General features: G+C 43.2%; 46 protein-coding genes, 8 pseudogenes and 1 riboswitch (2 of these 55 cut by a window edge). Of the genes and pseudogenes, 28 read left to right on the top strand and 26 right to left on the bottom strand.

Annotated elements, in window-relative coordinates; genetic code table 11:
- From hrpA to P7F88_RS19690, 3 genes and pseudogenes are all read left to right on the top strand, one after another.
- Positions 1-2,380, top strand: a pseudogene (gene hrpA / locus P7F88_RS19700) (ATP-dependent RNA helicase HrpA) (it extends 1,456 nt beyond the left edge of the window).
- Between the two features lie 88 nt (positions 2,381-2,468).
- Positions 2,469-2,951: an outer membrane beta-barrel protein gene (locus P7F88_RS19695; RefSeq protein ID WP_277827539.1), complete on the top strand. Its 483-nt coding sequence runs from the start codon at positions 2,469-2,471 to the stop codon at positions 2,949-2,951.
- Positions 2,952-3,197: 246 nt separating this feature from the next.
- Positions 3,198-4,019, top strand: coding sequence for a substrate-binding periplasmic protein (locus P7F88_RS19690; RefSeq protein ID WP_277827537.1), 822 nt, complete (start codon positions 3,198-3,200; stop codon positions 4,017-4,019).
- Between the two features lie 136 nt (positions 4,020-4,155).
- On the opposite strand, the pseudogene P7F88_RS19685 reads toward P7F88_RS19690, so the two are convergent.
- Positions 4,156-5,639 (bottom strand): annotated as a pseudogene (locus P7F88_RS19685) (carboxypeptidase M32).
- A gap of 145 nt (positions 5,640-5,784) precedes the next feature.
- On the opposite strand from P7F88_RS19685, the gene P7F88_RS19680 reads away from it, so the two are divergent.
- Together P7F88_RS19680 and P7F88_RS19675 are read left to right on the top strand one after the other, a co-directional pair.
- Positions 5,785-6,426 (top strand): LysE family translocator, encoded by a 642-nt coding sequence (locus tag P7F88_RS19680; RefSeq protein ID WP_277827535.1) that lies wholly within the window; start codon positions 5,785-5,787, stop codon positions 6,424-6,426.
- Between the two features lie 110 nt (positions 6,427-6,536).
- Positions 6,537-6,833 (top strand): hypothetical protein, encoded by a 297-nt coding sequence (locus tag P7F88_RS19675; protein ID WP_277827533.1) that lies wholly within the window; start codon positions 6,537-6,539, stop codon positions 6,831-6,833.
- 71 nt (positions 6,834-6,904) lie between these two features.
- On the opposite strand, the gene P7F88_RS19670 is transcribed toward P7F88_RS19675, so the two are convergent.
- The gene (locus P7F88_RS19670) at positions 6,905-8,281 is read right to left on the bottom strand and encodes an alanine/glycine:cation symporter family protein (protein WP_277827531.1); all 1,377 of its coding nucleotides are present in this window, start codon (positions 8,279-8,281) and stop codon (positions 6,905-6,907) included.
- Positions 8,282-8,395: 114 nt separating this feature from the next.
- Positions 8,396-8,498, bottom strand: a riboswitch (glycine riboswitch).
- 301 nt (positions 8,499-8,799) lie between these two features.
- Here P7F88_RS19670 and P7F88_RS19665 point away from each other — a divergent pair.
- Both P7F88_RS19665 and P7F88_RS19660 read left to right on the top strand, forming a co-directional pair.
- Positions 8,800-8,958 carry a hypothetical protein gene (locus P7F88_RS19665; protein ID WP_277827529.1) on the top strand — a complete coding sequence of 53 codons (159 nt, stop codon included), beginning with the start codon at positions 8,800-8,802 and terminating at the stop codon, positions 8,956-8,958.
- A gap of 21 nt (positions 8,959-8,979) precedes the next feature.
- The gene (locus tag P7F88_RS19660; protein ID WP_277827527.1) at positions 8,980-9,717 is read left to right on the top strand and encodes a chromosome partitioning protein ParA; all 738 of its coding nucleotides are present in this window, start codon (positions 8,980-8,982) and stop codon (positions 9,715-9,717) included.
- A gap of 62 nt (positions 9,718-9,779) precedes the next feature.
- Here the strand turns inward: P7F88_RS19660 and P7F88_RS19655 are convergent, their stop codons facing one another.
- Genes P7F88_RS19655 through P7F88_RS19640 form a run of 4 tightly spaced genes read right to left on the bottom strand, consistent with a single transcriptional unit; the run spans position 9,780 to position 14,432 of the window.
- Positions 9,780-10,922, bottom strand: coding sequence for an ABC transporter permease (locus tag P7F88_RS19655; protein ID WP_277827525.1), 1,143 nt, complete (start codon positions 10,920-10,922; stop codon positions 9,780-9,782).
- Positions 10,922-12,076 (bottom strand): ABC transporter permease, encoded by a 1,155-nt coding sequence (locus tag P7F88_RS19650; RefSeq protein WP_277827523.1) that lies wholly within the window; start codon positions 12,074-12,076, stop codon positions 10,922-10,924. Before P7F88_RS19650 ends, P7F88_RS19655 begins: the two co-directional genes overlap by 1 nt.
- Before the next feature lie 2 nt (positions 12,077-12,078).
- Positions 12,079-13,053, bottom strand: coding sequence for an HlyD family secretion protein (locus tag P7F88_RS19645; protein WP_277827521.1), 975 nt, complete (start codon positions 13,051-13,053; stop codon positions 12,079-12,081).
- The gene (locus P7F88_RS19640) at positions 13,050-14,432 is read right to left on the bottom strand and encodes a TolC family protein (RefSeq protein ID WP_277829234.1); all 1,383 of its coding nucleotides are present in this window, start codon (positions 14,430-14,432) and stop codon (positions 13,050-13,052) included. Before P7F88_RS19640 ends, P7F88_RS19645 begins: the two co-directional genes overlap by 4 nt.
- 395 nt (positions 14,433-14,827) lie before the next feature.
- On the opposite strand from P7F88_RS19640, the gene P7F88_RS19635 reads away from it, so the two are divergent.
- The 8 genes from P7F88_RS19635 (at position 14,828) to P7F88_RS19600 (ending at position 26,294) form a co-directional block, all read left to right on the top strand.
- Positions 14,828-15,544, top strand: coding sequence for a GntR family transcriptional regulator (locus P7F88_RS19635; protein ID WP_422128270.1), 717 nt, complete (start codon positions 14,828-14,830; stop codon positions 15,542-15,544).
- The gene (gene prpB, locus P7F88_RS19630) at positions 15,534-16,427 is read left to right on the top strand and encodes a methylisocitrate lyase (RefSeq protein WP_277827517.1); all 894 of its coding nucleotides are present in this window, start codon (positions 15,534-15,536) and stop codon (positions 16,425-16,427) included. The genes P7F88_RS19635 and prpB overlap by 11 nt, the downstream gene beginning before the upstream one ends.
- 75 nt (positions 16,428-16,502) lie before the next feature.
- On the top strand, positions 16,503-17,633 hold the full coding sequence (prpC, locus tag P7F88_RS19625) for a bifunctional 2-methylcitrate synthase/citrate synthase (RefSeq protein ID WP_277827515.1): 1,131 nt from the start codon (positions 16,503-16,505) through the stop codon (positions 17,631-17,633).
- Between the two features lie 55 nt (positions 17,634-17,688).
- Positions 17,689-20,268: a Fe/S-dependent 2-methylisocitrate dehydratase AcnD gene (gene acnD / locus P7F88_RS19620; RefSeq protein ID WP_277827513.1), complete on the top strand. Its 2,580-nt coding sequence runs from the start codon at positions 17,689-17,691 to the stop codon at positions 20,266-20,268.
- Between the two features lie 10 nt (positions 20,269-20,278).
- Positions 20,279-21,472: a 2-methylaconitate cis-trans isomerase PrpF gene (prpF, locus tag P7F88_RS19615; RefSeq protein ID WP_277827511.1), complete on the top strand. Its 1,194-nt coding sequence runs from the start codon at positions 20,279-20,281 to the stop codon at positions 21,470-21,472.
- 36 nt (positions 21,473-21,508) lie between these two features.
- Complete coding sequence (locus P7F88_RS19610; protein WP_277827509.1) at positions 21,509-23,386, top strand: propionyl-CoA synthetase; 1,878 nt, start codon at positions 21,509-21,511, stop codon at positions 23,384-23,386.
- Positions 23,387-23,483: 97 nt separating this feature from the next.
- The gene (locus P7F88_RS19605) at positions 23,484-23,972 is read left to right on the top strand and encodes a GNAT family N-acetyltransferase (protein WP_277827507.1); all 489 of its coding nucleotides are present in this window, start codon (positions 23,484-23,486) and stop codon (positions 23,970-23,972) included.
- An 87-nt stretch (positions 23,973-24,059) separates the two neighbouring features.
- On the top strand, positions 24,060-26,294 hold the full coding sequence (locus P7F88_RS19600; RefSeq protein ID WP_277827505.1) for a diguanylate cyclase: 2,235 nt from the start codon (positions 24,060-24,062) through the stop codon (positions 26,292-26,294).
- Positions 26,295-26,354: 60 nt separating this feature from the next.
- Here the strand turns inward: P7F88_RS19600 and P7F88_RS19595 are convergent.
- Positions 26,355-27,103: pseudogene (locus P7F88_RS19595) on the bottom strand (Cof-type HAD-IIB family hydrolase); the annotation flags it as partial.
- A gap of 214 nt (positions 27,104-27,317) precedes the next feature.
- Between P7F88_RS19595 and queC the strand changes: the two are divergent.
- Entirely contained in the window at positions 27,318-28,010 is a 693-nt protein-coding gene (queC, locus tag P7F88_RS19590; protein WP_277827503.1) for a 7-cyano-7-deazaguanine synthase QueC, read from the top strand.
- Positions 28,011-28,115: 105 nt separating this feature from the next.
- Here queC and P7F88_RS19585 read toward each other — a convergent pair whose 3' ends face one another.
- Complete coding sequence (locus tag P7F88_RS19585) at positions 28,116-28,469, bottom strand: DUF2750 domain-containing protein (RefSeq protein ID WP_277827501.1); 354 nt, start codon at positions 28,467-28,469, stop codon at positions 28,116-28,118.
- A gap of 136 nt (positions 28,470-28,605) precedes the next feature.
- On the opposite strand from P7F88_RS19585, the pseudogene P7F88_RS19580 reads away from it, so the two are divergent.
- Positions 28,606-29,330 (top strand): annotated as a pseudogene (locus P7F88_RS19580) (tRNA-uridine aminocarboxypropyltransferase).
- Between the two features lie 150 nt (positions 29,331-29,480).
- Positions 29,481-30,389 (top strand): N-acetylglucosamine kinase, encoded by a 909-nt coding sequence (gene nagK, locus P7F88_RS19575; protein ID WP_277827499.1) that lies wholly within the window; start codon positions 29,481-29,483, stop codon positions 30,387-30,389.
- Positions 30,390-30,458: 69 nt separating this feature from the next.
- Here nagK and P7F88_RS19570 read toward each other — a convergent pair whose 3' ends face one another.
- From P7F88_RS19570 to mobA, 3 genes and pseudogenes are all read right to left on the bottom strand, one after another.
- On the bottom strand, positions 30,459-30,719 hold the full coding sequence (locus P7F88_RS19570) for a DUF2960 family protein (RefSeq protein WP_277827497.1): 261 nt from the start codon (positions 30,717-30,719) through the stop codon (positions 30,459-30,461).
- A 25-nt stretch (positions 30,720-30,744) separates the two neighbouring features.
- A pseudogene (mobB, locus tag P7F88_RS19565) lies at positions 30,745-31,262 on the bottom strand (molybdopterin-guanine dinucleotide biosynthesis protein B); the annotation flags it as partial.
- Complete coding sequence (gene mobA / locus P7F88_RS19560; protein WP_277827495.1) at positions 31,255-31,842, bottom strand: molybdenum cofactor guanylyltransferase MobA; 588 nt, start codon at positions 31,840-31,842, stop codon at positions 31,255-31,257. The pseudogene mobB and the gene mobA, both read right to left, overlap by 8 nt.
- 231 nt (positions 31,843-32,073) lie before the next feature.
- Here mobA and P7F88_RS19555 point away from each other — a divergent pair, with 231 nt between their 5' ends.
- From P7F88_RS19555 to cobB, 3 genes are all read left to right on the top strand, one after another.
- Positions 32,074-33,459 carry a sigma-54-dependent transcriptional regulator gene (locus tag P7F88_RS19555; RefSeq protein WP_277827493.1) on the top strand — a complete coding sequence of 462 codons (1,386 nt, stop codon included), beginning with the start codon at positions 32,074-32,076 and terminating at the stop codon, positions 33,457-33,459.
- A gap of 301 nt (positions 33,460-33,760) precedes the next feature.
- A complete protein-coding gene (locus P7F88_RS19550) occupies positions 33,761-34,981 on the top strand; it encodes an ammonium transporter (RefSeq protein WP_277827491.1) in 1,221 nt (406 codons plus the stop codon).
- Between the two features lie 154 nt (positions 34,982-35,135).
- Complete coding sequence (gene cobB / locus P7F88_RS19545; RefSeq protein WP_277829233.1) at positions 35,136-35,867, top strand: Sir2 family NAD+-dependent deacetylase; 732 nt, start codon at positions 35,136-35,138, stop codon at positions 35,865-35,867.
- Positions 35,868-36,073: 206 nt separating this feature from the next.
- On the opposite strand, the gene P7F88_RS19540 is transcribed toward cobB, so the two are convergent.
- The 4 genes and pseudogenes from P7F88_RS19540 to potA form a co-directional block, all read right to left on the bottom strand.
- The gene (locus P7F88_RS19540; RefSeq protein WP_277827489.1) at positions 36,074-37,126 is read right to left on the bottom strand and encodes an extracellular solute-binding protein; all 1,053 of its coding nucleotides are present in this window, start codon (positions 37,124-37,126) and stop codon (positions 36,074-36,076) included.
- A 127-nt stretch (positions 37,127-37,253) separates the two neighbouring features.
- A complete protein-coding gene (potC, locus tag P7F88_RS19535) occupies positions 37,254-38,036 on the bottom strand; it encodes a spermidine/putrescine ABC transporter permease PotC (RefSeq protein ID WP_277827487.1) in 783 nt (260 codons plus the stop codon).
- Positions 38,033-38,896 (bottom strand): spermidine/putrescine ABC transporter permease PotB, encoded by an 864-nt coding sequence (gene potB / locus P7F88_RS19530; RefSeq protein WP_277827485.1) that lies wholly within the window; start codon positions 38,894-38,896, stop codon positions 38,033-38,035. The genes potC and potB overlap by 4 nt, the downstream gene beginning before the upstream one ends.
- A pseudogene (gene potA / locus P7F88_RS19525) lies at positions 38,883-39,996 on the bottom strand (spermidine/putrescine ABC transporter ATP-binding protein PotA). Before potA ends, potB begins: the two are co-directional and overlap by 14 nt.
- 306 nt (positions 39,997-40,302) lie before the next feature.
- On the opposite strand from potA, the pseudogene P7F88_RS19520 reads away from it, so the two are divergent.
- The 3 genes and pseudogenes from P7F88_RS19520 (at position 40,303) to P7F88_RS19510 (ending at position 42,581) form a co-directional block, all read left to right on the top strand.
- Positions 40,303-41,156, top strand: a pseudogene (locus tag P7F88_RS19520) (hypothetical protein).
- Positions 41,149-41,931, top strand: a complete 783-nt coding sequence (locus tag P7F88_RS19515; RefSeq protein WP_277827483.1) for a glucosaminidase domain-containing protein — start codon at positions 41,149-41,151, stop codon at positions 41,929-41,931. The pseudogene P7F88_RS19520 and the gene P7F88_RS19515 overlap by 8 nt, the downstream one beginning before the upstream one ends.
- Complete coding sequence (locus P7F88_RS19510) at positions 41,931-42,581, top strand: DUF2987 domain-containing protein (RefSeq protein ID WP_277827481.1); 651 nt, start codon at positions 41,931-41,933, stop codon at positions 42,579-42,581. The genes P7F88_RS19515 and P7F88_RS19510 overlap by 1 nt, the downstream gene beginning before the upstream one ends.
- 41 nt (positions 42,582-42,622) lie before the next feature.
- On the opposite strand, the gene ttcA is transcribed toward P7F88_RS19510, so the two are convergent.
- The 11 genes and pseudogenes from ttcA to ccoN all read right to left on the bottom strand — a co-directional run bounded on the left by ttcA (position 42,623) and on the right by ccoN (position 52,685).
- On the bottom strand, positions 42,623-43,552 hold the full coding sequence (ttcA, locus tag P7F88_RS19505; RefSeq protein ID WP_277827479.1) for a tRNA 2-thiocytidine(32) synthetase TtcA: 930 nt from the start codon (positions 43,550-43,552) through the stop codon (positions 42,623-42,625).
- A 122-nt stretch (positions 43,553-43,674) separates the two neighbouring features.
- Entirely contained in the window at positions 43,675-44,622 is a 948-nt protein-coding gene (gene uspE, locus P7F88_RS19500) for a universal stress protein UspE (protein WP_277827478.1), read from the bottom strand.
- Positions 44,623-44,789: 167 nt separating this feature from the next.
- A pseudogene (locus P7F88_RS19495) lies at positions 44,790-45,538 on the bottom strand (FNR family transcription factor).
- A 101-nt stretch (positions 45,539-45,639) separates the two neighbouring features.
- Positions 45,640-46,308, bottom strand: coding sequence for a sulfite exporter TauE/SafE family protein (locus P7F88_RS19490; protein WP_277829232.1), 669 nt, complete (start codon positions 46,306-46,308; stop codon positions 45,640-45,642).
- On the bottom strand, positions 46,301-46,468 hold the full coding sequence (gene ccoS / locus P7F88_RS19485) for a cbb3-type cytochrome oxidase assembly protein CcoS (protein WP_277827476.1): 168 nt from the start codon (positions 46,466-46,468) through the stop codon (positions 46,301-46,303). The genes P7F88_RS19490 and ccoS overlap by 8 nt, the downstream gene beginning before the upstream one ends.
- Positions 46,461-48,830, bottom strand: coding sequence for a heavy metal translocating P-type ATPase (locus P7F88_RS19480; protein WP_277827474.1), 2,370 nt, complete (start codon positions 48,828-48,830; stop codon positions 46,461-46,463). The genes ccoS and P7F88_RS19480 overlap by 8 nt, the downstream gene beginning before the upstream one ends.
- 16 nt (positions 48,831-48,846) lie before the next feature.
- Entirely contained in the window at positions 48,847-49,326 is a 480-nt protein-coding gene (locus tag P7F88_RS19475; protein WP_277827472.1) for a FixH family protein, read from the bottom strand.
- 133 nt (positions 49,327-49,459) lie between these two features.
- On the bottom strand, positions 49,460-50,437 hold the full coding sequence (gene ccoP / locus P7F88_RS19470; protein ID WP_277827470.1) for a cytochrome-c oxidase, cbb3-type subunit III: 978 nt from the start codon (positions 50,435-50,437) through the stop codon (positions 49,460-49,462).
- Positions 50,437-50,613 (bottom strand): cbb3-type cytochrome oxidase subunit 3, encoded by a 177-nt coding sequence (locus tag P7F88_RS19465; protein ID WP_277827468.1) that lies wholly within the window; start codon positions 50,611-50,613, stop codon positions 50,437-50,439. Before P7F88_RS19465 ends, ccoP begins: the two co-directional genes overlap by 1 nt.
- 11 nt (positions 50,614-50,624) lie before the next feature.
- Entirely contained in the window at positions 50,625-51,245 is a 621-nt protein-coding gene (gene ccoO, locus P7F88_RS19460; RefSeq protein ID WP_277827466.1) for a cytochrome-c oxidase, cbb3-type subunit II, read from the bottom strand.
- Between the two features lie 12 nt (positions 51,246-51,257).
- Positions 51,258-52,685 carry a cytochrome-c oxidase, cbb3-type subunit I gene (gene ccoN / locus P7F88_RS19455; protein WP_277827464.1) on the bottom strand — a complete coding sequence of 476 codons (1,428 nt, stop codon included), beginning with the start codon at positions 52,683-52,685 and terminating at the stop codon, positions 51,258-51,260.
- A gap of 396 nt (positions 52,686-53,081) precedes the next feature.
- Here ccoN and P7F88_RS19450 point away from each other — a divergent pair, with 396 nt between their 5' ends.
- The 4 genes from P7F88_RS19450 to P7F88_RS19435 all read left to right on the top strand — a co-directional run.
- Positions 53,082-53,303: a hypothetical protein gene (locus tag P7F88_RS19450; protein WP_277827462.1), complete on the top strand. Its 222-nt coding sequence runs from the start codon at positions 53,082-53,084 to the stop codon at positions 53,301-53,303.
- Between the two features lie 93 nt (positions 53,304-53,396).
- Positions 53,397-54,608 carry an FIST signal transduction protein gene (locus tag P7F88_RS19445; RefSeq protein ID WP_277827461.1) on the top strand — a complete coding sequence of 404 codons (1,212 nt, stop codon included), beginning with the start codon at positions 53,397-53,399 and terminating at the stop codon, positions 54,606-54,608.
- The gene (locus P7F88_RS19440; protein WP_277827459.1) at positions 54,601-56,664 is read left to right on the top strand and encodes a response regulator; all 2,064 of its coding nucleotides are present in this window, start codon (positions 54,601-54,603) and stop codon (positions 56,662-56,664) included. The genes P7F88_RS19445 and P7F88_RS19440 overlap by 8 nt, the downstream gene beginning before the upstream one ends.
- Positions 56,665-56,957: 293 nt before the next feature.
- On the top strand, positions 56,958-57,671 hold the 5' portion of the coding sequence (locus tag P7F88_RS19435) for a methyl-accepting chemotaxis protein (RefSeq protein WP_277827457.1). The gene runs 1,089 nt beyond the window's last position; the window shows 714 of its 1,803 coding nt (coding positions 1-714); its start codon is at positions 56,958-56,960; its stop codon lies beyond the right edge, outside the window.

The following is a 57,671-nucleotide window of genomic DNA, read 5'->3' as shown; positions in this document are numbered from 1 at the left end:
TATTGAAGCTCCAAAAAATGGCTGCTTGAAAGAGGTGATGATTATCGCCTCCGCGCTATCTATTCAGGATCCAAGAGAAAGACCTTCGGACAAACAGCAGTCATCTGATGATAAACATCGTCGCTTTTTCCATGAAGAATCTGACTTCCTGACATTTGTGAATCTTTGGAACTACATCCAGAAACAACAAAAAGCGCTATCAGGCAACCAGTTCCGCAAGCAGTGTAAACAGGATTACCTGAACTACTTGCGAATCCGTGAGTGGCAGGATGTCTATTTCCAGATTCATCAGGTGATGCGTGAGTTGGATACTAAGCTAAATGATGAACCGGGTAGCTATCAGGGCGTTCATAGTTCGCTATTAGTCGGTCTTCTTTCTCATATCGGTATGAAAGATCAGGAAAAGAACGAATATCAGGGGGCCCGAAATGCGCGTTTCCATATTTTCCCTGCCTCTGGTCTTTTCAAAAAGCAGCCAAAGTGGGTGATTGCTGCGGAATTGGTTGAAACCTCAAAGCTTTGGGGGCGCATTGTTGCCAAGATTCAACCAGAATGGATTGAGCCACTTGCTGCGCACCTTATTAAACGTAGCTACAGTGAACCGCATTGGTCTAAAAAGCGTGCGGCTGTAATGGCGTACGAAAAAGTGACTATCTATGGCATTCCGGTTGTTCCGAAGCGGTTGACCAATTATGGACAGATTGATTCTGTAATAAGCCGTGAGATATTTATCCGCAGTGCAATGGTTGAGGGGGAGTGGGAGACCAAACACCCATTCTTTAAGCAAAATCAGAAGCTATTGCGTGAAGTTGAAGAGCTGGAGCATAAATCCCGTCGTCGTGACATCCTTGTTGATGATGACGATCTGTTTGATTTTTATGATCAAAGAGTCGGAACCGAAGTTGTTTCAGGCAGGCATTTTGATAGCTGGTGGAAGCAAGCATCGAAATCCAATAAAGAGCTACTTAACTTTGAAAAAGAGATGCTGTTTAAAGGGGATGCGAGCCACGTAACAGAGCTTGATTACCCTAACTTCTGGCATCAGGAAGGCTTTAAGCTGAAGCTTAGCTATCAGTTTGAACCTGGTGATGACAACGATGGTGTAACTGTTCATATTCCTCTGCCGATCCTTAACCAGATTGAACCTGCAGGATTTGACTGGCAGATCCCAGGTTTACGTCAGGAGCTTATCGTTTCATTGATTAAGTCGCTACCTAAGCCTATCCGCCGAAATTTTGTCCCGGCACCAAACTATGCCGACGCATTTATGGCGCGTGTAAACGCTATGGAAGCGCCTTTGCTGGATGCTCTTGAGAAAGAACTACGCCGAATGACGGGTGTAGAGGTATTGCGTGAAGACTGGAAGCTAGAACAGGTGCCTGAACACCTAAAAGTAACCTTCCGAGCGGTAGATCATCGAAACAGAAAGCTAAAAGAACACAAAGATCTTTACGAGTTAAAAGAGAGCCTGAAGGACAAAGTCCAAAAGACCCTCTCTCAGGTTGCTGATGATGATATCGAGCAAAAAGATCTGCATACCTGGAGCTTCGGTGAGCTGCCTAAAGTCTATAAACAGAAGAGAGGAGGTTTTGACGTTAAAGCCTTCCCGGCCATTGTAGACAGTAAAGATAGCGTCGAAATTAAGCTTTTTGAAACCGAGCAGGAACAAGAAGTGGCAATGAAAGCAGGGCAGCGCCGTCTGGTACTTCTTAATGTACCATCGCCAATCAAATACTTGCATTCGAACCTGCCAAACAAATCTAAGTTGGGCCTGTACTTCAACCCTTATGGCAAGGTGTTAGATCTGATTGATGACTGTATTGCTTGTGGTGTTGATAAGCTGATTGAAGAAAAGGGCGGAATCGTCTGGCAATCGGAAGAATTTGAAAGCCTTAAAGAGCACGTAAGAGGTGAACTTGGTGATACGGTTGTAGAGATAGCCCAGCAAGTCGAAACCATTCTTACTACTGCCTTCAACATTAATAAGAAGCTAAAGGGTAAAGTAGATTTTACCATGGCGTTTGCGTTGTCTGATATTCAGGCTCAAGTGAAAGGACTCATTTTCAAAGGCTTTGCTACCGAGTGTGGATGGAAGAAGTTGCCGGATATCCTCAGGTACATGCGAGCGATTGAACGTAGGATGGAAAAACTACCGATTGACCCAAATAAAGATCGCTTACATATGTTAAAAATTGAAGCGATCACAAAGGATTACAAAGAGCTTCTCAATAAGATTCCAAAAGGCGTTGCAGTGCCGGAGCCTGTGAAAGAAGTTCGCTGGATGATAGAGGAACTACGGGTCAGCTACTTTGCTCAGCAGCTTGGCACGCCTTATCCGGTCTCGGATAAACGGATTAAAAATGCAATGGATGCACTCTAGGCAAGAATATTGCATAATGTCAGACAAATGACACTATTTGAGGTAAAGCGGTAATGCGTTGCCTCTTTTTAACAACAGAAGGTATGTTATGAAAAAGACACTCTTAGCACTGGCGCTGACAGGTGTAGCAACCACAGCTTCAGCAGACTCACTAGTATACGGTGGTGTTATGTTTGGTCAGTCAGACATGGGTGATGAATCTTCTACCGCGACAAGCCTACATGTGGGTACAGGTATACTCCCGATTATTGGTATAGAAGCGGGTTACACTGATCATGGCTCATTTGATACGCCATTGGTTGGGGATACTGATGTAACTTCAACATTTTTAGCAGTTCGTCCGAGCATAGACTTAGGCCCGCTACATATTTATGCGCGCGGCGGTGTGCATAAGTGGGATTTTGAAAACTCGGCAGTAAAAGATGATGGTACAGACATCATGTACGGCGTGGGAGCAGAGTATTTCTTGTTCGGTCCTCTAGCTGTAGGTGCTGGTTACAACGTGTATCAGCTAAAAGACAGAGAAGACATCAAACAGTTTTCTATCTCTGCAACGATTCACTTCTTATAAGTAATTGGAAAGCCAGCTAAGTTGAAGTGAACCCATATAGTTAGCTGGCTTTCTTATTTAACGTCACAGGCAAGTGACGACCTTCTTAAAAATTTGCTTCAGAAAGACGACCTTTCTCACTCATTTAGAATTACTTGATTTAAGTACGCTAAACTACTTCTATTTTCAGCATATAATATTTCGCATAGAAGACCGTAAATATATTATGGCTAGCTGCTGTTGTATCGCATGGAAAAGCGAAAACTAATGATTAAGATTATTCGACGAAGCCTCAGTTGGTTTGCATTGTTATCTGTTGTACCCCCTGCAACAGGTATGACTAATGAAGTTCAGTTAGAACTGTATACAGATGAGTTTCCTCCGTTGCAGGTTCAAGTAGAGGATAAAGCATATGGCTATGTGGTTGAGTTTTTGAAAGAACTCGTTGCTGATGCATCTAAATCAATGGCCATGTCTATTAACGAAATTCATTTTGTCCCATGGAAAAGAGCTATTAGTGTTTCTGAAACACAGGCAAACGTGCTGTTTTTTTCTATCTCTCGAACACCTTCCAGGGAAGAAAAATATCACTGGATAGGAGAAGTTTCCCCTTACGATATTACTCTATATAAGTACAAAAACGGCCCGAAAATTCAACCACATAACATTGAAGATATTATCGATTATAGGTTTGGCACCCAGGCCGGAGGTTCGTTTCATGAATACCTGATTGAACACGGCGCCAAAGATATTCTGCCAGTTACTTACGGTAGAAGAACCATTAAGTTATTGAAAGCAAATCGAATCGATTACGCACCACTTGTGGCAGAAAGCTTTTATTACCGTATGGAACAATATGGTGAGAATCCCGAAGAGTTTGAGCCAGTCATGAAAATTGACGAACTTTCAAAGAATTTATGGGTGGTAGCGAGCAAGAAAACGTCGCAAGAAGTAGTAGATACTTTGATCGCTTCTTATAAAAACTTAAGAAATAAAGGCGAACTAGAGCGTTTGATTGAAGCATATCACCCACAAAGTGAGATCATGTCGAAATACCGTAAAGTTAAACAGCAAGAAGTCTTAGAATGATAAGTTTGGTTACATTGTTAGGTAGCTGATCGACGATATGCGGTTGTTGGTAGGACTTCCGAGCTCGAGCTACTAGAATGCGGTATGTCCAGTACATCACCTTCTCAGGTGAATGTACTGGACTGAAAATTCGCTACTATTTTAAGTAACGGTTTTCCAAATGATCTTTAAAGAACGATGGATTCAATACGTCTCCAGTCGCTTGTTTAACTAATTCGTCTGTCGTTAATAGGCTACCTTTACTCCAGATATTATCTCTTAGCCAGGTAAAGATCGGTGAAAGGTCACCATTTCGAATCGCACCGTCAACATCTACGGTTGTCTTCATTGCAGCCATAAACTGAGCAGCATACATTGCTCCTAAGGTGTAGGAAGGGAAATATCCAAATGCGCCGTCCGTCCAATGTATGTCCTGCATGCAGCCATTGGTGTAGTTGTCTTTTGTGGTCAAACCAAGGTACGCCTGCATCTTCTGATCCCATAATTCAGGAACATCAGTGTGCTTGATTACGCCATTGATCAAATCGCGCTCAATTTCATAGCGTAGAATTACATGTGCAGGGTAGGTTAGCTCATCAGCGTCTACGCGGATAAAGCCTTTTTCCACTCGAGTATATAGCTTATGGAAGTTTTCCAGAGACAGTACTCTAGGATCTTCTACATTAAAATGCGAGTTAGCTTGGTTTGCCAAATGCTTAATGAACTCATCGCTACGGCCAACTTGCATCTCAAAGAACAGTGACTGGGATTCGTGAATACCCATTGAACGAGCCTCGCCAGACGGCAGCCCCGCCAGTTCTTTGGGTAAACCTTGTTCATAACACGCGTGGCCTGTCTCATGGACAATTCCCATCAGTGATTGACCAAACTCATCTTCGTTGTAACGTGTGGTTAGGCGAACATCAGTGGGTACACCACCACAGAAAGGATGCACACTTTCATCCAGACGACCATGATTGAAATCGAACTGGAGAAGATTCATTACTTCTAAACCAAGCGCTTTCTGTTCAGATACCGGGAACTTGCCTGTTGGCGTGATATAGCTCTCTGCTTTCTGTTTTTCTATAACGTCTTCGATTAAACCTGGTAGCCACTGCTTAACGTCTGCGAAGGTTTTGTTGAGTGATTCGGTTGTTGTTCCTGGCTCGTACAGATCAAGCATAGCGTCATAAGGTGTTGTACCCAGAGATTGAGCGCGAATTTGTGCTTCTTCCTGAGATAGCTTTACCACTTCGGCCCAGTTTTTTCAAAGCCTGTCCAGTCGTTTTCGCCTCGCTGTGAACGCCATGCATGTTCACACTTAGAACCGGCAAGGGATTTTGCCTGAACCAGAGATTCTGGAAGAACATTTGCCTGCTGCCACTGCCTTTGCATCTCGCGTAATGACGCAGATTCTTGGGAAGAAAGCGATTCATCGCGGGCTTCATCGAAAAGTTCGCCAAGCTGAGACTCGGTCATTAACTTATGAATATGGACAGATAACTCCGCCATTGCCTCAGAGCGAGCCTGGTTACCGCCTGCCGGCATCATAGATGCTGCATCCCATCCGCAGATAGCTGACAGGTGATTGAAATGAGAAATCTTTTTGAAATGCTCTGTTAGTTTGTTATATGAGCTCATAATTGTAATCCGTGACATTGTAATTAGAAATGCAGTGTATCAATCTGAAGTAGGTATTGAAAAGAGAAAGAAACGCCATACGAAAATGTAACTTGTGGTTACTGAGGGATATTGATATAACCAACTCAAAGGAGTTGTTATATTTATGATTATTCAAAATTTTGAAGCCTTTCTTATCGCCATCACTGTATTAACACTAACCCCTGGATTAGATACCGCATTAGTCATCAAAAACACGAGTAGGGCAGGGGTAAAGGATGGCTTCGTCACGAGTTTAGGCATTTGTTGTGGTTTATTTGTACATGCATTGCTTTCTGCTATTGGTGTTTCTGCAATATTGTTGCAGTCTGCTGAACTATTCCAGGCGTTAAAGTTGGTAGGTGCTGCGTATCTTATTTGGCTTGGTATTGGGGGCGTTAAATCACTATTTACTAAGGGTGAAAAATTAGAAGTTGGCACACGAAATACTCAGTCATTCAGAGCAAAACGTTCTTTCAGAGAGGGATTTTTGTCGAATGTGCTTAACCCAAAAACAGGGGTGTTTTATCTCGCTTTCTTGCCTCAGTTTATTAATCCTGAGTATTCTCCCTTTATTCAATCAATGCTACTTGCGGCAATCCATTTTGTTATCGCAATGATCTGGCAGTGTTCCCTGTCTGGCGCTCTACATTCTGCAAAACGCTTGTTATCTAGCCCGAAATTTCTCTCCCGTATGGAAGGTATTACAGGTAGTGTTCTGATATTGCTTGGGCTTAAGTTGATAGTCGACGAAGTTGAATTATACTAATTATATAAATGTTAGTTCAGTGATTACGCTGACAAATGATTGGCTTTTAACTGACAATTCAGTTTCATGTAGCAGTATGATTTAGGTAAATCTGAAAGGAGCGAATGGGGATGATGATACTTGTCTATGCGCTCGGCTTTGTCATTTTAAGTACTAGTCTTTACTGGAAAATTCGTCAGGTAAAGCTCAGAAATATTGCTAAAGAGGCTTGTTATCTTCACTTTTACAATCAGCTGGATGAAGCTGAACCAAGTGCTAAACAAGTTGAGGAGCTTAACCAGCAAGTTATTAAAGGGTGGAACGATCCAGTTGAAAGACAATTTATGATATCGCTGGCCCGAAAATATACACATATTAAAGCGGATGAATTGCGGAAAATTGCGATAATGTCTGGTTATGAATGCTAAAAAGGTGCCTGAAATTAAGGCACCTTTTTTATTTAGTAGCTAACGATTTTATTTAGTAGCTAACGATGGTGTTAACCCTGATTTGCATATTCTGTGTGTTCAGAATTGGTCTGCCCGAAAAACAGTTTCGTCTCTTCAATAACAATATGGCGCAGAGCAATTAAACCAATCAGGTTTGGAATCGCCATAAGCCCATTCACAATATCTGCAATTATCCATATCATATCCAGATGAAGAAATGCACCCGAGGCAACCAAAGCCAGGAAGATCACTTTATATGGCAGTACCGCTTTTGTACCGAGCAGGAATACTACACAACGCTCACCATAATAGTTCCAGCCCAGAATTGTCGTAAATGCGAAGAACATTAAGCCAATAGTTACCATCATTGGACCAACAGTTTCAGAGTTTAGGCCAACGGCAAATGCGTGTGTTGTCATAGCCGCACCAGCGAAGTCACTCTGCCAGGCACCTGTCATGATCAAAGCCAAACCGGTCATAGTACAGATGATGATGGTGTCGAAGAATGTACCAGTCATTGAAATAAGACCCTGACGTACACAAGAATCCGTTTTTGCAGCCGCTGCCGCCATTGGAGCAGAACCAAGGCCAGATTCGTTAGAGAACACACCACGCGCTATACCCGATTGAATCGCTAGCATGATGCTTGCACCAAGGAACCCACCTGTCGCAGCCGTTGATGTAAATGCTGAAACAATAACTAGTTCAATTGCATTTAAAAGCTGATCCGCATTTGAAATCAGTACGCTGGCGCATGCAGCTACATAAAATACAGCCATTGCAGGTACCACTTTACCCGCTACGTTAGCAATAGACTTGATACCACCAATTGTCACTGCCGCAACCAAAAGCGTAAGCACAACCGCTGATGTATTACGAGAAACACCAAAAGAGATCTCGGATGCATCAAGAATCGCATTAACCTGTGGGAAAGTACCAATACCAAAGCAAGCCACACCTAGTGCAGAAATCGCGAAGAAAATCGCTAACGCTTTTGAACCAACGCCGTATTGTAGGTAGTACATTGGTCCGCCGACCATCTGGCCTTTGTCATCGGTCTTGCGGTATTTAACTGCTAGTAGACATTCAGCGTACTTAGTTGCCATACCAAATAGTGCAGCAAGCCACATCCAGAACAACGCGCCAGGGCCACCCAGTTTGATTGCAGTGGCAACACCAACAATGTTGCCTGTACCGATTGTTGCAGATAGAGCAGTACACAGTGCAGCAAAGCTTGAAACATCGCCTTTTGATTTGTCGTTATTAGATTTTGAAAAAACAAACTTCAACGCAGTGGGAAGGTGTCGAAACTGGAGTAAGCCTAAGCTAAAAGTGAAATAAACACCGGTGCCGACCAATAGGATTAGTAGTGGTGGTCCCCAAACAAAGCTGTCTATGGTTTGAAGTAAAGATTGGATATCGTTCATGTATTCCCCTTAATAAAACAAAATATTTAAGGAGAAGCGGGAAAGGACGGTTAATAAATGTATTAACCAGAAAGCGCTACGTGCGCCAAATATACGAAATGTATAGTCAGATCTTTCCACTCCTCTGTCCTTTTTACCTGAGAGTTTCACCCGGTTAAAATTAACCAGACTTGCTCCTTCGGCGGTCGATTTAACGACTCTCTCCAGAGGCTTCTCCAACTACAGTCCCCGCGAATTGCTTCGCACCTGAAAGATTTACTTCTTCGGCGATATTTTGTTACCTATTCTTAACAAGAATAGAGTTCAAAACACCTTCTCCTGTAGCCTTCATCGAAACAAACAACTGCAAATTAGTGATATGCAGTTATTCTGTGCCGGGGGATTTTACACAAAAAAATTTGTTTGTCATCACAGTTTTTGATGAGTGCCTAATAATTCATCATTTGCGAACAATTTAGCCGCCAATTGACGTAAAAGACTCTTTTAAATGCTATAAATATAAATAGTTAGGAGGATCTATGACTCGATTGTTAGCAATAGCGACGCTACTAGCGTTAGCCGTTCTTCTGTTTAAATACAGAACCAACGAAAAAGTACAACGTGGTGTAGTGATATCTGCGATTATTGGCCTTGCAGTTTATACGGTAATTGTCGTTTTTAGCGAACTTATGCGTTAAGAAGTGATTTCGGAGAGTTGAGTGAACAAAGAAAATGATGCATTGAACGATGAAGATGATGTTGTAGTCATTGAAGAGCGTGATAAGCATACGATTTTATATATTGCTTTGGCGGCTGTACTAGGTATAGCGCTTGGTGGTTTAGTCGGTTCGGTTGTGACTAAGGGCAAGTGGGAATCTGCTTATCAGAACCTTGAAAATCAAGTCAAGGAGCTGGAGGAAGCGAAATCACAGGTCGTTGTTCAGGTAGAAAAGAAAGCTGCACAAATAGATACCGAGGTCGAGTCTAGGCTAACGGCTAAACTAGAACAGGAACGAAAACAATATAGCCAGCATCTAGAAGAATCTCAGGGAATGGTGACCGAGCTGGAAAAGGTAAATCTGGATCTTGAATCTCAAATAGCCGATTTGAAAGGGAAGTTACAGGCGTCCGAAAAACAGGTATCTGACCTCAATAAGCAAGGGGAGATGCAGTCCATTGTTTTAGAGCGTTCCAGAGAGCTATTCCAACGTGAACTAACTGTTAAGCAAGAGCTTGATAAGTTACAGCGCGAACGAGAAGAGATCCTTCCTAAATTAGAACGCTACAAAAAAGAGTGCGATAGCTATCTTGAGGGTAAGTCATGGGATGCAACCAAGAAATCTTGTGATCAGCAGGATGAAGCTAACTCGAATCTATCTCAAATCGATCAAATGATTGAAGTGCATAAACTGGATTTACTGGAGATTCAGAAAATCGCAGACTCTGTTGGGATCTAAATAAACTAAAACCTGAGATCCCTGCCTCCGCAGGGATGACGAGTCTTATCAATAAAAGCTGGTTATTCCGGCTCGATTTGTTTTAAGGATTTTTTGTACGTAATTAGCGCAATTAGCCCCCAAATGGAGACTAATCCCCACATGTGAACCACTTTTGGTAGCACTTCAGAAATCGACGCCCCCATTTGGTTTACGACCAGAAAAGACTGAATCGCTAGTGTTGAAGGGAAGCACTCAGATAACCACACCATAACCTTCGGCAGACTCTCTATAGGCCAGATAAAACCAGCACTAAATACTAATGGCATAGAACTGATTAATACCACAACGGTTACCAGTTCACGCCTTGGCAAAATCGCTCCAAGGAACACCCCAATAAATACCGAGGCTATGGTAAATGGAGCCAGCAAAAACAGAATGGTTCCCGGTTCTGACAGTCGAGCAATATGGTAAAAATCGAAGCTGAATCCCATGTAATACATGGCTAAAAAGTAATAGATAACAGTGAATATTACCGTTCTTACAAGAATAACCGAAAGTGGCGATGCCTTACTCCAATATCCGGTTCCGTACTTTTGAGAGCCACCCAAAATCCCGACGCCCATAATGAGCGTCTGTTGTAATATCAGAACGAATACTGCCGGTACAACGTAACTAACATAACCCACCGTTGGGTTAAAGGTTGGTTTCAGGTTACCCGAGATAGCGGAATGGTGAGAAGCCGCTACAGAAACAGATTCACCATCCATAAGTAACCGGCTAACTCTTGCTTGCGCTGCTAATGTTCCTGTAGCTCTTGATAAGCCTTCTACGATAGTGCCATAAACCAGAAAGTAAGACGCATCGCCAGCGTAGGAGACAACAGGGGCCTTTCCTAACAATAGGTCTTTGTAAAAGTGGCGCGGGATGACAAAAATACCGCTCACTTCACCGGCAAGAAATTGCTGTTTTGCTTCTTCAACGGAGTAACTACGTTGCACAATTTCAATTTGTGGCGTTGCATTGACCATCCGCTCCAACTGCCTGCTTACCGAGCTGTTATCCAGGTTAACGACGGTAACTCTCTGTTCACGAGGTGTTTGATGAGAATATGGTAGAGGGTAAAGAATGGAGTAAAATAATACTCCACCAAAGATGGTCAGCAATATGACCGGATTGGTGAAAATGGCTTTTAGCTCGTCCCGAAAAATAGCAAACAGGTTCATTATTTCCCCTCCATAGCCATTTGCGCTTTGCTCAAATGCTTTTTGCCAAGCAGAGAAACAAGCAGAAACGGAACCAGATACCACATCATAGGGACTAATCCTTCGATAGTTTGCCAGCTGGTGACGCCGTAACTACTTTGTGCGATTTGAGCCTCAATATAGTGACTGGCAGGAAGCAGACTACGCCAAATTTGCGCCGCGCTTCCCATATCCGATACAGGGAATGTGACGCCTAAAAACGCGAAGCTCGGTGCGGTGAAAGCGCCTGCAAAACTCATTGCTCTTGCTGCATCTAAGGTAAGGAAAAAGAAAAAGCTCCCCATCACCATACAAGCGACAACCGTTACCAGTTGAGCAAAAAGTATTGCAACGATACTGCCGTTATTTGGCCAGTTGAGCCCGTAATAGAAAATTGTCACGTACAACACACCCTGTATAAGGAAAAAGGGTAGGTAGAACGAGCAAATATTCGTGACCGAACGTAGCACACCTGACTTAAGCATGGTATTAAGGCCATAAATTCTGTGATTTGCTGCGAGGGCGAGAATGGTACTTACCACTATCAGTATCTGCCAGATAGTAGGTACGGCCGCACCGACAAGAAACTGATTGTAGTTGGTGTTTTTATTGAACAACGGGGTAATCTGATTCTGAATGGTGACTGAACGTCCTAACGCGCTGGAAGTTGTACTATTACCCTCAGAAAGTGCTCTAATGGTACCAACTTGAGCATTAAAAGTACCAATCACTGTTGAAGTAGCACCACTAATTAAGCGGCCGACAAGAATATACTGGCTGTTATAGAAGACAGAAACCTGAGGTTGTTGGCCTTTGTACACATCTTTGCTGAACTCATTCGGGATCACAACAAACCCATAGATTGCGTTGTTGCGCATCGCAACTTTGGCTTCATCTGGGCTAGAGAAATAGTCAGTAACTTTTAACGTCGATGTGGCATCGAGCTCCCGAATTAACATACGGCTTAGTTGCGTATTGTCGTTCGTTACTACACCAAAAGGCAGATCCCTGGCAATATTGGTAGAGAAAATCGCCCAGATCATAGCGGCAACCAATACTGGTACAACGGTGATACAGGCGAGTAGCCACCAGTCATTTTTTAATACATGCAATTGAGAGAGCGAGCGGCTATTCATGATTACAGCTCAACCGCTACGCTCATGCCAATTCGTAACCCTTCAGATGCATCCACAGGTCGCGCTTCTACTTCAAACGTGCGCAGATCAAATCCTTGAGTAGCATCTGTTGAACGCCATGTTGCGAAATTACCCATCACTGAAATATGACTGACTTTAAATTTGATATTCTTATCTAAAGCGGGGACAAACGCTTCGAATTCTTCGCCTTTAGGAAAGTGCTTTAGCAGATCTTCACGAATATTGAAGACAGCCCAGGCATCGTTCAGATCAACAACGGTAACGACAGGGAAGCCTTGAGGAGCGAGTTCTCCGCCGTTAAGCAGAACCTGTGACACCTCTCCGTTAAACCAGCTTTTTATCTGTGTATCTTCAGCATAGGCTTCTACTTCGGCAACTCGACCCGCAGCAACTTTGGCTCTGTCACTTGCTGCCTTAATGGTTTCACTTCGTGCGCCTTCTTGCGCCATTTCAAACATTTGATAAGTAGCACTTTCTGTATATTTCGCTGCTTGCCACTGAGTCTGTGCCTCATCTCTACGTTGTTCAGCGACTACGCCATCTTTATATAGCGCATCTACGCGTTGGAAGGTTTTTTCAGCTAGCTTTGTTGCGGCTTTTGCTTTTTCCCACTGATCTTTCGCTGCGCGAATCTGTTGATCTCGCGCTCCATTTTCTGCTTCCTGTGCCAGTGCACTCGCAGCTTCTTTACCAGCTATCGCCTGTTCAAGGCGTGCATTTATTTCCGGGCTGTATATCGTGAAAACTAAATCGCCCTGTTTAACCTGATCACCTTTGTGAACCAGAACCTCATCGATTCGACCAGCTACTTTTGAAGAGATACTGTATTGTTGTGCCTCGATTTGCCCTTGTAAGCGAATAGGCTGTGGCTGATAGGCTTCGTAAAAGCTATATCCAATCCAACCAGCGACAGCGATACCTGCAACAGCAAGTACGGAAGATTTTACAGCGCTCATAGTTTCTCCTTATTGTTGCTGTTTAGGTTTGCGTCAATTGAGTAGTTTTGGAATGTGTCCATTTGACCAGACATGGCTAACAAGCCGTTAAGCGCGATCAGGTAGTTAAATTTAGCGACAAGTTGCTGTGTCTCTATTTGTGCCATGTACAGTTCAGCGTCAACAACATCAAGTGATGTTGATAACCCCTGGCTAAATGCTTTGCTTCGAAGTTTCAGGTTCTCTTGGGCTAGTGTCAGGCTCGACTCAAGTCCTGTGACTTCTTGTTGCGCTTGCTCAGCCTGGAAGTAGGTTTTCTTTACCAACACAGTGAGATCCTGGTTTGCCTGAGCTTTGAGGTGGTTCACTTGTAACAGGGTAGATTTTGCAGCTTGAACATTTTCACCACGGCCTGAGTTATCTATCAGAGGAATATTCACTCCTACACCAACTAACCAGTCTGGGGTCATTTTATTGGCGAGCTCTTCACCTTCATAAAGGGTGTAGTTACCGTAAAGATAAACTTCTGGGTAGTAAGCCCCTTTTTCTACTTTGATTAAGTTATTGGCCTGTTTTTCTTTAGCAGCTAACAGGTCGAGGCCAGGATAGGTAGCAAGGGTTTGATCGATAAATAGATCAAGCGGAGGAAGGGTAGCGTTAACAAATAAATTAGTGTCCGGGGAAACCATGCTCTGCTGATTAAGAATTTCAGTCAGCGCTGATTGAGCAATTTCCAGATCTTTCTCTGCAGACTTTCTTTGAACAACAGCATGATCGAGCGATGCTTCCGCCTGAAGGCGTTCGACCTTAGCAATTTGTCCTTGTTGCTGCAATTTCTCTGCGAACTCAAGATGTTTACTAAGCCCTTTTTCTACCTTTTTCCTTGTCTCTACAACGGATTCTGCCAACACAACGCTAAAATAGTAACGGGCCAGATCACGGTATCTTTGCATGGTTTCCATCGCCAGATTTGCTCTGGCTTCATCTGTTTGGCCCGAAGCAATTTGCTGAGCAGAAGAGATTCTCCCACCAGTATAAATTGGCCACACCGCACGGACAGATGAATTAAAAATATCACGTTCAGCGATAGTAGAGGTTGGGTCACCTGAAATTGAAAATCCCATACCTGATAAACTGGTCAACAGGTGCGAAATACTTGCAGCACTATTTGCATCAAGGCTTTCTACAAGGTCACTTCCAGAGAGAGTAACATCTTTGTCTAGACGGGTGTATGTAGCCCCAAGAGTAACCGTTGGATAGTTAAGGCTATCGCTGGCTTTCTCTTTTTGTTTATAGCGATCAACGTTGGCTTTTTGTGCTGCAATGGAATTGTTTTTTTGCTGCAGTACCTGCCATGCGTCACTAAAGCTGATGGGTTGGGCATTGGCGTTAGTAAACATTCCTGAAAGCAAAATAGCGAGTATGCTGGATCTGAATTTATTCTCTATCATCTCTATTCGCTGAATAAATGAAAATTTAGCTAGAGTATATACTCTAATTTATTGTGCTATCAATTTATTACTCCATTTATTAGATCTGATTACGCTTTTTAAAAATTGTAAACAGATTACACAGACATAGTTATCGATATTTTGTCGACAATTTTTCTTTATAACTATTTGTTGCTGATTTGTAACGTATTTATTCCCAGCAAACAAGTGGTTCCATGCCGTTAACGTTGCTGAACCGTATTAGACATTGGTAGTAATTGTCGACAATTTACTTGTCATTAGTATCTTCACTAGGCTAATTTACGTACATAACGGTTACATTGTTAACATTTATGTAAAGAGGAATGAGTCAGGTGAGCAATATTGTCGACAAAGTAGACTTCAAGACGTCAGACAAAGAAGGGACTAAGTCTCATAACCTGACTGAGTATCTTGTAGAAGCAATCGTAGAAGGGGATTTGCCTTCCGGAGCTAAAATCTCTGAACCTGAACTGGCTAAAAAACTTGGGGTGAGCCGCGGACCATTACGTGAAGCCATGATGCGCCTTGAAGGTTTAGGATTGATTGAACGTATTCCTCATGTGGGTGCACGCGTTATTTCGTTATCACAAGAGCATCTTTGCGAACTGTACGCCGTTCGTGAATCACTTGAAGGGATGGCAGCACGCCTAGCCGCGCGTTTTATTTCAAAAGAAGAAGTTAGTCAGCTAGAAGCCCTTCTTGAAACCCACTCCAAACACATCGATGAAGTTGAAGGCAAATCCTACATCCACCAACAGGGTAACTTTGACTTCCATTACCAAATCATAAAAGCGAGTCGTAACACCAAACTTGTTTCGCTGTTGTGCGACGAGCTCTATCACTTACTGAGAATGTATCGCTACCAGTCTCCATCTACGCACTCTAGGCCATCTCACGCTCTGGATGAACATCGCATGATTCTGAATGCGATTAAAAACCGGGATGAAGAGTTGGCTGAGTTACTGATGAGAAGACACATATCAGGTAGCCAAATCCTAATTGAACAACAGATGAAAACTGCAAAGGAGAATGCGTCATGAGTCCGGGGAAAAATTCAGAGCTGCTGTGCAAGAAAACGATCCTCTACAAATTGTCGGCACCGTAAACCCGTATTGCGCCATGATGGCAAAGAACGTCGGGCATCAGGCTATCTATCTATCCGGCGGCGGTATTGCAAACGCTTCATATGGTCTGCCTGATCTTGGAATCACCACTTTGAACGATGTTCTTGTAGATGTTGACCGAATTACCAACGCTTGTGATCTGCCATTAATGGTGGATATCGATACCGGTTTTGGTGGTGCGTTTAATATTGCCCGAACAATTAAAGCGATGGAGAAAGCCGGTGCTGCTGCAGTTCATATGGAAGATCAGGTAGCACAAAAACGCTGTGGACACAGGCCAAACAAAGCGATCGTAAGCCAAGAAGAGATGGTTGATCGTGTAAAAGCAGCAGTAGACGCAAGAAATGATAGCGATTTTGTGATTATGGCGCGTACCGATGCATTAGCGGTTGAAGGAATAGATTCTGCTATAGAACGTGCAATTGCTTGTATTGAAGCAGGTGCTGACATGATTTTCCCTGAAGCGATGACAGAGCTAGAACAATACCAAAAGTTCTCATCTGCACTTCAGTCTGCAACGGGTAAACATGTTCCGATTTTGGCAAACATTACTGAGTTTGGTCAAACACCCTTATACGGTGGTGAAGAGTTAGCAGCTCACGGCGTTGATATGGTGCTTTACCCGTTAAGTGCTTTCCGGGCGATGAACAAAGCTGCAGAAATGGTCTATCAGCACTTACTCGACACCGGAAATCAGGAAGCAATGGTACCGCATATGCAGACTCGTAAAGAGCTCTATGCGCACCTTAATTATCACGACTACGAAGATAAGCTGGATCAGCTTTTCTCACAAAAATAATAAACATTAATAAATTAAACCAATACGTAAAACAACGCAGTAAGAGAGCTGCAAATACTGGAAAAGGAGTTCGTCATGCCTGACAAGAAACTAGGTGGAGCAGGATTACGTGGACAAAGTGCCGGGACAACATCGCTGTGTACCGTAGGTCAAACTGGTACGGGGCTTACATATCGTGGCTATGACATCACTGACCTGGCTAACAATGCTCAATTCGAAGAAGTGGCGTTCTTGTTATTACAGGGTCACCTACCAAATCAAAAAGAGCTGGATGATTATAAGACTCGTCTTGTCGGGCTCCGTGGATTACCAACAGAACTAAAATCGGCATTGGAACTGATTCCTAAAGAGGCGCATCCAATGGACGTAATGAGAACGGGTTGTTCTGTATTAGGAAACTTAGAGCAGGAAATGGCGTTCTCTGAGCAGCAGGCGGCGACAGAAAGAATGCTGGCGACGTTCCCAGCGATTATCTGTTACTGGTATCGCTATAGTCATGATGGCGTAAGAATCGATACCGAAGATCAGTCTGAAGACACCATCGGTGGTTACTTCCTGAAACTGCTTACCGACAAAGCACCAACAGAACTACACAAACAGGTAATGCATTGTTCACTGATTCTGTACGCAGAGCATGAATTTAACGCCTCTACGTTTGCGGCGCGTGTTTGTGCTTCTACTTTGTCTGATATCCATTCTTGTATCACTGCGGCTATTGGCACACTTCGAGGTCCACTGCACGGTGGTGCAAATGAAGCAGCGATGGCGATGATTGAGAACTGGACATCACCTGAAGAAGCCGAAGAGAAAACCATGGCGATGCTGGAAGCCAAAGAGAAAATCATGGGCTTTGGTCATGCTGTATATCGAGAATCAGATCCACGTAACGCACTTATTAAGCGCTGGTCAAAAGAGCTTTCCGAAGCAACGGGTGACACGCACCTCTATGCAGTATCTGAACGTGTTGAATCCGTGATGAAACGAGAAAAAGACCTGTTCTGCAACGCAGATTTCTTCCATGCATCTGCTTATCACTTTATGGATATTCCAACCAAGCTGTTTACACCTATCTTTGTGATGAGCCGTCTAACAGGCTGGGCAGCGCACGTTTATGAGCAGCGCGCCAATAATCGAATCATTCGCCCAAGTGCAGATTATGATGGCCCAGATCATCAGGATTGGTTGCCTATCGAACAGCGCTCTTAAGCATTAATTGGCTGGCAGTCAAAAGGCTGCTGGTCGAAAATCATGGATGGAAGCTATGAATACCCAGTTTAGAAAAAAACTGCCCAGTAGTGACGTTGACTTTTACGACACCAGAGAGGCGGTAAATACTATTTCTCACGGCGCTTATGAAAAGTTGCCTTATACCTCACGAGTGCTTGCTGAGCAACTGGTTCGCCGATGCGAGCCGGAAACGTTAACTGATAGCCTGAAACAGTTAATCGAACGTAAGCGTGATTTGGACTTCCCCTGGTATCCTGCGCGTGTTGTTTGTCACGATATCCTGGGTCAAACCGCATTAGTTGATTTAGCTGGCCTTAGAGATGCCATTGCAGAGCAGGGTGGTGATCCTTCAAAAGTAAATCCGGTTGTTGAAACCCAACTGATCGTGGATCACTCACTTGCCGTCGAACATGGTGGCTTTGAACCAGGTGCGTTTGAGAAGAACCGAGCAATAGAAGACCGCCGTAATGAAGACAGATTCCATTTTATCGAGTGGTGTAAAACGGCATTTGAAAATGTCAGCGTAATTCCTGCTGGTAACGGCATTATGCACCAGATTAACCTGGAAAAGATGTCGCCGGTTATTCAGCTTAAAGATGGCGTGGCTTACCCCGACACCTGTGTCGGTACAGATAGTCATACTCCTCATGTAGATGCTTTGGGTGTTATCGCGATTGGTGTAGGTGGCCTTGAAGCAGAAACCGTGATGCTTGGCAGGCCTTCAATGATGCGCCTGCCGGATATTGTTGGCGTAAAGCTTATCGGCAAGAGACAGCCGGGAATTACTGCCACCGATATCGTTTTGGCGATTACCGAATTTCTGCGTAACGAGCGTGTTGTTTCTAGCTATCTTGAGTTCTTTGGTGAAGGTTCAAAAGATCTGACTATCGGAGACAGAGCGACCATCTCTAATATGACTCCGGAATACGGTGCTTCTGCGGGAATGTTCTATATAGATGAACAGACCATTAATTACCTTAAATTAACCGGCCGAGATGAAAAACAAGTTGAACTGGTAGAGCAATACGCCAAACACACGGGATTATGGGCAGACGACCTCGAAACCGCTCAATATGAACGTGTTTTGGAGTTCGACCTTTCCAGTGTTGAACGTAATATGGCTGGTCCTTCAAATCCGCATAGAAGACTACCAACCGCTCAACTTTCTGAAAAAGGTATCGCGGGAGAATGGCAGGAACAAGAAGGCTTACTCCCAGATGGAGCAGTTATTATCGCTGCCATTACATCCTGTACCAACACCAGTAACCCACGAAATGTCGTAGCAGCAGGGCTGTTAGCGAAAAAAGCTAATGAGCTTGGCCTAGTTCGTAAACCGTGGGTAAAAACGTCGTTCGCACCAGGTTCTAAAGTTGCCAAACTTTATCTAGAAGAAGCAGGTTTACTGCCTGAGCTTGAAGCATTGGGTTTCGGCATTGTGGCTTATGCCTGTACAACCTGTAACGGTATGAGCGGTGCTTTGGATCCAAAAATTCAGAACGAGATCATCGAAAGGGATCTTTATTCAACCGCGGTACTATCTGGCAACCGAAACTTTGATGGCCGCATTCATCCTTACGCGAAGCAAGCATTTCTGGCATCTCCGCCGTTAGTGGTTGCTTATGCTTTAGCGGGAACTATTCGTTTTGATATCGAACGAGACGCTATCGGTAAGGATCAAAACGGTAATCCTGTCTATCTGAATGACTTATGGCCTTCTGATGAAGAAATTGATGCAGTGGTAAATCAACATGTGAAGCCAGAGCAGTTCAATCAGGTCTATATTCAGATGTTTAAGCTGGATGATGATGTAGGAAAAAGCGACCCACTGTATGACTGGCGTCCACAAAGCACTTATATACGTAGACCTCCGTATTGGGAAGGTGCACTGGCAGGAGAGAGAACCCTTTCTTCTATGAGGTCACTTGCCATTCTTCCGGACAATATCACTACCGATCATTTGTCACCTTCGAATGCGATTCTGGCAAGCAGTGCTGCCGGTGAGTATTTGGCGAAAATGGGTTTACCGGAAGAGGACTTCAACTCTTATGCGACACACCGTGGTGACCACTTAACTGCGCAGCGAGCGACTTTCGCCAATCCAAAACTATTTAATGAAATGGTCAAAGAAGATGGTGAAGTGGTTCAGGGTTCACTGGCTCGTATAGAACCGGAAGGCAAAGTAACTCGTATGTGGGAGGCCATCGAGACCTATATGAACCGCAAGCAACCTTTGATTATTGTTGCTGGTGCGGATTATGGACAGGGGTCTTCTCGTGACTGGGCAGCCAAAGGGGTTCGTTTAGCAGGCGTTGAGGCGATTGCAGCGGAAGGTTTCGAGCGAATACACAGAACAAACCTTGTGGGTATGGGTGTGCTTCCACTTCAGTTTAAAGATGGTGTTAACCGTAAGACGTTGGAACTTGATGGTACTGAAACCTACGATGTAGTCGGTGACATTGAGCCAGGTATAGACCTGGCACTTGTTATCACCAGAGCGAACGGTGAAAAACTGGATGTTGCGGTGACATGCCGTCTTGATACTGCAGATGAAGTCTCTGTTTATAAAGCGGGCGGTGTACTGCAGCGCTTCGCTCAGGATTTTTTAGCGGGTTAAGGGAGTGAATATGAGTACATATCAAACCAAGATTCACTCTCAAATCCGGGTTCCAGCTACCTATATGCGCGGCGGCACAAGTAAAGGTGTCTTCTTTAATCTCGAAGACTTACCTGCACAGGCCCAGAAGCCAGGTGAAGCAAGAGATAAGCTGTTTTTGCGTATTATCGGCAGCCCAGATCCTTACGCGAAACAGATTGATGGCATGGGTGGTGCTACGTCCAGCACTAGTAAAACGGTCATTGTTTCAAAAAGCACGCAACCGGATCATGATGTGGATTACCTGTTTGGTCAGGTATCCATCGATAAGCCTTTTATGGACTGGAGTGGTAACTGCGGAAACCTATCTGCAGCGGTTGGCCCTTTTTCTGTTCAAAGCGGGTTAATTCCGCCAGAACGAATCCCGGAGAATGGCACTGTAGTAGTAAAAGTTTGGCAGGCCAATATCAATAAATCGATTCATATCCATGTACCGATTAAAAACGGATGCGTACAGGAAACCGGTGACTTTGAGCTTGATGGGGTTACTTTCCCAGCTGAGGAAATTCAGGTCGATTTTCTTGATCCGGCAGATAGCGATAGCTCAATGTTTCCTACCGGAAATTTGATAGATGATCTTGATGTACCGGGTGTTGGTTCAATGCAGGCAACCATGATTAATGCGGGTATCCCGACCATATTTATCGATGCTGCTTCAGTTGGCTATGTTGGTACAGAGCTTCAGGATGATATCAATAACGATTCTAAGGCGCTTGAGATGTTTGAAACCATCCGTGCTTATGGTGCACTTAGAATGGGCTTAATCTCAGATGTCAGTGAAGCGGAAACTCGCCAGCATACGCCTAAGGTGGCGTTTGTCGGGAAGGCAACGGGTTATGAATCATCAAGTGGAAAACAAGTTAACAGTGACGATATCGACGTGCTGGTAAGAGCGATGTCCATGGGCAAGTTGCACCACGCAATGATGGGCACAGCTGCTGTAGCGATTGCTTCTGCGGCTTGTGTCCCCGGAACATTGGTAAACCTTGCTGCTGGTGGCGGAGAAAAAGAGTCTGTTACTTTTGGTCATCCTTCAGGGACGCTAAAAGTCGGCGCTAAAGCGGCAGAAACTAAAAGTGGCTGGGTTGTCGAGAAAGCGATCGTGAGTCGCAGCGCCCGGGTAATTATGGAAGGTTGGGCGCGTGTCCCAAGAGAAACTATCTAAGTTCAATAGATCCTAGGACATACTGGAGGAAGCAATATGTCTGCCTACGAAAAAGAGTATCAATTTTCAATAGAGCAACCAGAGCAGTTTTGGAAACAACAAGCAGAGCAACTTTCCTGGTATACATTCCCGGAGACCATTCTGCAAAAAGATGAACAGGGAATAGATCGCTGGTTTGTCGATGGTGAAATGAATACCTGCTATATGGCGTTGGATTATCATGTAGAACAGGGGCGTGGCGACAGTATCGCGATGATCTATGACTCACCGGTAACATTAACTAAGCGCAAATATACTTACCTTCAGCTGCGTGATCAGACTGCGAAAGTCGCTGGCATGTTAGCTGAACAGGGCGTTGAGAAAGGTGACCGGGTTGTTATCTATATGCCGATGATCCCTGAAGCCGCCATTGCGATGTTAGCTTGTGCAAGGCTCGGTGCGATTCATTCGGTGGTATTTGGCGGTTTTGCGCCGAACGAACTTGCTGTGCGAATAGAAGATGCAGAGCCGAAGGTGATAATGACGGCATCCTGTGGCATCGAAATCAACAAGGTAATCCCTTACAAGCCATTGGTCGATAAAGCGATCATGGACAGCCGTTGGAAACCTGAAAAAGTTATTCTGTTTCAACGCAAAGAAGGTGAAGTAGAACTCAATCACGAGCGAGATATTGACTGGAAACAAGCGATAGAAACCGCTTCGCCTCATGACTGTGTTCCGGTTAATGCGACTGACCCTCTCTATATCCTTTACACATCGGGTACTACAGGCAAGCCTAAAGGAGTTGTTCGTGACAACGGTGGTCATGCAGTTGCAATGAAATACAGCATGAAAACAGTATATAACATCGAGCAGGATGGTGTGTTCTGGGCAGCATCGGATGTAGGCTGGGTCGTAGGCCACTCCTATATTGTTTATGCGCCACTAATTCACGGCTGTACAACTATTCTGTATGAAGGCAAACCAGTACGTACCCCTGATCCGGGTGCTTTCTGGCGCGTGTGTGACGAGTACAAAGTAAATGCGTTGTTTTCAGCACCAACAGCATTTAGGGCAGTAAAAAAAGAAGATCCAAACGGTGAATATTTACTTAAGTACGATATTTCATCTGTAGAAACCATCTTTATGGCAGGAGAGCGACTTGATCCGCCAACGCTGGAGTGGGTAGAGCAACAGACATCAAAACCCGTCATTGATCACTGGTGGCAAACCGAGACAGGTTGGGCGATATCCGGTAATCCCACCGGGCTTGAAATGATGCCTGTTAAGGCGGGTTCTGCAACCAAGCCTATTCCCGGATTTCAGGTTGAAATTCTCGATGAACTGGGCGAACCAGCGCAAGCGAATCAACAGGGCTTTGTATCCATTAAGCTACCACTGCCACCTAGCTGTTTGCCAACAGTATGGCGTAACCATGACAGATTTGAGAGTGGTTACCTGAGTCAATTCGAAGGCTACTATGTCTCTGGTGACGGTGGTTATCTGGATGACGATGGCTATCTGTTTATTATGGGCCGCATCGACGATGTTATTAACGTCGCAGGGCACCGACTATCAACAGGCGAAATGGAAGAAATTGTTGGTGGACACCCGGCAGTCGCGGAGTGTGCAGTTGTTGGTGTTCACGATGAGCTTAAAGGTCAGCTACCGCTCGGGTTTGTTGTTCTGAAAGACGGTGTGAAGGTTGACGACCTAGAACTGGAAGGTGAGCTTGTCGGCAAGGTTAGAGCAGAGATAGGCGCAGTTGCCTGTTTTAAGCATGCACTTGTTGTCGACAGATTACCGAAAACGCGTTCAGGTAAAATTTTGCGTAAAACCATCAGGCAGATTGCTGACGGCGAGCAATATACCGTTCCTTCAACCATTGATGATCCATCAAGTTTGAATGAAATAGAAAAAGTACTTCATCAATAGTAACCCCTAGCCTTGCTTGCTAAAATGAAACAGGCGCTAATGTTATAATTAGCGCCTGTTCTTTTTCTGTGTATACTCTAACTAACATCCTGTAATTATGGGCTTTATCGTGAACAAACCGACTATTCGTCCAGCCAGAATAACCGATCTTGAAGAACTTAATCATCAGATGTATCTGTTACATCAATATCATCATGAAATGGAACCAGAGCATTTCAAAACTCCTGAAGAAGTTCAGCTTGAAAAAAACATCTCTAGCTATCTCGATGAACCTGAGTGTCTGATATTTGTCGCGGAAATAGATAACAAAATCGTTGGTTTTATAACCGGTCATTTTTGCGAACTTGTTTCGGTGATTAGCAAATCGGTGCAAATGGGAAGTATTGATGAACTGTATGTTTCTCCTGAATATCGTAATAGAGGCGTTGCACAGCGCTTATTTAGTCGTATGGAAAATATGTTTGAAGACTACGGTGTGAAGCAAGTGTTTGTAGAAGTATGGGATTTTAATCAGGCTGCTGTTCATTTTTATAAGAAAATGAAGTTCAAAAGCCATATCCTTTACTTGAGGAAACCTCTCAATTAGTGAACAGAACGGAGTTGAGTAAACGCATTTTTGCTATAATATTTACCTCATCAATAAGTGGTAGTGTCAGGTTTAACCGAGGCGAGAGTGCAAAAAAGGTACAGTAAGACTAAAGAACATTACATTAATCGGTTAAAACTGAGCGTTGTTATTGTCGCCCAGTTTTTTTTCTCGCCTACCAGCCAGGCTACACATCTGGATAAAATTACCCTCGATGTACAACTGACGGCCGAAGAACAACAATATCTAGAGCTGAAATCGGTGATCACTCATTGCAGTGATCCTGATTGGATGCCGTTTTCTAAAAATGTTAATGATCAGCTGATAGGCATTACCAGCGACTACGTTTCCCTTTTTTCTCGCACGTTGGAGATTCCCTTTGAATATGTGCCTTCAAATTCCTGGAAAGCTACCCTTGAAAAAGCGAAGAGTAGAGAGTGCGATCTGGTTGATGCACTGGTAAATAAACCAGACAGGCAGGCGTATCTTGATTTTACTCGGGGTTATCTGCCTACTTCACTTGGGTTGGCGACTTTGTCTGGCGCCCCATCAATTGATAATTTGAAAGCCCTTGATGGCAAAACCGTTGCGGTTGTGAGTGGTTATGCATCTACAGCATATCTAAGGGATAACTATCCTAACCTGGTTTTAAAAGAGGTTGTTAATCTTGATGAGGGATTAAGGCTTGTTGCTTCGGGCCAAACTTATGGTGTTGCGGGAACACAGGCGGTACTTGGCTATAAGATACAAAATCACTATTTCAACAAAATGAAGTTGAATGGAACTTTTCTTGATGACTGGAAGCAGGCTGTTGGTACACGGAAGGACGAGCCAATTCTTAAACGGATCATGGATAAACTGGTAAGTGCTATTCCAAATAGCATGCATCAGCATATCTTTGAACAGTGGCTATCTGAGTCTGTTTTTAACCGTGATCCAAACGATCTAACTCTGAGTGAAATGGAGTTTCTTACCAATCATCCCGTTATTCGTTTTCAAATAAGGCCCAATGGAGCGCCATTTGAGTTTTCTGACAATGGTGTGGCAAAGGGGCTGGCCGTTGACTATCTAACAAACGTGGCTAATAAACTCGGATTCAAAGCAGAATATGTCGTTACCGACATGAACCCTCTCAAGGCTATTGCTGAATTAGATAAAGATGACCGGGCGTTTGATTCGATAGCGATAATGGTTAAGTCTGAAGAACGAAGCAGGCAGATGGTATTTGGTGATGTTTATCTTTCCTACCCGATGGTAATCATTACCAACAAAAATGCTTTATTCGTAAACTCGTTATCTGAACTAAAATCCAAAACAGTTGTTTTGGAGAAGGGGTATCTAACGAATATATGGATAGCTAGCGATTATCCTGATATCAAGGTGATTAACGCTGTAAACTCGTTGGAAGCCATTAAAATGGTAAACGAAGGAAGGGCAGACGCTTATGTTGGTAATCTTGCAATTGCCAACTACCTGATGGCGAGTGGCGAGATGCCGAATATAAAGGTCGCAGCACCAACAGAATATGGCAATGTCCACTTCAGCTTCGTGGCACCAAATCATATGCCTGAACTCACTTCGATTCTATCCAAAGGTTACCGCTCCATATCACCATCCGATCATATGGTGATAAGAGAGAAGTGGTTTACCCTTCAAACAATCGAAACCAGGGACTATACATTATTGGCAGTGGTACTGACCGCTGCGACTTTACTCTTGTTGGTCAGTGCCCGATGGAACTCGCGAGTTAAGCGAGAAAAACTTCATACCGAAGAAGCGTTAGAGCAGCTTAAGCAGGCCCAGAAAGAACTACAGAACAAAAATGAAGAGCTGCGGTTCCTATCTGATACTGATTCATTAACTAGTCTTAACAATCGAGCAAAAATTGAGTCTATCCTTGAACGTGAGTTGCAGTTTATGGATCGTTACGATGACCAACAATTAAGTATCATAATGATTGATATCGACAAATTTAAGCTGGTTAACGATACCTATGGGCACCAGACGGGTGATGTTGTGCTAAAAGAATCATCAGCTTTATTTTCTACGCATATCCGCGAAGTGGACTTTATAGGACGTTGGGGCGGTGAAGAGTTTATGATTGTTTGTCCTCACACAGATAAAGCTGGTGCTATTAAATTAGCTGAAAACCTGCGCAAACTGCTGTCATCACACTTGATGGAGGGTATACGTGATATTACGGCGAGTTTTGGCGTAACAACCTATCTACCAGACGATAGCGCTGAAAGCTTAATCGGAAGAGCAGATAAAGCGCTTTATATGTCTAAAGACAACGGAAGAAATAAGGTGACCTATCTATAAGTTCTATAAGAGGGCTAGAGTGCTGCCACCTCAAAAGTAGCAGCTCTCGATAGACTTGAATTAAGCCGTTGCTTCTAGTTCCAGAACATATTGTTCTAGTACTGCGGCGACACCTGATTCATCGTTTGATAGGGTAATATGGTCGGCAATCGATTTTGTATCTTCAGTTGCATTACCCATGGCGACACCAAGACCTGCATAATTGATCATATGATGATCGTTTTCCGCATCCCCCATACATATTACTTCTTCAGGGTTGATATTTAATAGCTGAGCAACAGAGGCAACACCAACACCCTTGTTACTGTCCTTATTGAGAAACTCAAGGAAAATATCGGCACTACGAACAATAGTGTATTCATCGTAAAGCTCTGAAGGCAGCTTGCTGATAGCCTCTGTAAGGGCATCTCCATCATCGACGATCATCGCTTTAATGATTTGCTCATCGTCACTCAGGTCAGCAAAATCAAACTCGACAATATCTAGGCCGTTAATAATCGCTTCGTGTTCCGTATAAGGGTTATTTTTTGGCGTGATTAAGCCTCTTTCCGGACTAAACGCATGAATGTGAGACCCCATTTCAATGGCGATTAGTGCCAGCTTCTTAGCATCTTTACCTGACAGAATTTGAGTACGAACTGTCTTTCCATCCGATACTCGCTTAACAAGAGAGCCGTTGTAGCAAATTACGTAGTCATTATCTGAAGTAAGACCTAGTTCCTCCAGGTAGCGCGTCATCCCTTCAAGTGGCCGGCCAGAAGCCAGTAATACTTTTACGCCTGCATCTTTTGCATTCATAATTGCTTTTTGTTTCTTTCGGTGACGACTTTGTCGGAATTTAACAGTGTGCCGTCCATATCCAGCGCAACAAGCTTATACATAACTTACCTATAAAATGAACAATCAAAAAATTGCGCCAAGCATAAGCAAAAAGGGTAGCAAATGGTAGTTAAAGTTAGTTGACGTTGCATTTAGCATCTATTAAGGTCGGCGCAAAGTTATTTCAGTTATACAGGTGTCCAGGTGAAAAAAGCGGTTGTTGTGTTCAGTGGGGGACAAGACTCTACCACTTGTCTGGTTCAGGCAATGAAAGAGTATGATGAAGTCCACGCGATAACATTTGATTATGGTCAGAGACATAAAGCAGAGATAGAAGTTGCGCAAAAGCTAACAAATGATCTTGGGATAAAGCACCATAAAGTGATGGATGTTGGCTTGCTAAATGAACTGGCAATCAGCTCGCTTACCCGTGACGATATCGCCGTTTCTCACGAGTTACAAGAAAACGGGTTACCGAACTCTTTTGTACCGGGTAGAAATATTCTGTTCCTTACTTTAGCGGGTATATACGCCTATCAGGTTGGGGCATCAGCCGTTATTACCGGCGTGTGTGAGACGGATTTCTCTGGTTACCCAGATTGCCGTAATGATTTCATAAAAGCCATGAACAGTGCACTGGTACAGGGAATGGACAGAGAATTAGAGATCATAACTCCGTTAATGTGGCTTAACAAAGCCGAAACGTGGGCTTTGGCGGATCAATACCAGGCGCTCGATCTTGTTCGCAACCAGACATTAACCTGTTACAACGGTTTAATTGGCGATGGTTGTGGCGATTGCCCTTCATGTCTATTGCGTAAGGCCGGGCTGGAAGAGTACCTAAACAATAAAGAGAGTGTTATGTCGTCGCTGGTGGAAAAACAGCAGGACGCATAAAGAATAGGTGCATAAAGAATAGGTGCATAAAGAATAGGTGCATAAAGGTATAAATAATAATGGGTGAGCCACAAACTCACCCACATATACTGGACTATATACCAGTTACAGATACATTTTAGCGAGTTCAGAAGGCTCTACTTCTTTTCCTTCCAGTTCGCTATTCCAGTTTGTGCCAACCAGAACGCCGTCTTCTGCCAGAGTGATTAACCAATCTTCAACGAAGATATCCAGAGGAATTTCAAGAACCTCAAACTCAGACCACTCTTCTACATTGTGAACCAAAGCATCTTCTTTTGAAGACCAGAAAGGCATAACTTCGCTGTTTTCGAATTCAGCAGAGTCACAAGCCAGCCATCCTTCCTCTTCGTTTCTTAGGCCCCAGACTAGATTGTTTTCTTTTGTCTCTTTAACAAATAGTTCCAGGTTAGCCTGAATATCACTGGTAAGTTTAGTCATTGTTTTATTCTCATTAGGAAAGGTGGCGCAATCATACCACCTGGAGGTAGAGAAACGCACACAATTCTCGATTGACCCGATAAAAACTGTCAGTAAAATGCGCATCTGATTTTTGTTATCAATCCTGAAGCTAAATATGAGAATTCACGCCGTTCACAAATTAATCGAACACCGTAGAAATATCGCTACCAAGCCATTTAAGGCAAGGGGCGCAAAGGTTGAGCGGTGCGTTCATTGTTGTATCGCAAAGCAGTTTTGTATATGTGAATACCAGCCTGATATAGACACCGAGTTAGCGGTATTACTGCTGATGTCAGACAATGAGGTACTGAAACCGAGTAATACAGGCAGACTGATTGCTGACACTGTTAAACAGACCTTTTGCTATCAATGGTCCAGAACCGAACCAGAAGCGGAGTTGCTTGAACTACTTAGCAACTCCGAGTTCCAGCCGATAATCGTTTTTCCTGAAGAGTATGTGGAAAATCGAAGCCGGGTAATTGAGGGGCTGATTCGTTTAGAGTACAAGGAAAAACGCCGCTACTTATTTTTTTGGATGGGAGCTGGCGTGAAGCTCGGAGAATGTTCCGAAAATCTCCTTACTTAGATAAGTTACCTATTTTGTCGATAAGACCCGAGAAAGTGTCGGAATATGTGATGCGTAATTCTCACAACGACAACCATCTATCGACAGCGGAAGTGGCCAGCCTGGTTATGGAACAATTGGGTGAGCAAAAAGCAGCCAGGGTGCTTTCATCCTGGTTTGAGACCTTTCGCGAAAGCTATATGCTTAGTAAGACCCGTATACGTCAGGATCTAACAAGACCGGCTTTGCAAGCGTATATAGAATCAGCAAAATAACAGTAAGAGTGGTTATTACTCGCTCAACAAGTTGTTACAGAAGAATTTATTTGCCTTTCGTCACGGACGACAGGCGTCGAGATATGGATAATGCACAAAGTTTTATTTGTGTTCCGCATTTGGAACGCTTTTTTCTAGGAGAGAATAACTATGTACTATGGCTTTGATGTCGGTGGCACCAAGATTGAATTTGGTGCTTTTAATGAGAAACTTGAACGCGTAGCAACAGAGCGCGTACCGACACCAGTTGATGACTATCAGGTACTTGTTGAAACACTAGCTGGTCTGGTAGAAAAATATGATGCCGAGCTTGGTGTAGCTGGCAAGATTGGTATCGGCCTTCCAGGTATGGAAGACGCGGATGATGGCACGGTGCTGACAGTAAACGTTCCTGCTGCAAAGGGAAAGCCTCTGCGTAAGGATCTTGAAGCACGTATCGGACGTGAAGTTAAAGTGGAAAACGATGCAAACTGTTTTGCACTTTCAGAAGCGTGGGATGAGGATCTTCAGGGCGAACCGTCTGTAGCAGGTCTTATTCTTGGCACTGGTTTTGGCGGTGGTTTTGTTTTTGATGGCAAAGTATTTTCCGGCCGTAACAACGTAGCAGGAGAGGTTGGTCATATGCGCCTTCCTCTGGATGCATGGTTCCATCTCGGCGAGAACGCACCAATTTTTGAATGTGGTTGTGACAAGAAAGGCTGTCTGGATAACTATCTGTCTGGCCGTGGTTTCGAACAGCTATATACTCACTACTATGGCGAAAAGAAAAAAGCGATAGATATCATCAAGGCTCAGGCTGAAGGCGAAGAAAAAGCGGTTGAACATGTAGAACGCTTTATGGAATTGCTGGCTATCTGCTTTGCTAACCTGTTCACTGCTTTCGACCCGCACGTGGTTGCGTTGGGCGGTGGTCTGTCTAATTACGACCTGATTTATGAAGAGATGCCAAAACGCATTCCAAAGTACCTGCTTTCTGTTGCTAAGTGCCCTAAAATCATCAAGGCAAAACATGGCGACTCAGGCGGTGTTCGGGGCGCAGCGTTCCTGAATATCAAATAACCTGAACATGAATAAATAAAAAACGGGCAACGCTAGGTTGCCCGTTTTTCTTCTTATCCGTTTTCTCTACTACTTCTTACCGACGCCTCGGTTTTCTTTTTGGGCTAAAGTTATTTTCCCGAATCCCAGCTTCTTAAAGTAAGAGTCTCTATAATCCCTTACCGCTTTTGTATCCGAAACAGCTTCAACTTGTTGTTCCATTTTCAAATATTCAGTTAAGTCTATACCTTCAGCTTCGGCGACCGCTTCGTGAATAGTGCGATACTTTTCATAGGAAAATGTCAGTGTTTTTTCTTGTTTTTTATATACATAAATAATGGTGCGTGCCATATCAATATTACTCTGTTTCTGGGGTATAGCTTTTTACAAAATTAACAACGAATCCACAAATCGCTTCTATGTCGTTGATATCTAGTGTTGGTAATTGCGTCTTTTCTACAGGTTTACAATCTGCAGCGATGGCGATGATATCTATGTCATCGGTGTATAGCCAGGGTTTACCGACTTCTTCTCGATGAAGTTCGATTTTGGGAACGACAAATTTTTGCACCCCTCAACCAGAATAAGGTCAAGTTTGGAATGATCGAACATATTCAGAAGATACTCAAAGCTAGCTTCTTCCTCTGGTGTTTCTGTCATCAACACATGCCGATTGCCAGAAGCAAGTAACATCTGATCTGCCCCCGCTTTGCGAAGGCGATAGCTGTCTTTGCCTGGTTGATCAACGTCGAAGTCGTGATGAGCATGCTTTAGGACAGCGACACGAATGCCGTGATTGCGAATCAGTGGGAGTAATGCTTCCAATAAAGTCGTTTTTCCTGTGCCACTGAAAGCAGCAAAACCAAGAAGAGGTAGGTTAGGGCGATTATTCATATTTGTTTCCGAGCTTAGTGACATCTTCTGGAGAGTTTAAGTTAGCGAATGCGTGTGGAATATCGCTGAAATCAATATAAACCGTGTTACAGTTATCGAAAAACAACATAATTTTTCGGTCTCCATTCTCCAGATATTGAGTAAGTTTAGCTAAAGTTCTTTTATTCCAAACACTAAACACAGGTTGTACCTTGCTCCCGACGATCGCGACGTATATATCGACGTCAGGGGAGAGTTCATGTGTCAGCCTAGCAACCAGATCGTTTGGTAGATTGGGAGAATCACAGGGTGCGAAACCAGTCCAGATCGTTTCGGAGTGTTTTAAAGCAACTTCTATTCCCGCTAAAGGCCCCTGGAATCCTTTACGTTCGTCGCGAATGACTGGTGAGTATTTTTGATAATCATCGATATTCCTATTTGCACTGATGGTTATAGAATGAACCTGATGCTTTAAAGCGTTGTACACATACTCTATGAGTGGCTTATCGTTAAATGAAACAAGGCCTTTGTCAGACCCACCCATTCTTTTGGCCTCACCACCTGCGAGTATTGTCCAGCTCAGTTGATTTTTGTTTTTCAATCTTTCATCCATACAACAATAGTGATTCCAATAGGTTACCTAAATGCGCTGATTTAAACAGCTAAAATATACAACACCACACATAATAAAGTTCTAGAGAGTCATAAAAGATTTTGATATGGTATCGAGTTCATAGTGATATTTGTGCAACAAAATGCGCATTGAGAATAAAAATTACAACCTATTATGTGTAACGCGTCGAATTTTAGTCCTTTCTCTAGCAAAATAACAGTGGAACCACGTTATCAAGGGCTATCTGTACTGATAGTTGATAGTGATGTCACGATTGGCCAGGATCTTAGTAAATTATTCACAACGATTTCGTTTCAGGTTACAGCAATAACAAGCTTATACGATATTGTTACAGGTGACTTTGAGCACTACGACATTATTTTGCTGGATGCTAAGTCTATCGGGAATGAACGAGAGAGTTGGGAAAAGTTCAAGCTAAGTAATGATAAACGGTCCGGATGCCTAATCTTCTTAGCAGACCAGAATTCTATCGAGACAGTTAGATCTGATTTAGCAATAGGCTCTTGTGACTTACTTCTTAAGCCATTTACTCACGAGCAGATTGCGCAATCCGTAAAATACTGTGCGGATAGAATTATAAGCAAGCGCACTACTATTGCTCACCAAAGAGATCTTAAACGTTATCATGTCGACCAGATAGTCGGCGATTCTGATACAACAAAGCGATTACTTCAAACCATCAAACAGCTTGCTCCATCTAGAGCTACAGTATTAATTGCAGGTGAATCGGGGACGGGTAAAGAGCTTGTGGCTAGAGGGTTGCATCATCAAAGCAATCGTTCAGGGCCTTTTATACCGGTAAACTGCAGTACTTCAGAAAAACAGCTTAACCAGGAGTTTTTTGGGAAGCAGAATAACGTTTTTCAGCTAGCACAGGGGGGGACTCTGTTTCTTGATCAGGTAAGCGAGCTGCCTATGAGTATTCAGGGGGCACTACTAAGAATCATTGATGAAGGCTGTTCGCGATCTGGTGAAGAAAGCCGTTGTAGCCCGCTGGATATCCGAATTATTGCTGCAACAAACAAAGATCTAACCTCAGAGGTCAGTAACCTTCGTTTCAGAGGCGATCTTTACTACCGCCTGAGTGTCCTTTTTATTGACTTGCTGCCGCTTAGAGAGAGAAAAGCCGATCTCGCTCCACTTGTGGAATACTTTACAGAGCAACTACTGAAAGAGCAGGCAAATAACGCGTCTTTACTCTGGGAAGAAGAAGATATCGAAGCAATGTATCACTATCACTGGCCAGGTAACGTCAGGGAATTAAGAAACATAATAGAGAGGTGCATTTTAATAGGAAAACCTCCCGCGCAGTATTGGCGTGATTTGGGCTTTGATGTATCGAAAAGCAAAGAACAGTACTATGCCTATGTTGCTAAAAATAGTGATGATACAAGTACGTTTCCCGAGTTTAGCCAGAAACCAACTCAAGGTTATCCACTCGAGTGGACACTCAAGGAAGTAGAGAAGGCGCACATCCTACAGGTTGTAGACCTACACGATGGAAATAAATCGGCCGCTGCCAAACAATTGGGTGTTGCCCGCAAAACCCTTGAAAGAAAGTTCAAAATGTGGGACGAAGAATAAACGAAATAACACCCCGCTCCATTATCGAGCACCCTTAATGCACCATTATGGATCATCGACGATCTATTATGGTGCCCCGCATACTACTAGCCTTCGATATTTTCAAGTTCATCTCATTCCTCCTTATATGCAATATTCATAACTATCAGTGAGTTACATGCGAACTTTAGTGTGCTCTATATTTTCTGAATTATTGGTTCGGTAATTGCTTAGTGCTGCTTATCCTAACGAAATTAACCATTTTGGTTAGAAATAATAAATGCGCACAAAAATTGTGCGAGTACATGGAGTAGTAATTAGAATGAGTAATGAAATTGAACAGGTTCATGGTGCGGTGCAGACGTTAACGCAAAGCTCTGACACACTGTTTCTTTTGCTTGGTGCCATCATGATATTTTTGATGCACGCGGGATTTGCATTTTTGGAAGTAGGTACGGTTCGCAAGAAAAACCAGGTTAATGCTCTAGTTAAAATACTGGCTGACTTTGGGGTTTCAGCAATAGCGTATTTCTTTATCGGGTATTGGGTCGCGTATGATGCAACGTTTTTCTCCAGTGCCGAGACATTATCGGCTGGAAACGGATACGAACTGGTTAAGTTCTTTTTCCTTCTGACTTTTGCCGCAGCAATTCCGGCGATAGTTTCTGGTGGTATTGCGGAGCGGGCGCGCTTCTACCCAATTCTATTAGCAACTTTCTTTACCGTTGGTCTGGTTTACCCATTCTTTGAAGGCATCATCTGGAATGGTAACTTCGGCCTTCAGGATTGGTTTGAGTCTTCCTTTGGTGTTGGTTTCCACGATTTCGCCGGTTCTGTTGTTGTACACGGCGTAGGTGGTTGGATTGCACTGGTAGCGGTCATCTTCCTTGGAATGCGTAAAGGCCGTATTCGTGCGGGCAAACACACTAACTTTGCACCATCAAACATACCTTTCCTTGCGCTTGGTGCCTGGATCCTTTGTGTTGGCTGGTTTGGTTTCAACGTAATGTCTGCTCAGACTCTTAATGGCATCAGTGGTTTGGTTGCGATGAACTCATTGATGGCAATGGTTGGCGGTATCCTTGCTGCATTAGTCGCAGGCAAAAATGACCCAGGCTTTATTCACAATGGTCCGTTAGCTGGTTTGGTTGCGGTGTGTGCCGGTTCTGACCTTATGCACCCGCTTGGTGCGCTTATAACGGGTGGTGTTGCTGGTGTCTTGTTTGTTTGGCTATTTACCTTTATGCAGAACAAAACCAAGATTGACGATGTGTTGGGTGTTTGGCCACTTCACGGTGTTTGTGGCGCATGGGGTGGTATTGCTGCAGGTATCTTTGGTCAGTCTGCACTGGGTGGACTTGGCGGCGTGAGTTTAATGGTTCAGATCCTTGGTACGTTAGCAGGTATTATTGTCGCCGTTGCTGGCGCTGCAATTGTTTACGGCATTCTGAATGCAGTCACAGGTCTTCGATTGTCTGAAGAAGATGAGTTCAATGGTGCGGACCTGGCTATTCATAAGATTAGCTCTGTAAATGAAGAGTAAGCACAAAGTATAGAATAATGAACAAAAACGGCGTTATCGCCGTTTTTTTACGACTATTGTCTAAAACCTTATCGCTATTAGTGATATTTCCTAAATGTTAAACTTTAATTAACGGAAGTAGTAACGTAAGTACTGGCGAAAAGGATTTAGTATGATGACATTCCCATATCGAAATATTGTGATTCTTACTGGCGCAGGGATTTCTGCGGAGTCGGGGATAAAGACATTCAGAGCTCAGGATGGACTGTGGGAGAACCACAAGATTGAAGATGTTGCAACGCCAGAAGGTTTTCATGCTAACCCAGATTTGGTGCAAGATTTTTATAACCAGAGAAGACGCAAACTTCAAAGCGATCAGATCACTCCGAATCCGGCACATTTAGCGTTAGGCCGACTTGAAGCCGAACTTGATGGCTCCGTCACTGTCATTACTCAAAATATCGATAACCTTCACGAAAAGGGCGGTACTAACAACATTATTCATATGCATGGAGAATTGTTAAAAGCTCGCTGTTCGGAAAGCGGCCAAGTTGTTGAGCACAAAGAGGACATTCTTACCGGTGAGCTATGTCACTGTTGCCAGATACCCTCGCAAATGCGCCCACATATCGTCTGGTTTGGGGAAATGCCGCTAAGAATGGGGGATATTTACCATGCTCTTGAAAAAGCGGATCTGTTTATTTCTATAGGCACTTCTGGCGTAGTTTATCCAGCGGCTGGGTTTGTTCATGATGCACGTATGCACGGGGCTCACACCATAGAAATCAATCTCGAACCTAGTGCAGTAGAGTCTGAGTTTGAAGAGAAGCGCTACGGAAAAGCGAGTATTGAAGTGCCAAGGTTGGTAGAAGAACTGCTTTCTCATACAGAAGCTAAACGCGCTTAACTTTAAATAGAATCCCCAAAAAAGAAAAGCGGCTATGATGACAAACCCAAATATCGTCATTCCACTAGCCGTGCGCCCACGAAGGCGGGAATCTAAATAAATCAATATATTAGTTCCCTGCCTTCGCAGGGATGACGGATTTTGTCAATAAGCTCAAGCGGCTAAAAAAGCCGCTTTTCTACTATTTAGGCTGATAGGTAAATCAATTACTGATTTACTTTCAGCTTCTGAAAGTACTCTTCGTAAAGTGCGCTTGCTTCACCAACTTCGTCTTGCCAGAAACCAGAATCCATTACTTCCTGAGGAGGGAATACATTTGGATCTTCAGCAAATTCTTTTGGTAGTAGCGAATACGCCGTCTTAACAGGAGTAGGGTAACCAATTTCTACCGCTATTTTTGCAGCGTTTTCTGGGCGTAATAAGAAGTCAATCATCTTATATGCTGCGTCTACGTTTTTTGCACCAGCCGGGATCGATAAACTATCCATCCAGAAAATAGTGCCTTTTTCTGGCCAAACGATTTCGATGTTTGCGCCTTCCTGACGTGCCATATAAGCAGAGCCGTTCCAAAGCATACCCAGAGAAGTTTCGCCCGCTAAATACGGATTTGCAGGGAAATCAGAGTTGAACACCAGAACATTAGGCATAATAGACTTTAACTCTTCATACGCAGCTTTGATTTCTTCTGGGTTAGTTGTGTTGGTGGAATAGCCAAGCTTAACTAGAGCAATATGGAAAAACTCTCGTGAGTCATCCATCATCATTAGTTGACCTTCCCACTTTTGGTCCCAAAGATCGCTCCAGTTTTTAATGTTAGAAGTGTCTAACATGTCGGCGTTTACACCAATGCCTGTTGCACCCCAGATATACGGAATAGAGTAGTCATTTCCCGGATCAAAAGATTTGTTCAGGTAGTTTGGATCCAGATCTTTAAAATGTTCTAACTTCTTTTTATCGATTTTTTGCAGCATGTTTTCTTTACGCATTTTCGATACAAAATACGTAGAAGGAACGACCAAATCGTAACCTTTACCCTGAGTCTTTAGTTTGGCATACATGGTCTCATTTGACTCATAAGTCGAGTAGATAACCTTGATGCCAGTTTCCTTAGTAAAGTCTTCAAGAACCGAGTTAGGGATATATTCAGACCAGTTGTAAAAATAAAGCTCTTTATCTTCAGCTAAAGCTGGTGAAGCAATTACTACGCTTGAAATAGCAGCACATAAAGCGCTTTTAAATGTTTTTGACCAGTTTTTCATGACATTTCCATCTTTTGACAATGACATTTGGGTTAACTAATAGACCAAGTACTAAAACCGTTAAGTATTGGCCTTTCTCACGAATTCTAAACTAGATAATAAAGTTTTCAATATCAGTTAGATATGTTTATAGATATAAACTATTTAATTTTTCTCTTGCTAGCAGTTGTGAAAGTAGTACCAGAACAAGTGAAACCACTAGCATAACTGCCGCCAACGCATTTACTTCAGGAGATATACCGACTTTAACCATGGAATAAATCTTCAATGGAAGAATCTCATAGGTCGGCCCAGTGACGAATGAACTAATGATTACGTCATCTAAAGAGAGCGTAAAGCTAAGCAACCAACCAGCGGCTATTGCCGGCTTAGCTAAGGGAAAGATTATCTGCTTAAGTATGACCCATTCTCCAGCCCCCAGATCTTTGGCGGCCTCTAACATCTTGACATCAAACCCATTAAGCCGACTGTAAACTGTTACCACAACAAACGGCAGGCAAAACGTTATGTGTGCGATTAGCAGAGTTAAAAAGCCCAGTTGTGCCCCAAGTATCAAAAACAGAGCGAGTAGGGATATTGCCATCACAATGTCGGGAGACATCATCACTACAAAAAGCAAAACGTTAACAACCCCTTTACCTTTAAAGCGGTATCGAAACAGTGCAACGGCTGTGAGCGAACCGAGTAATGTAGCTGCAGTAGCGGAAAACACAGCGATGTTAATAGAATGCCACGCAGCTTGCATAAGACTATCGTTATTGAATAGCGCACTGTACCATTTCGTTGTCCATCCACCCCATTTCATGCCAAATTTATTGGAATTAAACGAGTTAACTATCAGGACGATAATCGGTAGATAGAGAAAAAGGTAGACCAACCCCATAAAGCTGAAATTAAATAGTTTTTTCATGACTCCAGCTCCACTTTACGGTTGAGCATTCTTCCTGCTTTATAGTAGGCATACAGCAAAACAGCCATAACCACGGTTAGTGAGATACTGGTTGCAGCACCAAACGGCCAGTCCCTGGCATTGAGTACCTGGCTCTTAATGACGTTACCAACAAGCAAGTTCTTGGCGCCACCTAACAAATCAGAAACATAGAACATTCCGAGAGCAGGGAGCAGAACCAGCAAACAACCACCAATAATACCGGGCATGGTGAGTGGTAAAATAACTCTTATAAACGTTTGAAACTTATTCGCCCCTAAATCCTTAGCCGCTTCAAGGTAGGTGTTATCGAGCTTCTCGATAGCAGAGTAGAGCGGCAGGATCATAAACGGTAATAGTATATACACTAGACCTATCATGACGGCTGTCTCGGTGTACATAATACGTAGTGGTTTATCGATGATATCCAGATACAAAAGGGATTTATTGAAAATACCTTGCGTGCCAATCACAATTTTTAAACCATAAGTTCGGATCAGCGAGTTGGTCCAGAACGGTACTATTACCAAAAATAGCATAATGGGACGCCAGTTAACCGGCATCCGGGCGATTATGTAAGCAAATGGGTATCCGATTATAAGGCATAGCAGTGTTGCTATTGTTGCCATATAAAAGGAGTGCATCAAAACCTTAAGGTACAGTGGATCCGCGAGTCGAATGTAGTTCGATAAGGTAAACGTGAACTCAATCAGGTTTGATTCGTGACGTGTAAAAAAGCTTGTACCTATAATCATCAGGTTTGGCAAAAAGACAAAAAGCATCAGCCAACTGACGATCAGAAATACAATAACCTTTTCTAGGCTAACTCTATTTGTTGTCATCTTTTAGTACCACTTCCCAGTTCTCTACCCAGGTTACAGCAACTTTTTGACCTAACGAATGGTCTACATCTGGATCGTCTTCATTAAAGAATTCACTCACCATGACTTTGTCACCAGAAGCCAATTCTACTAGCGAATCAAGAGTCATTCCTTTATAGGTTCTATCCGTTACATGTCCGACAATGCCTGAATTTTGACTCTCTTTAATTTCTTCAAGGCGTAGATCTTCTGGCCGCAAAAAGAACTTGAAGTTTCTCACCTTTGACTATCTCTTTGTCATAATAGATGACTGCTTCAGCGCCTTCGATTTCGGCCGAGATTCGTTTTTCATCTATCCGTTTAATGGTTGTTGCTTCGAAGACATTAATCTCTCCGATGAAGCGGGCAACAAAAAGGTTTCTCGGTTCTTCATATATCTCTTTTGGCGTACCATCCTGCTCGATCACACCATCTCGCATCACGATGATTCGGTCAGACATCGAGAGTGCTTCTTCCTGATCGTGGGTGACGAAAACAAAGGTAATACCTAGTTGACGTTGCAACTGCTTCAACTCAATTTGCATCTGCTTTCGCAGTTTGTAATCAAGTGCTGACAGTGATTCGTCCAGCAATAGAACCTTTGGCTTGTTTACCACTGCTCGGGCGATAGCAATACGCTGCTGTTGACCACCAGATAGCTGGTGAGGTTTTCGTAAAGCCATCTCTTCCAGGCGAACCATTTTGAGAGCTTCGGTCACTCTTGGCTTTATTTCTGATGCAGGGACTTTCTGCATTTTTAGTCCAAATGCAACGTTCTCATAAACCGTCATATGTGGGAAAAGGGCGTAGCTCTGAAACACAGTATTTACCGGTCGAGTTTCAGATGGAACCTCGGTAACATCATCGTTATCGAGGATAATACTTCCCCTGTCGGGGGACTCAAACCCGGCTATCATTCTTAATACCGTTGTTTTACCACAACCCGACGGACCCAAAATGGTAAGAAACTCACCGTGATTTACAGTTAAACTAAGCGTACTGATGACTTGTTTACCATCAAAACTCTTAGCGACGCTTTTCAGTTCTACAACTGGATGTCCAGAATGTTTTATTCTTTCCAATTCAGTTCCACTCCTAAAAATTGCAGTATTGCAAATGGCAAAAAATTTACCCAGATAAGAAAGCGTGAATCATAGTATGCGTTTATTTTGTAATAAAGCATTTTTATAACAATTTCCCGCAATTATTGGGTAAATAAACGTAATTTTAGCCGAATAGATAGCCGCTTGTCGGTGAACGAGTGACTATTTGATATAATTTAACATTTTCTCAATTAGATAAGGCTTTCAAGAAAGCTTAACAATTCAGTATACTGTGAAACATCTTCAACTAAGAGGTGACACGAGTATATTGCCTCGGAAATTTATATGAACAAGAGTGTAGAAAAAACATTTAACCTTGGTGGTTCGGTAGAGAAAGCGTTGACAGGAGATTATGACTTAAAAGTGTTTCCTGTACTTCAGGAAGCATGGAAATTTACCATGCGCCATTTTCTCTCTTTCTCTCCTGCAATCGTATTTCTGTTACTGGTGCAGGCCGCCATTTTCTATATCGCATTACAAATGCAAATTGGCGATCCATGGCAGATCATTGAGATGATTCAAAATCCGGAAACGCTTGACCCAAACGTTTTTCAGGCGGTGTTTGTTGCCAATTTTAGTTATGAAGTTGTGAGTGCGCCGATTTTTGCCGGTGTGAGTTTGATGGCCATGAGTCATGCTGCTGGGCTGAAAACCAACAGTAAGCAAATATTTAAAGGTTTACAGTTTACGATCCCGGTGATTATCGCAACCCTTATTGGCTTATTGCTACAGGGGATAGCAGGAATGCTGTTACCCTTGTTATCTATGTATTTTTCTATTGCATTCAGCAATGCGGTTTTATTGATCTGTGAGAAAGAGTTTCTCCAATGCGTTCTTTGTTCCTCTCACTCAGAGCGGTAAACAAGAAGCTGTTTCCAATCGCGACTTTGTACCTGTTTATGATGTTTGCATTTGTTGCTGCTGCTATCTTTTACGGCTTCATGCTGATTTTCGTTCTTCCAATGTTCTTCCATGTAAAAGGCATCATTTATCGAAATATGTTTGGTATTACATTGAAAATCGTTTCGACAGAGAACGCGGATAGCGAAAGAGATGATGATGACAATGACGATCCATCAAGCTCTGATGACCACAACGATCAAGGCGACTCAAAGGATTCTCAAATCTTCAATGCGTAATGTAGTTAAGTTGTGTGTAGCGATGTTCTTAGCTATCGCTACCTTTTACCCATTCTTTAAATCTGAAGTAACTGAAATAATCGAGTCCGTTGAGGAGGATGATCGACCTGACTTCAAATCACACTCAGACGTCAATAAGAAGAAAATTGCGTTTTTTGATTACCTGAGGGGTGGCGTTGAACGAGAAAATAAACGAATAGAGAGTGAAAGAGGGCAATTGCTTGCGATTAAAAAGCTGTCGTCGTTTAAATCTCTAACTGAAAAACAAGTTCAGCTTGTCGCTAACATTGCCAGCAAATACAAACTAGATCTGCCTGATACCGGAATCACCGAAGATTGGCTCGATAAAGCACTACTCAAAGTAAATGTTCTTCCAGAATCTTTAGTGCTTACTCAGGCGGCCAATGAGTCCGCATGGGGAACATCCAGATTTGCTGTAGAAGGGAACAACTTTTTTGGACAATGGTGCTATACCAAAGGTTGTGGTCTGATTCCTTTACAACGAAATGAAGATGCGACTCACGAAGTTGCAAAATTTGCTTCCGCTGAAGATTCAATCCATGCGTATTTTATGAATGTGAATCGCAATCGCGCGTATCAGGAGTTGCGCGAAATAAGACAAAATTTAGCGACAGAAGGTAAGAGCTTACTTGATAGCAATGCGGCTATAGCATTGACTCAGGGATTACATCGCTATTCTGAGCGAGGCCACGACTACGTAGATGAGATCCAGGCGATGATTCGAGTTAACAAAAAATATTGGACGACACAATAATGATAAGAAAAATCTGTACCCTTGCAGCCTGCTTAGCTCTGGCTGCACCGGTCACACATGCCCAGGAGTATATGTTTACGTACTCTAAGCTGTTTTCGCAGCTAAAGCACAACAACGAAGAGCAGTTCACCGATGTAAAAGTGGCTATTTTCTTTAATGATGCCGAATACAAGACACAATGTAAGATTCACAAAGCCTGGATGGAAAAGGAAGAACACTACGAAGAGTTACAGGTATCCGATATTCAGGAAGTTATTGTGCCTATCGACGGCAACCTGAAATCGGCCAATCCACTCGTGTTTATCCAGACCCCGCAAAACAGGCGCTGTGATTACTCAGTTGTAGTGATGGGAAAGACTCAACTCGAGGGAAAGGTGAGTTACAGCCAATTGGCGCCCATGCTGCCACAAATGCAGGAAATGCTAGAAACTCTGGGGGGGATGTTTGCCAGTTTCTTTACTCCTAAAGTCGAGGGTTTGACTCTCGAATTTACCGAACAAGAAGGTGATATTTTGCTGTCGAACGGGAAAACGGTTCAGATAGACAAGGGCAGAGCGCGAGTTTTGCTGGCAGATATTGCCCCGGATGGATATCTGGAATTGCCATATAAAACCAAAAGGGTTTTGCCCTGGTTACCTTCCGCGAAATAAAGCAAACGGGCCATTTGGCCCGTTTTTAGATTCTGTACAAATCAGATATTGGTAACATCCAGTTGTAAATTTGGATCGAACTCTACGACATCGTCGGAGTCTGGAGTTTGAACTGGAAACTCTTCTTTATCAAACCCAATATCACCACCGTTAATGACACCTGAGTCGCGGTCGATAGATTTGAAGTCGAACAGTTCATAGTCTGCCAGGTGACTTGGCACTACGTTTTGCATTGCTCTGAACATAGTTTCGATACGCCCAGGGAACTGCTTATCCCAGCCATTTAGCATCTGCTTAATATGCTGACGCTGAAGATTTGGCTGAGAGCCACATAGATTACATGGAATAATCGGGTACTCGCGCATATCAGCGTACTTAATGATATCTTTTTCACGACAGTACGCCAGCGGCCTGATAACAACGTGCTCACCGTTATCTGATACCAACTTCGGTGGCATTCCTTTCATTTTCCCGCCATGGAACATATTCAGGAACAATGTCTCAAGAATATCGTCACGGTGGTGACCCAGTGCAATTTTCGTTGCACCTAGTTCTTTAGCTGTGCGGTATAAAATGCCACGTCTAAGACGAGAGCACAGTGAACATGTGGTTTTTCCTTCAGGAATTTTGTCCTGAACGATAGAGTAGGTATCTTCTTCTACGATTTTATATTCAATGCCCAGGCTTTCCAGATACTCGGGCAGAATATGTTCCGGGAACCCTGGTTGTTTTTGGTCTAGGTTAACAGCGATTAACTTAAAAGAAACCGGTGCGCTTTTCTGCAGACTCATCAAAACATCCAGCATGGTAAAGCTATCCTTACCACCAGAAAGGCAAACCATTACCCTGTCACCTTCTTCAATCATATTGAAGTCAGCAATGGCCTGGCCGGTATTACGACGAATACGTTTTTGCAGCTTGTTAAAGTTGTATTGCTGAGCTTTAGTTCGCTCTTGTTTCTGTTCAGTCATAGTGTTGCTGTAATAACCTTGTACAATCGGGAGAGGGTATAATACGGATAATTTTCTGAGATACCAGCGATAAAAAATCCCCGCCTGAAGAAAGCGGGGATTCCTCATATATAAAAGTTATATTATTCAATGTGATCTGGGTCGAGTGGGCTTATATAACCTGCAGGTTTCAGAGCGAGTACATCGCAATTGATTTTATCTATCACATGCTCGGCGGTATTACCAATAAACACTGCAGATAGTCCGGTTCGACCGGTGGTACCAAGGATAACTAACCCAGCATCAAGTTCATCGGCTACCGCAGGAACGATGTCCTCAGGCAAGCCTTGTTCAACACGAGTGTTTTCTTCCTCAATGCCATGTTTTTGTCTTAGTGCTTTCATTGACTTGAGGTGGTGCCCACGTACCGCATCGGTATAGGTAGCAGGATCGAACTCAGGCAGTTCGATGGTGATATTGGCAGGTGTAACCGGATAGGTATTTAACAGATAAGGTGTTGCATCTAAACGTCGGCATAGATTCTTAAGTTGCTCGACCATACAGTCATTTAGGTCGATATGGGTTGGATTTTCAGAGCCGACATGAACAGATGCGATAATATTGCCGTTCTCTGGCCACTCATGGTTTTTAACTAGTAGTACAGGACATGGGCACTTTCTTAGTAAATGCCAGTCTGTTGGTGTGAATATTACTGACTCCAGAACATCGTGTTTCCTTGTTCCTTTGATCAAAACTTCATGCTTGCCTTCAAACACCTGAGATACGATAGCTTCATAGGGACGATTATGCCAAACCACTTTCACATCAAATTCAACTGTATCGTCGATATAAGGTTGTGCGACTTCTCGCATCCAGTTTTCTCGCTGCTGAATAACGCCACGACGCATGGCATCTCTTTCGTCACTGGAAAGCATCGATGTCATTTCGTAAGAGAAATCATATATAGAAAGGAAGAAGGTGATATGGCTTTTTGAGGTGCTCTTACGAGCGAGCTGCATGGCTCGGGCTAACGCAGACTGAGCCTCATTATTAACATCCGCTACGACTAAGATCTTACTGTAAATACTCATAAAAGCTCCTTATTAATGGAGAATAACCAAAGAGTTAAATCGATCCTTCCATTTAAATGTAGCTTATTTAGAGTGAAATGATTAGCAAAACCGAGGCGTAAGAGGCAGAAACTTGAAGTGGCTCTTAATCGAGCCACTTCTGTAGGTATTTGATGTGTCGAGATTAATTACTCTTCTGGGGTAATTCCGGCAAGAACTTTTAGCTCATCGTGATCAAGGATAGTGATGTATTTACCTTTCACACTCAGAATTTCCGATTTCTGGAAACGGCCCAGTAAACGACTGATGGTTTCTACCGTCAAGCCGAGGTAGTTACCGATATCGCCTCGGGTCATAGTCAATCTGAACTCTCTAGGGCTGAAGCCACGCTGAGAGAATCGAGTAGATAAGTTATAAAGGAACGCAGCAAGCCTTTCTTCAGCATTCTTTTTAGAAAGAAGCAGAATCATATCCTGATCGCCTTTTATTTCACTACTCATCAGACGCATTATTTGCTGACGTAGCTTTGGCATTTTGCCCGATAAATCGTCGAGGATTTCATAAGGAATTTCACAAACCATCGATGTTTCAAGAGCTTGTGCAAAAGATGGGTGAGCATTGCCGTTTATAGCATCAAAGCCAACCAAATCGCCTGCAAGATGGAATGCGGTAATTTGCTCATCGCCTTGCTCCGTGATGGTGTAACTTTTGATGGTCCCTGAACGTATAGCGTATAGTGACTTTAGCTCGTCACCGGCTTTAAACAGCTCTTGCCCTTTTTGAATAGGCTTTTTACGTTCAATAATCTGATCAAGTTGGTCTAACTCAGACTCGTTCAGTGTAAATGGGATACATAACTGAGAAATACTGCAGTCTTGACAATGTATTGCACAACCACCGGATTGAATTCTTTTGTAGCTGGTTTTTCCGAAATCATAACTTCCAAGTCACTATTTGATATACATCAATATTTTAGCATCGCAGTATCATAAAGGACAGCTAAAAAACTTACGGTATTACAGAAAGATATCAAAAGTGTTATAAAAGTCTTACTGTTTCATAAGCGATATACGTGCCGTAACAGAGCAGAATTAAAGCCCCAACTTTGCGAAACGTCGCAGAATTTCTGATGTTTTTGATATATCCAGCACCAACTCCGACCGCCAGCATAGCCGGCAATGTTCCTATACCGAATGCAAGCATGATAAAGCCGCCGTTCATAGCGCTACCTGAAACCGCAGCCCAGGTTAAGGTCGAATAGACAAGCCCGCATGGCAACCATCCCCATAAAAAGCCTAAAGGGACGGCATACACCGGCGATTTTAGTGGCAAAAGCTTAGTTGTCACTGGAGAAATGTACTTCCAGATATGTTGCCCGAGCTTCTCAACCGTAAGTAAGCCTTGCCACCAGTTACCAATGTATAACGCCAATACAATCATGACGACAGCAGATAACAACCTTAACCAGTTAAGTACCGCAAAATCTGTCGCTATTTGAGAAGCACTTGCCACCGCGCCACCAATCACGGCTCCGGTTAGGGTATAGCTTATAAGCCTGCCGAAATTATAGAACAGAGGCGTGAGTAATTTGCCGCTCTTGGAAACAGAGGTGAGTCCAATCGCTGATGCGATACCGCCGCACATTCCCATACAGTGTGCCGAACCAAGCACACCAATCATTAAGGCGCCTAACCAATCACTACTTATCATGGTCTTTCTTTATTTTCTCGTCTTCGTCAAAAAGAATGTTGGAACCTTGTCTTTCAAGATCTTCAAACTGTTCCGTCTTTACTGCCCAAATAAATACAGCTACCGCAAGGCAAACAAAAACAATTGCGATTGGAATAAGAATATAGAGACTAGCCATTTTGTTTTAGCAACCTAAGTGAATTTGAAACGACAATAATAGAACTCGCCGACATACCAACAACAGCGATGTATGGTGCAACCAGTCCAGAAACAGCGAGAGGCAGAATCAACACATTGTAACCAAGCGACCAAAGTAAGTTTTGTCTGATTATACTGCGAGTTTTAAGCGCGAGTTTGCGCGCTTCCAGAAGTTTATCTAATTTATCGCCAAGTAAAACCATATCCGCTGAGGCTTTGGCAATATCAGTACCACCACCCATTGCGACAGAAAGGTGCGCGCCGGCGAGGGTAGGCGCATCATTAATACCGTCCCCAACCATTAGAGTGATATCGTCACTATCCAGGCTATTTAAGTAGTTCAACTTTCCTTCAGGAGTTGCGTCGGTAATCACAGAATCGATACCAATCTCACTCGCTACTTTTTGTGCATTTATTGATGTGTCACCGGTAAGCAGCGTTGTTTTTATGCCAGCTTCAGAGAATTGCGAAATAAATTCACGACTTTCTATGCGCACAGGATCTTTGTACTTGAATGTCGCAACATGAACTCCATTCACCGAGAGAAAAACGGCCGCAGTTTCAGTGGTGTTATCGTCACCCAAAACAAAGCGAGCGTTGCCGATGCGGCATTCCTGACCATTCCAGTATGCGCTAACACCTGACCCGATAATGTTTTTCGCATTCTCTACCTGAATGCTGTCATTTTTGAAGACCTCAAATGCCTTTGCGATAGGATGGTTTGCGTGTCTTTCCATCGAAGAGGCAAGGGCATACGCCAAGTTTTCATCAAAATCATTGAAAACTGCAATGGAGTCTATCTCTATCTTGCCTTCGGTCAGCGTTCCGGTTTTGTCTATCACCAGGTGATTAATCTTGCATAGGGTCTCAAATACATGACCCTTTCTCAAAAGGATGCCCAAATCACCTAATCGCGAAGTAGAGCAGGTGATCGCTGTAGGTGTTGCTAATGAGAGAGCACAAGGGCACGTTGCTACTAACACGGCTAGCATAATCCAAAATGCGTCGTCAGGTTTATTCTGATTCCAGTACAACCAGGTACCAGCAGCTACAATCAATATTACTGCTACAAAGTAACGGGCAACCACATCTGCAATTTCCGCAACCCTTGGTTTAGAGAGTTGAGCTTCATCTTGCAGTCGGACGATGTTTGATAACATCGACTCTGCTTTACTTTGAGTAACTTCCAGTTCGAACGATTCATCGGTGTTCAAGGTGCCAGCATAAACAATATCTCCAACTTGTTTTACTACGGGAACCGACTCACCGGTTAACATAGATTCATCAACATGAATTCTGCCACGAAGAATGTTGCCATCAGCGGGGATATGTTCCCCGGGTAATACTCGAACCTTATCGCCTTGTTTAAGCGTTTTAACCGGCACCTGGGAGCCATCCAATTTAGTCGCCATTGTGGGTATAAGCTTGAGAAGGTTCGCGCTTGCAGCGGCGGCTTTACGCCTAGCCCGCATCTCAAGAAAACGACCAAGCAACAAGAAGAAAGTGAACATTGAGATGGACTCGAAGAACACCTCACCTTTTTCACCGACAGTAGCAACCACGCTCGCTATATAGGCGAATATCAGAGCAATGGATACAGGAACATCCATACCCAGTGTTTTGCCCCGAATACTTCTCCAGGCATTCAGGTAAAAGGGAAGAGCAGAATACAGCAGTACAGGTGTTGCAAAGATTAAACTTACAACTCGCAGGTACTGCTTAAATTCAGCATCGAGATCTCCGAAGATTTCAAAGTAAAGTGCGACTGCCAGCATCATTACTTGCATGGTGGCAATACCCGCCACTCCTAACCGATAAAGATACTGCTTCATCGATTGCTGATAGGAAGCTTCATAGGCATCGGCTTCGAACGGCGCGGCTTTATAGCCAAGAGTGTGAATAGAAGAAAGTAACTCGCTTAGCTTAGCTTGGGAATTATCCCAGCGAAGAATGGCACGGTTTGTCGTAGTGTTAACCCTGATGGAGTCTACACCTGTTTTGTCGTTCATCTGTTTTTCAATTAACCAGGCGCATGCAGCACAGGTCACACCCTCGAGTGACAATGTCACTTCGGAGTGGTTTTCGGACTTCCTGACAAACTCTGACTGAACATCTTCGTTGTCGTAATTAATAAGCGCCTGAAGTTGCTCTGGAACAAGATCGGCTTTTTCAGCTAATTCAGTTCGATACTGGTAATAACTGACAAGGCCACCGTTTACGATGGTTTCTGCCACAGCATGACAACCCGGGCAACACATATCTCGAGTTTCACCGAGAATCTCGACTTGAAAGTCCGTGTTATCCGGAACTGGTTCACCGCAGTGATAACAGCTCTTTGACATAGATTATCCCTGCGTATTAATTCGAAAGTGCGGTAGGAGACGACGACGGAAATGTAACCTTGCCCTGTACCAACCACTCCCTGGTATGTGGTTCTAACTCAACAAACCATGGGCCGGTTAGCGCTTTATCTAGAGTGTGGCGATATACGCCATTAGCATCGGAACTTAACAGAACCTGAAAGTCCTGATTTGGTAACGTGCGATGGGTAAAAATAACGTTGAGAGCAGGGTGGTGATTAAGTTCACCTTTATCAAAATCGATAACGATTTGGTTTTCTTCGGTATGAACGGAGGCTTTGATTTTCAGACCGTTCGCGGCATTTACTCTGGAAAGATCGACACTAATTGCCTTGCCTTTCTTGTAGTAATCCTCTGCGACGAGGTTAACCGAGTTTTTAGAAAAAATTGCGAATGTTGTTAAACTGGCGATAACAACACATAGAGGCAGTGCTATAAGAAACCAGGGCCAGAATTGTTTATACCAGGGCTTAACCATAAAAAATCTCTACGACAAAAAGAGTTATGAATTTAGCATTGATCAATGCTAAATAACGGGCTTTAAAATATAAAATTTTCAAAAGTTTAGGAGTAGTTCAAGAAAAGCCCCTTATTAAGGGGCTTTTAACCGTTTATTCTTCGGTGTTTCTAAGGTTCCAGACATATGCAGCAACTAGCTGAACTTTGTCTTCGCCAAGAATGTCTTTCCATGCAGGCATCACACCTGAACGACCATTTGCAACTGTCGCGGTAATCTCGGCACGAGAATCACCAAATAGCCAGTATTTATCGGTTAGGTCAGGCGCTCCAACCGCAGGGTTACCTTTACCGTCTGTACCATGACATGCTGCACAAACAACAAAGCGCTTCTTACCGGCTGCTGCTTCACGAGCGTTCACCTTACGGCCTGAAAGGCTAAGGGTATAAGTCACAACCTCTTGAATGCCTTCATCACCGAGTGCGGCTTGCCAAGGTGGCATCTGACCAATACGACCATCCCTGATGGTAGTTAGTATGGCTTCAGGCTCACCACCGTAAAGCCATGCATCGTCAACCAGGTTAGGGAACCCTTTCTGACCGCGAGCATCCGAACCATGACACTGAGAACAGTTTTGCAGGAAGAGTCGTTGACCGACCTTAATTGCATCTTCGTTTTGTGCCATTTCAGGAATTGACTTGTAACCACTGCCATCTTCTTTATATGCTAAGCGTTTAAATGCTTCGCCAAAGTACTCTTCAGCTTCACCTAATTCGCGAGCGTACTGATCCAATTGCTTATTACTCTGGGAGTCAGCAATTGAGGTCTTAGATTGCGCTAATGTGCTTACTGTTTGATCCGAACTCGTCCAGCCAAGGAATCCTTTAAAGTTGCCCATTCCCGGATAGAGTGCCAGATAAATCGCGGCAAAAATAAATGTTCCTATGAAAAGGTAGCTCCACCACTTAGGTAGTGGGCTATTAAGTTCACGAATTCCATCGTATTCGTGCCCCATATCTTCGCCGTCAGGAACGCCCATGTTATCGCGTAGACACCAAACCAGAATGACTGCACAGCCAACCAGAGTGACGAGCGTTAATACAATGATCCATAAACTCCAGAAAGTTGTCATTATTTGGTCACTCCTTGTTCAGATTTAGTTGGTTTAGGCTGCTCATCGGCGAAGACCAAATTTGCATCTTCTTCAAAGCGGGACTTACGGCTCTTGCCATAAGCCCACCAAACCACACCAAGGAAGCTGATAAATAAAGTAAGTGTCCAGAGACCGTGGAAAGTACCAATATCCATACCTATTCTCCTTACTTCATCGCATGACCAAGAGACTGAAGATAAGCAATCAGAGCATCCATCTCTGTTTTGCCTTCAACATCTTTCTTAGCATTTGCTATTTGTTCGTCAGTATATGGAACACCAAAGTGGTCGCGGAATAGCTGAAGTTTCTTAGGTGTAATTTCACCATCAAGCACATTCTCTTCAAGCCATGGGAAACCAGGCATATTTGACTCTGGCACAAGAGCACGAGGGTCGATAAGGTGTACACGATGCCATTCGTCAGAATAACGACCACCTACACGAGCCAGGTCTGGACCAGTACGTTTAGAACCCCATAAGAATGGATGCTCCCATACCGATTCACCAGCGACAGAGTAGTGACCATAGCGTTCTGTTTCAGCACGGAACGGACGAATCATCTGACTGTGACAAGTGTTACATCCTTCACGAATGTATACATCACGGCCTTCCATTTCCAACGCGGTGTATGGTCTTAGGTTTTCAACTGGTTCGTTTGTCTGCTTCTGAAACATCAAAGGAACAATTTCTACTAAAGCACCAAAACTGATCGCTACTACGATCAATATCGCTAGTAGACCAACATTTTTCTCGACAATTTCATGGCGATTATTTGAATTAGAACTCATTCTATAACCTCCTTAAGCCGGTTGTTCGATAGCTTTCAGGCTATCTTTAGGTGCAGTAATGGTCTTATAAGCGTTATAAGCCATCAGGAACATACCGGCCAGGAAGATAAATCCACCGATAAAACGAACTGTGTAGAACGGGTAAGACGCTTGTACAGATTCCACGAAGCTGTATGTAAGTGTTCCGTCTGCGTTAACTGCACGCCACATTAACCCTTGCATTACACCTGAGATCCACATCGCTACGATATATAGAACCGTACCGATTGTCGCTAGCCAGAAATGCACGTTGATTAGACTTACTGAGAACATTCTTTCCTGACCAAATAGTTTTGGAATCAGGTGGTAAACCGAACCGATAGATACCATAGCAACCCAACCAAGCGCACCTGAGTGTACGTGGCCGATAGTCCAGTCTGTGTAGTGTGAAAGTGCGTTAACTGTCTTAATCGACATCATCGGGCCTTCAAACGTAGACATACCGTAGAAAGAAAGTGAAACGATTAGGAAACGTAGAATAGGGTCGTAACGAAGTTTATGCCAGGCACCAGATAGCGTCATGATACCGTTGATCATACCACCCCATGATGGAGCAAACAGTACCAGTGACATCACCATACCAAGAGACTGTGTCCAGTCAGGTAGAGCGGTGTAGTGTAGGTGGTGAGGGCCAGCCCAGATATATAGAGAAACTAGCGCCCAGAAGTGTACGATAGACAGGCGGTAAGAGTATACCGGACGTTCTGCTTGCTTAGGCACGAAGTAGTACATCATACCCAGGAAACCCGCTGTAAGTAGGAAGCCTACGGCGTTGTGTCCATACCACCACTGAACCATTGCATCGACAGCACCTGAATACACAGAGTATGACTTCATACCTGATACAGGAATTGCCATGCTGTTAACAATATGAAGAACGGCTACTGTGATGATGAAGGCACCGAAGAACCAGTTCGCAACGTAGATGTGAGAGGTTTTACGTTTAATTAGCGTTCCAAAGAACACTACCGCATAAGCGACCCAGACAACCGCAATCGCGATATCAATTGGCCATTCTAGTTCAGCATATTCTTTGGCTGTTGAGTATCCCAAAGGTAGTGTGATGGCAGCAGATAAGATAATTGCCTGCCAACCCCAGAATGTGAACGGGACAAGAACGCCACCAAACAAACGCGTTTGACAAGTACGCTGCACAACATAATAGGATGTTGCAAACAGGGCACTGGTACCAAATGCAAAAATTACCGCGTTCGTATGAAGCGGACGTAGACGACTATAGGTAAGCCACGGCGTATCGAAATTTAGCTGTGGCCAGACGAGTTGAGCGGCAATAAAAACGCCAACCGCCATACCAACAATTCCCCATAGTATGGTTACCAGGGTGAATTGACGTACAACAGTATAGTTATAATTGTGCTCAAGCTGATTTACTTGGCTCATTATCATGCTTCCAGTTTATGATTGACTACTTTACTTTTATAACGACTTCATGTCGTAATGAATGCTAGCTCGAGGGAATAGGAATATGCGCTTAGAAGTTAAAATTTCCTATAATATTCCCTGGATAAATAACATTTTCCTCACAATGATAATGGATTTAACATTTTAATGACAACGAGTTAACCTCTAATTTTTTGATTGTTAGAACATTTATTTCTAAAACTTTGAAGCTTGTTACATCACGGATATAAAAATGGCATCAGAAAAACTAACCAAACAACGATTAGTGCATATTTTAATCATGATGGGAGTGCTGATATCGGCTTTTTTTGGCGAACTTTTGAACACAATCAGCAAGTTGTTAGTTGTACCCCGAAAAACAGTTGCGAAGTTGTGTTGAGCAATATTCATATTCCGATTGACTGGAATGCAGACGAAAAGGCGTACACTTCTGATCTGAAAGTGGACCTTCAACTGAAGGTTGAATTAACAAAAGGTAAAGCTTTGATCGTTCAAACTAATGAGATATTAACGATAACGCCACAATCGGACGTTATAGAGCTCTCAATTCTCGAGACCGTTTCTGGTCAGAGCGCATATATAACGCTAAATAAATAGTTTAGGCTTTAATTTTTGTATTGAATCGATACTATAAGATTATGATGTGTATCGAGTTTACAAACCGACAAAGGGATGTTTTGGTTAAAATTTATGCGGCTTAAATCCTGTTTTTCCAACCAGACTAACGAGTCGGCTGCTGTAGCTGAATTAGCGAGCAAACTAGGGAAGGCTAATCCAAGTTTTATTATTTGCTATTACACGGAAGAATATTCCGCTTCAACTCTTTCTAAAGAACTATCTGACAAGTTTCACGACAGTGAAATACATGGCTGCAGTTCATTCAAAGGGGTAATGACAGATGAAGGGTTTCATGCTGGTCCAGTAATAGCAGTGTTAGCTTTTTTTGATGACTCCGTTTTAACGTCCTACGGATGTGCACTCAGGCAATTCCCAGCAGATCACTGTACCAGACACGATATAAAAACTTTAACAACGCAAGCGCTAAATGATGCAATAAAAAAAGCCGATAGGGACGGGGAACTCCCTGGTTTAGTCATTCTTCATTCGACATTTGGACACGAAGAAATCATTGTCGAAGCCATTGAAGAAAGGTTAGGGGGAAGTATAAAACTTATTGGAGGTTCAGCCGCAGACAATAAGATTGCGAAGAGATGGAGTATTATCAGTAACAATCAATATAGTCATTCAGGCGTATCCATCTCCGTATTTTATCCTTCCAGTCCTTCTTTGACAGCATTTAGCAGCGGTCATTATCCGACAGAGTTTAATGGAATAGCAACCAGGACCATAGGAAGAACATTAGTCGAAATTGACGGCAAACCGGCGAACCAAGTTTATGGTGATTGGGTCAGACAACATCTAAGTAAACTAGTGAACGATGAAGAATATCTAAAGGTCACCGCGCTATATCCACTGGGGAGGATTGCAGGGCAAGTTTTCGATTCTCCGTATTATAAATTATCTCATCCGCTTAGTGTGACTCCTGAAGGGGTACCTTTATTTACCAATATTGAGACGGGTGATCGTGTGCACTTAATGACAGGTGGTGAAGATCAACTCATTAAAAGAGCTGCGCTAGTCACTCAATCGGCAATAAATGCACATCCTACAGACATTGATCTTTTTGGCGGAGTTAATATATTTTGCGCGGGCTCAATGGGCATAATCATCAGTAAAATCGACAAGGTGCACCAGTCATTGCATCAGGTTTATGGAAGGCGACCGTTTATTTGTCCCTTTACCTATGGCGAGCAAGGGGGCTTCATTAATGGGGAAAACGCTCACGGCAATCTAATGCTTTCTTCTGTTATTTTTTACTCAAAAGAATCCGAACATGAATGATTTTTTAAATGAAGAGTTACAGGAAACGTTACTCGAACTAGAGAAAGCCCGTTCTCGAGAAAGAAAACTGGCAGAAGAAAGTGACGCAGTACTCTCGGCCATTACGGCTTTAGCTGACGCAAAGAACAGACACCAGATATTTGATGCGCTTTTGACTGTTCTTAAGAAATACATTCATTTTGATAACGCTCTTGTTCTGGCTAAGAGTGAACAAGATAGTAGTTACAATACTTTTCTATGTACCAACTCTTTATTTGAAAACACCACATGGAATGAAGACCCCAAATTTGCAAGAGCCATAAAAGGTGAATGCATAGTGTTATTCGACCCAGGCCAGGTTGAGTTTTTCAAACGACTCAACCCGATAGTAAAGAACACCATTCAGTCAGCATTAATTTGTGGTGTTGTTTCTGAAGTAAGTCAATCCGTCATTGTTTTGATCAGCAATACGAAAGGTCGGCTTAATACTGAATCTAAAGATACGTTAACCCGCTTAATGCCTCTTGTAGAAAGAGCTTTACACGACATAGATCAAAAGGAGAGGTTGCAACAGTTAGTTCAGGTTCGAACGAAGGAGTTGGCAAACAACAGGCAACGCTTTATAGACTTCGCTCAATCTGTTGGAGACTGGTTATGGGAAACCGACGCCTTTTTAAACGTCCATTATCAAACATCATCTCGTTCTTCTATCGTTAAAATTAACGATAACCTTCTGACTGGGCTAGAAAAAATATGCCACCCAGAAGGGCTGTCAAGAATCGAACAGGCCATTAGTCAAATCAAACCTTTTGAAGAAATCGAAGTAGAGTTGAACGGACAGCGCTTTATTAGTGTTAGTGGTAGACCTTACTTTAACGAGCAAGGTACCTATAAGGGATACCGAGGATCTGCCAAAGATATAACCGACAAGAAAGCCCGAATTATTGAGCTTGAAAGCGCAAAAGCAGAAGCACTAAAAGCGAGTAACGCTAAATCCGAGTTCCTTGCTGTCATGAGCCATGAGATCAGAACACCATTAAATACGATTCTTGGTTATCTCGATGTATTACAGAATGCAGAATTTCAGCCAAATCAATCCAGAATTCTAGAGCAGATGGAGTCATCTGCTGAGCTACTGAATGTTCTAATTAGTGATATTCTGGACTTATCCAAAATAGAGTCAGGCCATTTCTCTCTGAATTTTCAAGAAGCAAATCTACCGAGCATTGTTGCTAATAGTATTAACCATCATAGAGTTCATGCGGACTCAAAGGGTATCGCAATCAACATTGATATTGATAAAAACATACCCGAATTTATATTGATAGACCCCGTTAGGCTCACGCAAATATTGTTTAACCTGGTCGGTAACGCCGTCAAATTTACATGTAGCGGGTGTATCAATATTAATGTTTCAATCCTTGGCGTAAACAAGATAGAAATTAAAGTCTCCGACACCGGTATCGGTATTGCGGATAGCAAAATAGGGCTGCTATTTAATGCATTTGAACAGGCAGATAGCTCAATAACTCGAGAATACGGAGGAACAGGATTAGGGCTGACGATTACTAGGCACCTGGTTGAGTTAATGGGGGGAAGTATAACCGTCACTAGTAAGGTGAATCGTGGTAGCGAATTTAAAGTAGTTTTACCTATAACACCGGTAAAACAAAAAACATCAGAGACAGAGAAAGAATATATCAGTCAAAAAACAGAATTGAAGAAAATCCTTTTGGTGGAAGACAATAAAACCAACCAGAAGGTAATACAGATTTTGTTAGAAAAGCTCGGACATAACGTTGAGCTTGCCTGCAACGGCCTGGAAGCAACTAATATTATTAGCACCAGACCAGAGGAATTTGACCTTATTTTTATGGATCTTTCCATGCCGGTAATGGATGGCCTGAAGGCAACAGAGATCATCCGAGAACATGCTATCCAAACTCATATAATTGCGTTGACGGCACATGCTCTGGAAACAGACAAAGAGAAATGTTTGTCTGCGGGCATGAATGGCTTTCTCACCAAACCTATTCGTATGGATGAACTTAAAAAGATTCTCAATAAGTCACACTGATGAATTAAGCCCTTCGATATTTTGTTCTGATCAAGTTTCTATAATTATTATTTAACCAGTTGATAAATTGGGACTCTAGTAACTTTATATACAAATGAACTATGTAATTATCCGCGCAATGTTCTAGCAAGGAACCGATAAGCAGAATGGTGCTCCTTGCTTATTTAGATAAAACATCTGGCGGTAATCTTATGCAGTTTGGCTTTAAAAAAACTTTACTCTTATCTACCTCACTTTTAATAACACTTTCTGTAGGGCTAACAAACTACGTTTCATATATCAATGAACAGGCCATGTTAAAAGAAACCATTTCAGACTCCACCTCTAAACGAGCTACCTCTGAAAGTAGTAAAGTTCAGGCATTTATGTCTGGGATTGGCAATTCTGTACGTGGTATGGCTGATGATTACAGGAATAATCCCTACTTCCCAGGTGGCGATGTTGCGAGGTTAACTTCTTATAGTAAAGCCAGCGGGATTGATATCTTGACGGTTGGATATTCCGACAACCGCGCGTATACCAATGACTTGCTTGTTGAAGGCTGGGATCAAGGCGTAGCTCCGGAAAGTTATAAACCAGCAGAAAGTTTCTGGTTTAAAGACGCTCGCAACGCAGATGGTGTAATTTATACGGAAATTTATGTTGATACGACAACCAACACCACTATGGTTAGTGTCGCCGAGAAAATACCAAATGGTGCGTTGATTGCCGATATTACGTTAGACAGGTTAAATACTATTGTTGACTCTATTGATATAGAGGGGGCAAACGCTTTTATTCTGGATCAAAACACGTCTGTTCTTGCATCTAACCACCCAGAGATAGAAACAACAACCACTTTGTCTGATCAAAGGACTTTTCAAGAGTTAGCCAACCAGATCGTAAGCAACAAATCACTACAAACGGAATATACGCTTATAAGTGGAGAGAAGGCTCTTTTCGCACAAAAAATTACTATAGGTAATATTTCCTGGTATCTGGCTATTGAGTTGGACAAGTCTATAGCT

Source organism: Vibrio hannami, assembly GCF_029589055.1.
Taxonomy (GTDB): Bacteria; Pseudomonadota; Gammaproteobacteria; order Enterobacterales; family Vibrionaceae; genus Vibrio; species Vibrio hannami.
The sequence above is the reverse complement of the archived record's forward strand: the minus strand, read 5'-3'. Positions and strand labels throughout refer to the sequence as shown.

Excerpts from the sequence above, each read along its gene's own strand:
- ccoP (WP_277827470.1), bottom strand. The coding sequence starts at position 50,437 with ATGACAACTTTCTGGAGTTTATGGATCATTGTATTAACGCTCGTCACT.
- P7F88_RS19635 (WP_422128270.1), top strand. The coding sequence starts at position 14,828 with ATGAGTCAGGTGAGCAATATTGTCGACAAAGTAGACTTCAAGACGTCA.
- ccoN (WP_277827464.1), bottom strand. The coding sequence starts at position 52,685 with ATGAGCCAAGTAAATCAGCTTGAGCACAATTATAACTATACTGTTGTA.
- P7F88_RS19540 (WP_277827489.1), bottom strand. The coding sequence starts at position 37,126 with ATGAAAAACTGGTCAAAAACATTTAAAAGCGCTTTATGTGCTGCTATT.
- P7F88_RS19665 (WP_277827529.1), top strand. The coding sequence starts at position 8,800 with ATGACTCGATTGTTAGCAATAGCGACGCTACTAGCGTTAGCCGTTCTT.
- P7F88_RS19680 (WP_277827535.1), top strand. The coding sequence starts at position 5,785 with ATGATTATTCAAAATTTTGAAGCCTTTCTTATCGCCATCACTGTATTA.
- potB (WP_277827485.1), bottom strand. The coding sequence starts at position 38,896 with ATGACAACAAATAGAGTTAGCCTAGAAAAGGTTATTGTATTTCTGATC.
- P7F88_RS19440 (WP_277827459.1), top strand. The coding sequence starts at position 54,601 with ATGAATGATTTTTTAAATGAAGAGTTACAGGAAACGTTACTCGAACTA.
- P7F88_RS19695 (WP_277827539.1), top strand. The coding sequence starts at position 2,469 with ATGAAAAAGACACTCTTAGCACTGGCGCTGACAGGTGTAGCAACCACA.
- P7F88_RS19475 (WP_277827472.1), bottom strand. The coding sequence starts at position 49,326 with ATGGTTAAGCCCTGGTATAAACAATTCTGGCCCTGGTTTCTTATAGCA.
- ccoO (WP_277827466.1), bottom strand. The coding sequence starts at position 51,245 with ATGAGTTCTAATTCAAATAATCGCCATGAAATTGTCGAGAAAAATGTT.
- P7F88_RS19675 (WP_277827533.1), top strand. The coding sequence starts at position 6,537 with ATGATGATACTTGTCTATGCGCTCGGCTTTGTCATTTTAAGTACTAGT.
- uspE (WP_277827478.1), bottom strand. The coding sequence starts at position 44,622 with ATGAGTATTTACAGTAAGATCTTAGTCGTAGCGGATGTTAATAATGAG.
- P7F88_RS19510 (WP_277827481.1), top strand. The coding sequence starts at position 41,931 with ATGATAAGAAAAATCTGTACCCTTGCAGCCTGCTTAGCTCTGGCTGCA.
- P7F88_RS19655 (WP_277827525.1), bottom strand. The coding sequence starts at position 10,922 with ATGAACCTGTTTGCTATTTTTCGGGACGAGCTAAAAGCCATTTTCACC.
- nagK (WP_277827499.1), top strand. The coding sequence starts at position 29,481 with ATGTACTATGGCTTTGATGTCGGTGGCACCAAGATTGAATTTGGTGCT.
- P7F88_RS19605 (WP_277827507.1), top strand. The coding sequence starts at position 23,484 with ATGGGCTTTATCGTGAACAAACCGACTATTCGTCCAGCCAGAATAACC.
- P7F88_RS19645 (WP_277827521.1), bottom strand. The coding sequence starts at position 13,053 with ATGAGCGCTGTAAAATCTTCCGTACTTGCTGTTGCAGGTATCGCTGTC.
- P7F88_RS19610 (WP_277827509.1), top strand. The coding sequence starts at position 21,509 with ATGTCTGCCTACGAAAAAGAGTATCAATTTTCAATAGAGCAACCAGAG.
- P7F88_RS19690 (WP_277827537.1), top strand. The coding sequence starts at position 3,198 with ATGATTAAGATTATTCGACGAAGCCTCAGTTGGTTTGCATTGTTATCT.
- P7F88_RS19515 (WP_277827483.1), top strand. The coding sequence starts at position 41,149 with ATGCGTAATGTAGTTAAGTTGTGTGTAGCGATGTTCTTAGCTATCGCT.
- ttcA (WP_277827479.1), bottom strand. The coding sequence starts at position 43,552 with ATGACTGAACAGAAACAAGAGCGAACTAAAGCTCAGCAATACAACTTT.
- cobB (WP_277829233.1), top strand. The coding sequence starts at position 35,136 with ATGACATTCCCATATCGAAATATTGTGATTCTTACTGGCGCAGGGATT.
- prpB (WP_277827517.1), top strand. The coding sequence starts at position 15,534 with ATGCGTCATGAGTCCGGGGAAAAATTCAGAGCTGCTGTGCAAGAAAAC.
- P7F88_RS19445 (WP_277827461.1), top strand. The coding sequence starts at position 53,397 with ATGCGGCTTAAATCCTGTTTTTCCAACCAGACTAACGAGTCGGCTGCT.
- P7F88_RS19550 (WP_277827491.1), top strand. The coding sequence starts at position 33,761 with ATGAGTAATGAAATTGAACAGGTTCATGGTGCGGTGCAGACGTTAACG.
- P7F88_RS19670 (WP_277827531.1), bottom strand. The coding sequence starts at position 8,281 with ATGAACGATATCCAATCTTTACTTCAAACCATAGACAGCTTTGTTTGG.
- potC (WP_277827487.1), bottom strand. The coding sequence starts at position 38,036 with ATGAAAAAACTATTTAATTTCAGCTTTATGGGGTTGGTCTACCTTTTT.
- ccoS (WP_277827476.1), bottom strand. The coding sequence starts at position 46,468 with ATGGCTAGTCTCTATATTCTTATTCCAATCGCAATTGTTTTTGTTTGC.
- P7F88_RS19650 (WP_277827523.1), bottom strand. The coding sequence starts at position 12,076 with ATGAATAGCCGCTCGCTCTCTCAATTGCATGTATTAAAAAATGACTGG.
- P7F88_RS19480 (WP_277827474.1), bottom strand. The coding sequence starts at position 48,830 with ATGTCAAAGAGCTGTTATCACTGCGGTGAACCAGTTCCGGATAACACG.
- P7F88_RS19570 (WP_277827497.1), bottom strand. The coding sequence starts at position 30,719 with ATGGCACGCACCATTATTTATGTATATAAAAAACAAGAAAAAACACTG.
- prpF (WP_277827511.1), top strand. The coding sequence starts at position 20,279 with ATGAGTACATATCAAACCAAGATTCACTCTCAAATCCGGGTTCCAGCT.
- acnD (WP_277827513.1), top strand. The coding sequence starts at position 17,689 with ATGAATACCCAGTTTAGAAAAAAACTGCCCAGTAGTGACGTTGACTTT.
- P7F88_RS19640 (WP_277829234.1), bottom strand. The coding sequence starts at position 14,432 with ATGTTTACTAACGCCAATGCCCAACCCATCAGCTTTAGTGACGCATGG.
- P7F88_RS19465 (WP_277827468.1), bottom strand. The coding sequence starts at position 50,613 with ATGGATATTGGTACTTTCCACGGTCTCTGGACACTTACTTTATTTATC.
- prpC (WP_277827515.1), top strand. The coding sequence starts at position 16,503 with ATGCCTGACAAGAAACTAGGTGGAGCAGGATTACGTGGACAAAGTGCC.
- P7F88_RS19585 (WP_277827501.1), bottom strand. The coding sequence starts at position 28,469 with ATGACTAAACTTACCAGTGATATTCAGGCTAACCTGGAACTATTTGTT.